General features: G+C 72.6%; 46 protein-coding genes and 1 riboswitch (2 of these 47 running past the window's edge). Of the genes, 26 read left to right on the forward strand and 20 right to left on the reverse strand.

Annotated elements, in window-relative coordinates; translation table 11 throughout:
- Both AB0D49_RS03025 and AB0D49_RS03030 read left to right on the forward strand, forming a co-directional pair.
- Positions 1–225: the final stretch of a hypothetical protein gene (locus tag AB0D49_RS03025; protein ID WP_362749716.1), read on the forward strand. It extends 1,053 nt beyond the left edge of the window; the window shows 225 of its 1,278 coding nt (coding positions 1,054–1,278); the start codon falls outside the window, past its left edge; the stop codon is at positions 223–225.
- A 179-nt stretch (positions 226–404) separates the two neighbouring features.
- A complete protein-coding gene (locus tag AB0D49_RS03030; protein ID WP_362749718.1) occupies positions 405–941 on the forward strand; it encodes a DoxX family protein in 537 nt (178 codons plus the stop codon).
- An 80-nt stretch (positions 942–1,021) separates the two neighbouring features.
- Here the strand turns inward: AB0D49_RS03030 and AB0D49_RS03035 are convergent, their stop codons facing one another.
- The gene (locus tag AB0D49_RS03035) at positions 1,022–1,264 is read right to left on the reverse strand and encodes a hypothetical protein (RefSeq protein ID WP_362749721.1); all 243 of its coding nucleotides are present in this window, start codon (positions 1,262–1,264) and stop codon (positions 1,022–1,024) included.
- The gene (locus AB0D49_RS03040) at positions 1,251–2,519 is read right to left on the reverse strand and encodes a PspC domain-containing protein (protein ID WP_362750738.1); all 1,269 of its coding nucleotides are present in this window, start codon (positions 2,517–2,519) and stop codon (positions 1,251–1,253) included. The genes AB0D49_RS03035 and AB0D49_RS03040 overlap by 14 nt, the downstream gene beginning before the upstream one ends.
- 734 nt (positions 2,520–3,253) lie before the next feature.
- On the opposite strand from AB0D49_RS03040, the gene AB0D49_RS03045 reads away from it, so the two are divergent.
- Positions 3,254–4,585, forward strand: a complete 1,332-nt coding sequence (locus tag AB0D49_RS03045; protein ID WP_362749724.1) for a PspC domain-containing protein — start codon at positions 3,254–3,256, stop codon at positions 4,583–4,585.
- On the forward strand, positions 4,582–5,334 hold the full coding sequence (locus AB0D49_RS03050; protein ID WP_362749727.1) for a response regulator transcription factor: 753 nt from the start codon (positions 4,582–4,584) through the stop codon (positions 5,332–5,334). Before AB0D49_RS03045 ends, AB0D49_RS03050 begins: the two co-directional genes overlap by 4 nt.
- Before the next feature lie 101 nt (positions 5,335–5,435).
- On the opposite strand, the gene AB0D49_RS03055 is transcribed toward AB0D49_RS03050, so the two are convergent.
- Positions 5,436–6,488 (reverse strand): NlpC/P60 family protein, encoded by a 1,053-nt coding sequence (locus AB0D49_RS03055; protein ID WP_362749730.1) that lies wholly within the window; start codon positions 6,486–6,488, stop codon positions 5,436–5,438.
- Positions 6,489–6,801: 313 nt separating this feature from the next.
- On the opposite strand from AB0D49_RS03055, the gene AB0D49_RS03060 reads away from it, so the two are divergent.
- Complete coding sequence (locus AB0D49_RS03060; protein ID WP_362749733.1) at positions 6,802–7,155, forward strand: hypothetical protein; 354 nt, start codon at positions 6,802–6,804, stop codon at positions 7,153–7,155.
- A gap of 46 nt (positions 7,156–7,201) precedes the next feature.
- On the opposite strand, the gene AB0D49_RS03065 is transcribed toward AB0D49_RS03060, so the two are convergent.
- A complete protein-coding gene (locus AB0D49_RS03065; RefSeq protein WP_362749736.1) occupies positions 7,202–8,206 on the reverse strand; it encodes a tellurite resistance/C4-dicarboxylate transporter family protein in 1,005 nt (334 codons plus the stop codon).
- A 237-nt stretch (positions 8,207–8,443) separates the two neighbouring features.
- Positions 8,444–9,655, reverse strand: a complete 1,212-nt coding sequence (locus tag AB0D49_RS03070; RefSeq protein WP_362749739.1) for an NlpC/P60 family protein — start codon at positions 9,653–9,655, stop codon at positions 8,444–8,446.
- A 7-nt stretch (positions 9,656–9,662) separates the two neighbouring features.
- Positions 9,663–9,835: riboswitch (cyclic di-AMP (ydaO/yuaA leader) on the reverse strand.
- A 271-nt stretch (positions 9,836–10,106) separates the two neighbouring features.
- Between AB0D49_RS03070 and pcrA the strand changes: the two genes are divergently transcribed.
- Complete coding sequence (gene pcrA, locus AB0D49_RS03075) at positions 10,107–12,593, forward strand: DNA helicase PcrA (RefSeq protein ID WP_362749742.1); 2,487 nt, start codon at positions 10,107–10,109, stop codon at positions 12,591–12,593.
- A 69-nt stretch (positions 12,594–12,662) separates the two neighbouring features.
- On the opposite strand, the gene AB0D49_RS03080 is transcribed toward pcrA, so the two are convergent.
- Both AB0D49_RS03080 and AB0D49_RS03085 read right to left on the reverse strand, forming a co-directional pair.
- Complete coding sequence (locus AB0D49_RS03080; protein WP_362749745.1) at positions 12,663–14,312, reverse strand: M23 family metallopeptidase; 1,650 nt, start codon at positions 14,310–14,312, stop codon at positions 12,663–12,665.
- A gap of 353 nt (positions 14,313–14,665) precedes the next feature.
- Positions 14,666–15,574: an alpha/beta fold hydrolase gene (locus AB0D49_RS03085; RefSeq protein WP_362749748.1), complete on the reverse strand. Its 909-nt coding sequence runs from the start codon at positions 15,572–15,574 to the stop codon at positions 14,666–14,668.
- A 513-nt stretch (positions 15,575–16,087) separates the two neighbouring features.
- On the opposite strand from AB0D49_RS03085, the gene AB0D49_RS03090 reads away from it, so the two are divergent.
- Positions 16,088–16,504, forward strand: a complete 417-nt coding sequence (locus AB0D49_RS03090; protein WP_362749751.1) for a cobalamin B12-binding domain-containing protein — start codon at positions 16,088–16,090, stop codon at positions 16,502–16,504.
- Between the two features lie 305 nt (positions 16,505–16,809).
- Here AB0D49_RS03090 and AB0D49_RS03095 read toward each other — a convergent pair whose 3' ends face one another.
- The gene (locus AB0D49_RS03095; RefSeq protein ID WP_362749754.1) at positions 16,810–18,414 is read right to left on the reverse strand and encodes a DUF5691 domain-containing protein; all 1,605 of its coding nucleotides are present in this window, start codon (positions 18,412–18,414) and stop codon (positions 16,810–16,812) included.
- 266 nt (positions 18,415–18,680) lie between these two features.
- Positions 18,681–20,012 (reverse strand): SWIM zinc finger family protein, encoded by a 1,332-nt coding sequence (locus AB0D49_RS03100; RefSeq protein ID WP_362749757.1) that lies wholly within the window; start codon positions 20,010–20,012, stop codon positions 18,681–18,683.
- Between the two features lie 355 nt (positions 20,013–20,367).
- Here AB0D49_RS03100 and AB0D49_RS03105 point away from each other — a divergent pair, with 355 nt between their 5' ends.
- The 7 genes from AB0D49_RS03105 to sucD all read left to right on the forward strand — a co-directional run bounded on the left by AB0D49_RS03105 (position 20,368) and on the right by sucD (position 30,078).
- A complete protein-coding gene (locus AB0D49_RS03105; RefSeq protein ID WP_362749759.1) occupies positions 20,368–21,612 on the forward strand; it encodes an IS110 family transposase in 1,245 nt (414 codons plus the stop codon).
- 164 nt (positions 21,613–21,776) lie between these two features.
- Positions 21,777–23,003, forward strand: a complete 1,227-nt coding sequence (locus AB0D49_RS03110) for an AAA family ATPase (RefSeq protein ID WP_362749762.1) — start codon at positions 21,777–21,779, stop codon at positions 23,001–23,003.
- Positions 23,000–23,158: a hypothetical protein gene (locus tag AB0D49_RS03115; RefSeq protein WP_362749765.1), complete on the forward strand. Its 159-nt coding sequence runs from the start codon at positions 23,000–23,002 to the stop codon at positions 23,156–23,158. Before AB0D49_RS03110 ends, AB0D49_RS03115 begins: the two co-directional genes overlap by 4 nt.
- Positions 23,155–25,698 carry a DUF5682 family protein gene (locus tag AB0D49_RS03120; RefSeq protein WP_362749768.1) on the forward strand — a complete coding sequence of 848 codons (2,544 nt, stop codon included), beginning with the start codon at positions 23,155–23,157 and terminating at the stop codon, positions 25,696–25,698. The genes AB0D49_RS03115 and AB0D49_RS03120 overlap by 4 nt, the downstream gene beginning before the upstream one ends.
- Before the next feature lie 17 nt (positions 25,699–25,715).
- On the forward strand, positions 25,716–26,948 hold the full coding sequence (locus tag AB0D49_RS03125) for a VWA domain-containing protein (protein ID WP_362749771.1): 1,233 nt from the start codon (positions 25,716–25,718) through the stop codon (positions 26,946–26,948).
- A 1,036-nt stretch (positions 26,949–27,984) separates the two neighbouring features.
- The gene (gene sucC, locus AB0D49_RS03130) at positions 27,985–29,166 is read left to right on the forward strand and encodes an ADP-forming succinate--CoA ligase subunit beta (RefSeq protein ID WP_362749774.1); all 1,182 of its coding nucleotides are present in this window, start codon (positions 27,985–27,987) and stop codon (positions 29,164–29,166) included.
- A gap of 27 nt (positions 29,167–29,193) precedes the next feature.
- On the forward strand, positions 29,194–30,078 hold the full coding sequence (sucD, locus tag AB0D49_RS03135) for a succinate--CoA ligase subunit alpha (RefSeq protein ID WP_362749777.1): 885 nt from the start codon (positions 29,194–29,196) through the stop codon (positions 30,076–30,078).
- A gap of 121 nt (positions 30,079–30,199) precedes the next feature.
- Here the strand turns inward: sucD and AB0D49_RS03140 are convergent, their stop codons facing one another.
- A complete protein-coding gene (locus AB0D49_RS03140) occupies positions 30,200–31,429 on the reverse strand; it encodes a helix-turn-helix domain-containing protein (protein ID WP_362749780.1) in 1,230 nt (409 codons plus the stop codon).
- A gap of 96 nt (positions 31,430–31,525) precedes the next feature.
- Between AB0D49_RS03140 and AB0D49_RS03145 the strand changes: the two genes are divergently transcribed.
- The gene (locus AB0D49_RS03145) at positions 31,526–33,286 is read left to right on the forward strand and encodes a DUF6350 family protein (RefSeq protein WP_362749783.1); all 1,761 of its coding nucleotides are present in this window, start codon (positions 31,526–31,528) and stop codon (positions 33,284–33,286) included.
- A gap of 5 nt (positions 33,287–33,291) precedes the next feature.
- On the opposite strand, the gene AB0D49_RS03150 is transcribed toward AB0D49_RS03145, so the two are convergent.
- The gene (locus AB0D49_RS03150; protein WP_362749786.1) at positions 33,292–34,125 is read right to left on the reverse strand and encodes a hypothetical protein; all 834 of its coding nucleotides are present in this window, start codon (positions 34,123–34,125) and stop codon (positions 33,292–33,294) included.
- Between the two features lie 342 nt (positions 34,126–34,467).
- Between AB0D49_RS03150 and purN the strand changes: the two genes are divergently transcribed.
- The gene (purN, locus tag AB0D49_RS03155; protein WP_362749789.1) at positions 34,468–35,091 is read left to right on the forward strand and encodes a phosphoribosylglycinamide formyltransferase; all 624 of its coding nucleotides are present in this window, start codon (positions 34,468–34,470) and stop codon (positions 35,089–35,091) included.
- The gene (gene purH, locus AB0D49_RS03160; protein ID WP_362749792.1) at positions 35,088–36,653 is read left to right on the forward strand and encodes a bifunctional phosphoribosylaminoimidazolecarboxamide formyltransferase/IMP cyclohydrolase; all 1,566 of its coding nucleotides are present in this window, start codon (positions 35,088–35,090) and stop codon (positions 36,651–36,653) included. Before purN ends, purH begins: the two co-directional genes overlap by 4 nt.
- Positions 36,654–36,781: 128 nt before the next feature.
- Here purH and AB0D49_RS03165 read toward each other — a convergent pair whose 3' ends face one another.
- The 3 genes from AB0D49_RS03165 to AB0D49_RS03175 all read right to left on the reverse strand — a co-directional run bounded on the left by AB0D49_RS03165 (position 36,782) and on the right by AB0D49_RS03175 (position 40,080).
- Positions 36,782–38,506, reverse strand: a complete 1,725-nt coding sequence (locus tag AB0D49_RS03165; RefSeq protein WP_362749795.1) for a protein kinase — start codon at positions 38,504–38,506, stop codon at positions 36,782–36,784.
- Positions 38,503–39,306: an FHA domain-containing protein gene (locus AB0D49_RS03170; RefSeq protein ID WP_362749798.1), complete on the reverse strand. Its 804-nt coding sequence runs from the start codon at positions 39,304–39,306 to the stop codon at positions 38,503–38,505. The genes AB0D49_RS03165 and AB0D49_RS03170 overlap by 4 nt, the downstream gene beginning before the upstream one ends.
- A 231-nt stretch (positions 39,307–39,537) precedes the next feature.
- Positions 39,538–40,080 (reverse strand): hypothetical protein, encoded by a 543-nt coding sequence (locus tag AB0D49_RS03175; RefSeq protein ID WP_362749801.1) that lies wholly within the window; start codon positions 40,078–40,080, stop codon positions 39,538–39,540.
- Positions 40,081–40,427: 347 nt separating this feature from the next.
- Here AB0D49_RS03175 and AB0D49_RS03180 point away from each other — a divergent pair, with 347 nt between their 5' ends.
- From AB0D49_RS03180 to AB0D49_RS03200, 5 genes are all read left to right on the forward strand, one after another.
- Complete coding sequence (locus AB0D49_RS03180; RefSeq protein WP_362749804.1) at positions 40,428–41,282, forward strand: bifunctional methylenetetrahydrofolate dehydrogenase/methenyltetrahydrofolate cyclohydrolase; 855 nt, start codon at positions 40,428–40,430, stop codon at positions 41,280–41,282.
- Between the two features lie 61 nt (positions 41,283–41,343).
- The gene (locus AB0D49_RS03185) at positions 41,344–41,775 is read left to right on the forward strand and encodes a DUF3017 domain-containing protein (protein ID WP_362750741.1); all 432 of its coding nucleotides are present in this window, start codon (positions 41,344–41,346) and stop codon (positions 41,773–41,775) included.
- 464 nt (positions 41,776–42,239) lie between these two features.
- On the forward strand, positions 42,240–43,685 hold the full coding sequence (locus tag AB0D49_RS03190) for a DUF2690 domain-containing protein (RefSeq protein ID WP_362749807.1): 1,446 nt from the start codon (positions 42,240–42,242) through the stop codon (positions 43,683–43,685).
- 449 nt (positions 43,686–44,134) lie between these two features.
- Positions 44,135–45,124: a malate dehydrogenase gene (locus tag AB0D49_RS03195; protein WP_362749810.1), complete on the forward strand. Its 990-nt coding sequence runs from the start codon at positions 44,135–44,137 to the stop codon at positions 45,122–45,124.
- Between the two features lie 174 nt (positions 45,125–45,298).
- On the forward strand, positions 45,299–45,619 hold the full coding sequence (locus AB0D49_RS03200; protein ID WP_362749813.1) for a hypothetical protein: 321 nt from the start codon (positions 45,299–45,301) through the stop codon (positions 45,617–45,619).
- Positions 45,620–45,676: 57 nt separating this feature from the next.
- On the opposite strand, the gene AB0D49_RS03205 is transcribed toward AB0D49_RS03200, so the two are convergent.
- The 3 genes from AB0D49_RS03205 to AB0D49_RS03215 all read right to left on the reverse strand — a co-directional run bounded on the left by AB0D49_RS03205 (position 45,677) and on the right by AB0D49_RS03215 (position 47,817).
- A complete protein-coding gene (locus AB0D49_RS03205) occupies positions 45,677–46,600 on the reverse strand; it encodes a helix-turn-helix domain-containing GNAT family N-acetyltransferase (protein WP_362749816.1) in 924 nt (307 codons plus the stop codon).
- A gap of 243 nt (positions 46,601–46,843) precedes the next feature.
- On the reverse strand, positions 46,844–47,305 hold the full coding sequence (locus tag AB0D49_RS03210; protein ID WP_362749819.1) for a carboxymuconolactone decarboxylase family protein: 462 nt from the start codon (positions 47,303–47,305) through the stop codon (positions 46,844–46,846).
- Complete coding sequence (locus AB0D49_RS03215; RefSeq protein ID WP_362749822.1) at positions 47,302–47,817, reverse strand: carboxymuconolactone decarboxylase family protein; 516 nt, start codon at positions 47,815–47,817, stop codon at positions 47,302–47,304. Before AB0D49_RS03215 ends, AB0D49_RS03210 begins: the two co-directional genes overlap by 4 nt.
- 47 nt (positions 47,818–47,864) lie before the next feature.
- Here AB0D49_RS03215 and AB0D49_RS03220 point away from each other — a divergent pair, with 47 nt between their 5' ends.
- The 3 genes from AB0D49_RS03220 (at position 47,865) to AB0D49_RS03230 (ending at position 52,682) form a co-directional block, all read left to right on the forward strand.
- Entirely contained in the window at positions 47,865–49,457 is a 1,593-nt protein-coding gene (locus AB0D49_RS03220) for a PLP-dependent aminotransferase family protein (protein ID WP_362749825.1), read from the forward strand.
- 40 nt (positions 49,458–49,497) lie between these two features.
- Entirely contained in the window at positions 49,498–51,837 is a 2,340-nt protein-coding gene (locus AB0D49_RS03225) for a helix-turn-helix domain-containing protein (protein ID WP_362749828.1), read from the forward strand.
- A 161-nt stretch (positions 51,838–51,998) separates the two neighbouring features.
- A complete protein-coding gene (locus tag AB0D49_RS03230; protein ID WP_362749831.1) occupies positions 51,999–52,682 on the forward strand; it encodes an alpha/beta hydrolase in 684 nt (227 codons plus the stop codon).
- A gap of 104 nt (positions 52,683–52,786) precedes the next feature.
- On the opposite strand, the gene rocD is transcribed toward AB0D49_RS03230, so the two are convergent.
- Positions 52,787–54,022, reverse strand: a complete 1,236-nt coding sequence (gene rocD, locus AB0D49_RS03235) for an ornithine--oxo-acid transaminase (protein ID WP_362750744.1) — start codon at positions 54,020–54,022, stop codon at positions 52,787–52,789.
- A 409-nt stretch (positions 54,023–54,431) separates the two neighbouring features.
- On the opposite strand from rocD, the gene AB0D49_RS03240 reads away from it, so the two are divergent.
- Positions 54,432–55,883, forward strand: a complete 1,452-nt coding sequence (locus tag AB0D49_RS03240; protein WP_362749833.1) for a glycine hydroxymethyltransferase — start codon at positions 54,432–54,434, stop codon at positions 55,881–55,883.
- Between the two features lie 132 nt (positions 55,884–56,015).
- Here AB0D49_RS03240 and AB0D49_RS03245 read toward each other — a convergent pair whose 3' ends face one another.
- Positions 56,016–56,774 (reverse strand): hypothetical protein, encoded by a 759-nt coding sequence (locus tag AB0D49_RS03245; RefSeq protein ID WP_362749836.1) that lies wholly within the window; start codon positions 56,772–56,774, stop codon positions 56,016–56,018.
- 246 nt (positions 56,775–57,020) lie between these two features.
- On the reverse strand, positions 57,021–57,671 hold the 3' portion of the coding sequence (locus AB0D49_RS03250; RefSeq protein WP_362749838.1) for a hypothetical protein. The gene runs 258 nt beyond the window's last position; 651 of the gene's 909 nt are visible here — the last part of the coding sequence; the start codon falls outside the window, past its right edge; its stop codon occupies positions 57,021–57,023.

Below are 57,671 nucleotides of genomic sequence, written 5' to 3' on the forward strand. Positions count from 1 at the left end.
CCCGGCGCCCAAGGCGCCGACCGCCTCGCCCGCATGGTGGTACGCATCGGCGCCGTCCATGTCCATGTCCCCCTGGTCCCCGTCACCGGGGGCTTCCGCAACCCCTCCGACACCGTCCTCACCGTCCCCGTCCCGGCCGAGGTCGAGCCCGGTCGCGCCGCCGTGCAGGTCGTCACCGCGGCGGGCGTGGAGACCGACCCGTACGACATCGACATCACCGACTGACCGCCCGGACGCACCCCGGACCGGACAACGCCCCTCGCCCCACGCCCCTTACCCCGCCCCCTGGCGCGCGGGGCCCACGGCCCGGAAAACTGTGCCCACGACATTGAGCGGCTCCTTCCGTTCGTACGTATGGTCAGGTGAGGGTCCCGGCACTGTGCGGTGAGAGGCGGCTGACAGCGATGACTCACGGTTATCGGACAGATACGCACACCCCCTATAGCGACGGGGGCGGCCGGGACTGGCGCGACAACGCCACCCGCTACGCGCTGCTGCCCCTCCGGGTGTTCCTCGGTGTCACGTTCATCTACGCCGGGCTGGACAAGCTCACGGACAGCGCCTTCCTCAAGGACTCCGGAGCCGACTCCATCGGCGACCTCATGCGCGGTGTCCGCGACTCCTCGGCGATCCCGGCCCTGATCGACACCGCTCTCGACAACCCGGTCGCCTTCGGCTACGCCATCGCCCTCGGTGAACTGGCCGTCGGCATCGGCACCCTGATCGGTCTGCTCTCCCGCATCGCCGCCCTCGGCGGCGCCCTGATCTCGCTCAGCCTCTGGCTGACCGTCAGCTGGTCCGCCGACCCCTACTACTACGGCAACGACCTCGTCTATCTGATGGCCTGGCTCCCCCTGCTCCTCGCGGGCGCCCCCTACCTCTCCCTGGACGCCGCCCTGCGCTCCCGGCGCCGCTCCAGGTTGGGCGGCGGCTACTCCTGACGACCGACGACCGACCTGAGCCGGTCGCCAGCGGTCGCGTCCCGAGTCGGCATGTCAGCGCCGGTGATGCGACCGCGCCGTCAGGGCCGGACCTCGGTCGGCTCCCCCTTGCGGACGCCCTCGGCCCCGGCCCGGCGTCTCCGTACCCCTCGCCCGGCCATGCCCACGACCCCCGCCAGGAACAGTCCGCCCACCAGCAGCGGGAAGATCGCGAACCACGGCGTCTCCCATGCCCCGCCCGCGTCCCCGGCATAGACCACGCCCGCCAGGACCACCACGAGGCCCACAACCAGCCTTCCGGGCTGGAACTCATGACGCAGCACGGCTCACCTCCGCCTGTCCCACACCGACCTGGAGCCTCAGCTCCACCGTCCCGGCGTTCTTCGCGTCCTTGGTCGGCGCCAGCGTGATCTGCTTGAACTTGCCCGGCGCCACATCCACGTCCTGCTTTCTCTCCCCGGGCAACTGGATGTCGCCGAGCCCGACGTCCACGCTCAGTCGCACGGTCGCGTCCGCCGGCACGATCACCCGCAGCCGCCCCACGCCCACCTCGGCGGACGTGGTGACCGTCTGGCCCTTCGGCACATCCAGCCCCGACAGATCCAGGGTCCCCTGGCCCGTACCGAGGTCGTACTTCCGCTCCACCTGCGCCACCGCGGCCGGTTGCCACGTCGTACGCGTCCAGTGGGTGCCGACGTCCTTCGGCAGGGCCGCCGCCCCGGCCAGCAGGCCCGCCGTGAGCAGCGCCATGAACACCGAACCCGCGCCCGTCCGCCCCAGGAAGGAGCTGACGGCGATGCCGAGGCCGAAAACCAGCAGCGCGCACACCAGACCCGTCTGAAGGCTTGTGCCCAGCGGGTGGTTGTCCCAGGTCGCCTGGGTGCCCAGGGCGCCCGCGAGCAGGGCGAACAGAAAGGTCCAGCCGCCGATCCAGCGCGGCCCGCGCTGTCTCGGGGGGACCGGCCGGGAACCCAGGTCCGGTCGACCGGCGGTCACCCCGACGCCCCGGCTGATGTTCACCGACGCCGCGATGTCCCGGCTCCGCGAGTCCTGCGGTCCCCACAGATACCCGGTCCCGCCCACACGCCCTCCGTCCTTGACGATCGGGTCCCGCCACCACGACGGATACGCGGGCCCGACCGGCGGTGCCTGCGGCTCCGGCGGGGCGTCGGCCGCGGCCTGGGCGGCCAGCGGGTCGGGGCCGGGTGCCCCGCGCCGCTGCGACCAGTACCCGGCGCCCGCCAGGAGGAGGGAGAGGACCACGCCGAAGGTCAGCACCCCGCCGTTGCCCAGCATGGTCAGGAAGACTCCGCAGCCGACCAGCGCGAACAGCACCGCCGCCAGCGCATGACCGTCGACCCGGCCGGTGAAGAGCTTCTTGACCTCGTTCTCCTCCTCGTCCTCGTACGGCACGAAGAGCCAGGCGAAGCCGTAGAAGATGAGGCCGATGCCACCGGTCGCGGAGAGCACCGCGAGCGTGATCCGGAAGATCACCGGGTCCATGTCGCACTGCCGACCCAGCCCGGCGCACACCCCCGCCAGCATCTTGTGCCGCCGGTCCCGGCGGAACCGGTGCAGCGGCTGCGGCTCACCCGCGGGCCCCGGCTCACCCGGTCCGTGGACCCAGCCCGGCCCGCCACCGGCTCCGGCGGGCGGCTCACCCCAGCTGCCGGGACTCTCCGGACCACCGGAGCCAGCGCTTCCCGCCCCGCGCGAACCTGCGGGACCGCTGGGTCCGCCAGATCCTCCGGGGCCACCGGGGCCGCCTGATCGTCCAAGTCCGCCTGACCCTCCGGCTCCGCCAGGTCCTCCGGCTCCGCTTGGTCCTGGTCCTGGTCCGCCGCCGTCGGGTATTCCGGGGCGTCCGAGGGCCCCGAAGCCCCACGGGCCGCCGTGGCCTCCGACCCCTCTGCTGCCCCCGGCCCCCGGCGGAGGAGTGCGCCCGCCGGGGCCCGTGTCGCCACTCCACCCGGTGCCGTTCCCCCCGGCTCCGTACCCCGCGTCCCGGAGCGCCTCGGTCTGGGCCTCCAGCTTCGTCCGCGCGCCCGCCCGTGCCTGCGCGCCCGCGCCCTGGTACGCGCGCGGTTCCTTGTCCGCGGCGGGCGGGGCTGAGGCGCCGGACGGGCTCGGGCCGGGCCCGGGGTCCGCGGCGTGCTGGTGATCAGTCATGAGTCCATGGTGACGGTCGAGCCGCCGCCGCGGCAGTCGGAATGACCCTGGCCGGACCCTGATATCGCCCCTGAGCCGGGCCGGGGGAACCGTTCGACGGACTGCCTGGTCGAAGATCAGGGGTGTCTCCGGGGACAACCCTGATGCTCCGCTCCGCCGGCCGTGTGAACATCGATGGCATGCCGGACGTCGCAGCAGCACCACCACTTGTCGAACCGCGACCGCCGCGCAAGCTCTACCGCAGCAGCGACGGACGCTGGCTGGGTGGTGTGGCGCGGGGGCTCGCCGGGCATCTCGGGCTGCCCGTGATCTGGGTGCGGCTGGTCTTCATCGGCCTGTTCATGGCGGACGGCCTCGGCGCCCTGCTCTACGCGGCCTTCTGGTTCTTCGTCCCCCTCGGCGTCGGCGGCGTGGAGGCCCAGCGGCCCCCGGCCTTCGTCATGACGGAGACCTCACCCGACGGCCGCCGCAGAATCGTCACCCGCAAGCCCGACAAGGGCCAGATCCTCGCCCTGCTCCTCATGGTCGTCGTGGCCATGGTCTTCGTCGGCAATGTCAACGTGGGCAATGGCGCCACCGCCTATCTCTGGCCCACCGTGCTGGTCGGTGCCGGTGTCGCCCTGGTGTGGCGGCAGGCGGACAACGCCCGCCGGGCCCGCTGGGTCGAGGTCGGCCGCCGCAAGCGCACGCTGAATCTGCTCAGAGCCGTCGCCGGTGTCCTGCTGGTCACGGCCGGTGTCACCGCGATCTTCGTCCTCCAGGGGTCCGCCGCCCACCTCGGGTCGGTCCTCCAGGCCGCGCTCGCCGTCCTGGTCGGCATAGCGCTGCTCGCCGGGCCGTACCTGGTCCGGATGACGCAGGACCTCTCGCAGGAGCGTCTGATGCGCATCCGCGCCCAGGAGCGGGCGGAGGTCGCCGCCCATGTCCATGACTCGGTCCTGCACACCCTGACCCTGATCCAGCGCAACGCGGAGAACGCGGGGGAGGTGCGCCGCCTGGCCCGCGCCCAGGAGCGCGACCTGCGCACCTGGCTCTACAAGCCCGAGGGCACCGGCAAGGAGGAGGCCGACGAACCGGAGACCCTCGCCGACGCGGTGCGGGGCAACGCGGCCGAGATCGAGGACAAGCACGGAGTCCCGATCGAGGTGGTCGTGGTCGGCGACTGCCAGCTCGACGAAAGAATCGGGGCGCAGATGCAGGCCGCGCGCGAGGCAATGGTGAACGCCGCCAAGTACGGTGGCGAGGGCGGCGCCGTGCAGGTCTACGCCGAGGTCGAGGGCAGGACGGTGTTCGTGTCCGTCCGCGACCGAGGTCCCGGTTTCGATCTCGACTCGATACCCGCCGACCGCATGGGCGTCAGAGAATCGATCATCGGCCGCATGGAGCGCCATGGGGGCACGGCGCGGCTGCGCGCGGTGCCGGGCGGTGGCACGGAGGTCGAGCTGGAGATGGAGAGGGCGGAGAACACGTCATGAGCGACCCGACCGAGGCGAGCGGTACGGCCGGAGCGGCGGAGTCGGCCGAGGCCGCCGAGTCCGGCGGTCCCATCGGGGGCGGACCGGGGCGGCATGTCCGGGTGGTCCTGGTGGACGACCACCGAATGTTCCGCACGGGAGTGCAGGCCGAGATCGGCCAGACAGAGCAGACCGGGGTCGAGGTGGTCGGTGAGGCCGCCGACGTCGACCAGGCGGTCACGGTGATCACGGCCACCCGGCCCGAGGTGGTGCTGCTGGATGTTCATCTGCCGGGCGGCGGCGGGGTGGAAGTGCTGCGCCGCAGTGCCGCGATGATGGCGGACGTGGAGCAGCCGGTGCGTTTTCTGGCCCTGTCGGTGTCCGACGCGGCGGAGGATGTGATCGGGGTGATCCGGGGCGGTGCGCGGGGATACGTCACCAAGACGATCACGGGCACCGATCTGGTGGACTCCATCTTCCGGGTCCAGGAGGGCGACGCGGTGTTCTCGCCGCGGCTGGCCGGCTTCGTCCTCGACGCCTTCGCCTCCACGGACGCGCCTCCGGTGGACGAGGACCTGGACCGGCTGACCCAGCGCGAGCGGGAGGTGCTGCGGCTGATCGCCCGGGGCTATGCGTACAAGGAGATCGCCAAGCAGTTGTTCATCTCGGTGAAGACGGTGGAGTCGCATGTCTCGGCGGTGCTGAGAAAGCTCCAGCTCTCCAACCGGCATGAGCTGACGCGGTGGGCTACGGCTCGGCGGCTGGTGTGACCGTCCGGTAGGTGGGCGCGGGTGGGGCGCGGTCCCGGTCGACACTCCTTGGCCAGTGCCAGTGCCAGTGCGGCCCCGTGTCTGTGGTTGGGGGCGGGTTTTCACACCACCCGGGTCGCGCCCGCGAACGGCATCTGGTCGATGGGGGCCACTCGGACCGGGGAGGACGGGTTCGGGGCGTGGATCATCTGGCCGTCGCCGATGTAGAGGCCGACGTGGCTGATGCCGGAGTAGAAGAAGACCAGGTCGCCGGGGCGGAGTTCGGAGCGGGAGAGGCGGCGTCCGGCGTCGATCTGGGCGTAGGTGGTCCTGGGCAGGGAGACCCCGGCGGAGCGGTACGCGGCCTGGATCAGGCCCGAGCAGTCGAAGGCGTCGGGTCCGGTGGCGCCCCAGACGTAGGGGCTGCCGAGCTTCTGACGGGCGTAGGACACGGCTGCGGTGGCGCGGGCGTTGGGGGCGGCGGCGGTGCTGACCGGGGCGGTGCCGGTGGTGCTGCCGTCGGTGCCGGTGGTGCTGCCGTCGGTGTCGGTGGCTCGGGCGCGTTCTTCGGCGGTCAGCCGGGACAGGAGCTGGCGGGCGGTGTCGAGCTTGCCGTTGACGGTGGTGCGGTGGCGTTCCAGTTCGGCCTGGCGGTCGGCGAGCGAGGCCAGTTCCACGCGGGCGGCTCCGCGCAGCCGCTCGATCTCGCCCAGGTGCTTGCGGACCCGGGTGACCGCCGCGGACTGCCGGTCACCCGCGCGCTCGGCGAGTGCGGCGCCCTCCAGATAGCCGTCGGGGTCCTCGGAGAGGGCGAGTTGGATGGCCGGGTCGAGGCCGCCGGTGCGGTACTGGGCGGCGGCCACCGTGCCCAGCGCCGTCCGCTCGGTGTTGAGCTGGTCCTCCTTGCGGGCCGCCTCGTCCTGGAGCACGGCCAGGCGGTCCCGCGCGGCCTCGGACTTCTCCTTGGCGCCGTTGTACCGCTCGGTGGCGGCCTCCGCCTCCTGGTACAGCTGGTCCACCTTGGCCTTGACCTGTGCCGTGGTCAGCTCGGGTGCGGCATGGCCGGTCCCGTCGAACACGGTCGCGGTGGCCGCTCCGGCGAGGGCGAGTGTGGCCGCCTTGCGGGCCTTGCCGCCACCGGCCGGGAGCTGTCGGGACTTGCGGTGCGCTGCCACGTTGGACTGCACGTCCTTTCGTACCGTCGCCCTGGGCGGGGCGCCCGGTGGGGAGCCGGTCGTCTGGGGGAGGACGCTAGGCCGCGGTGTGACAGCTCGGTAACGGAATGTATGGAAATGGCGGCAGGGGAGCGGACGTGACCGTATTTCGGCGAGGTGGGAGCGGGTGGGGGAGCGTCTTCGCACACGGTGCTGACCGAAGCGGGGGTTCGGCGGCGGTGCGGGGGGCCGGGAGTATATGTGGGGGCGGCGGGGCGGCCCGGAGGTGCCCGGTGTGCGGGGCCGTGAGGGGCGCTGGTTAGGCTCCGGCCCCATGGACGTACTCATCCACCTCTTCGTCGGACTGCACATCATCGGCATCGCCTCGCTGCTCGGTGGCTTTCTCACCCAGATGAAGGCGATGGGGCAGGGGACCGCGCGATTCGTCCCCGCCATGCTGCACGGCGCGTTGACCATGCTGGTCACGGGCGTCGTCCTGGTCGGTCTGAATCAGGCCGACGACCAGACCGTGAACAACATCAAGATCGGCGTGAAGCTGGCGCTGCTTGTGGTCATCCTCGGGCTGGTCTACGTCAAGCGGGACGACGAGAAGGTGGACAAGAGCCTGTTCGGCCTGGTGGGACTGTTGACCACGGCGAACATCTTCATCGCGGTGCTCTGGACATAGGTCCGCACAGGGGTACGGGCCTGCGGGACCCGGGCATGTGGGACCTCTACGGTGTGCGGCCGGTGTCTTCGCCGGGTGAGTCCGGCGCGGGGACGTGGATCGCGCGCCACGCGCTCTCGATCGCCCCGGCCGCGACCACCAGCCAGGCCGCCACGGCGAGCCACAGCAGCACCTCGGCCGGGGTCCGCAGCCAGGAGACGTCCATCGCGGTCCCGACGGACAGCATCGCCGTCGCGGTCATGCCCATGGGGAACACGGTGGCCCAGCGCCGTACGTCGTAGTGCGGCCGGGGCCGGACCACCTCCGCCACCAGGAGGACGGCGTAGAGGGCGAGGTCGAGTGCGAGCAGGGCGCTGGTGACGGTCCGCAGCACCCCGCGGTCGTCGGAGTTCCAGAGGTAGAGCGCCGGGCTGTCCGCGGCGATCAGTTTCGAGCCGGCCAGCGCGGAGATGGCGAGCGCCCCGGCCGCGACCCAGTGATCACCGGCCCCCTCCCAGAGCTGCCGGAAGTCGAAGCGGGTCAGTGCGACGGCGTACAGGACGAGTCCCAGCCAGAACAGCACCATGGCGGCGTGTCCGAGCCAGGCCACCCCCTCCGCCTTCGCCAGGGTCCCGCCGAGCACCGCGAGTCCCTGGGTGGCGACGCAGCCCAGGAACACCGCACCGGGCATCCGCTCGTGCCAGTGGGTCACGACGAGCACGAGGAGCACCGGCCAGACCAGCGCCGCCAGAGCCAGCAGGACTTCGGCCGGGAGCTGCCAGTCCTGCGCGGAGAGCCGGGTGCCGAGGACGGTGGTGGCGGCGACGGCGGTGAGCGCGGTGGGCGTACCGGCCTCTTCCAGCCATCTCCCGCGGTCGCCCAGCAGGCGTGAGGTGAAGTCCGCCGCCAGGGCCAGCCAGGTGATCGCGGCCACCACCAGCAGAATCCCGGACAGTACGGCGTATCCGGCCAGATTCAGCCCCGTCGACACGATGCCGGTCGCCATGACGGCGGACCCGGCTGCCGGTGGACGCTGCGCCCACCAGGCGCGGAGGGATGTGGTGCCGGACATGGGGCGATGGTAAGGAGCGCGCCGCCGGGGAACGTGGGGGCGCGCACGGCGACCGAGGGAAAGTCCGGCGATCGGTACATTCCGCGCGAAGGGTTACCTTTCCGTTGACCCGTTGACCCGTTGACCCGTTGACCTCGAAGGGGCGCGTGCCTCTCCGCACGCGCCCCCGGCGCGCGGACGTCCCTAGGGACGGTTCACTACCGCGCGCCCCCACGCCCGTCCCGGATCTCCGGGACGTCAGGCGGGCCGTACCACGCTGTGGATGGACGACTCGCCGTCGTAGAAGATCGACTCCTCGCGGACGTAGGCGCCCGGCTTGGGGGCGTGGATCATCTTGCCGTTGCCGATGTAGAGGCCGACATGGGTGACGTCGTCGTAGAAGAAGACGAGGTCGCCGGGGCGGGCGGCGGAGACGGTGACCGTGGTGCCCGCCTTGACCTGGTCGTAGGTGACGCGCGGGAGGGTGACGCCCGCGGCCTTCCAGGCGGCCTGGGTGAGGCCGGAGCAGTCGTAGGAGCCGGGTCCGGTGGCGCCCCATACGTACGGCTTGCCGATCTGGGCGCGGGCGAACGCGATGGCCTTCTCGGCCTTGGTGGAGTAGGCCGGGTCCGTGGCCGACGGGTCCGAGCCGGTGCCGGTGCCGGTGGAGCCGGAACCGGAGTCCGCCGAGCCCGCCGAGCCCGCGGAGCCGCTCTGCTCCTCGGTCTGCTGCCGGGCGGCCTCCTCCTGGCGCCGCTCCTCCTCGGCTTGCTGCTGCCGGGCCAGTTCCTCGGCCTTGCGCTCGGCCTCTGCCTGCTTGCGCCGTTCGATCTCGGCGAGCCGGGCCTTCTCCTGCGCGGTCAGATCGGAGAGCAGTTCCCGCGCGTTCGCCAGCTTGCGCTGGACGGTCGCCTTGGCCGTCCTGAGGTCGTCCTGGGTGTCGGTGAGGGTCTCCAGGCTCTTCCCAGCCTCCCGGCGCTTGTCCATGGTGTCGGACTGCTGGGCGAAGTAGTCGTCGACCGCGGTCTTCTGGCGCTCGGTGAGCCGCCCCATCAGCTGGGTCTGGTCGAAGTAGTCCTGTGGCGAGTCGGCCAGCAGCAGGCTCGCGGTGCTGGGGGCGGCGGCCCCGGTGCGGTACTGGGCGGCGGCGTAGGAACCCAGTTCCTCCCGCGCGTCGTTCAGTTTCTGGGCGCGCCGGGCGACGTCGTCCATCAGGGTGTCGACCTGCTTGCGCTGCTTGGTGGTCTTCTCTTTCGCCGCGTTGTATTTCTCCGTCGCCGACTCGGCCTGGCGGTAGAGGTCGTCGACCTTCTTCTCGACCTCCTCCAGGCTCGGCTTGTCGTCCGCGGGAGCGGCGTCGGCCGTCTGGGAGAGCAGGGCGACGGAGGTGAGGGCCGCGGTGGCGAGGGCGGGTGTGCGTATTCCGGCCACGCGCGGGCCCGAGGGGCGGTACTTGCGGTGCGACGCCAAAGGAGGCGACTCCTTCCATGGGCCGCCTACCGGGTTAGCTGTCGGGTTCGGGCGGGTGCTTCGGAAGGGTTGCCCTACGGTCCGCTCCTGCAAGGAAGTCGGGACCGATTCACCCCAGATGTCGGTGGGTCCCCGGCTCCGGCCGCCGCGAGGGCTCGCCGGACTCGGCGGAGGCCGGACGGCCCGGCGAGGTTCGCCGGTGGGGGTCGTTCGGCCTGTCGGGAACGGTAGCCAACTGCTGTGGCGCCTGTGAAGGTTGGTGGGCGATATGCCCGATACATTTTCGTGACCTTTCCGTCCGGCGGTCGTTACGGTGTCCGCCGCACCCCCTCCCACCCCGCCCTGCTCAAGATCCGCCACCCTGTGTGACCACCGGAAAGGGCGGGGCGGGCGCGGGATCTGTCCGGGACGGCCACGGGTTGTCAGTGGGGCGGCCTAGACTCGGAGAGCGATGAGCAGCCTCTTTGACGACAGCTTCCTGGCGGACCTCCGGACCCCTCGCGGGCACGAGGAGGAACCCCCGCCTCCGCCCGAGGACGATCACGTACCGGAGCCGGTTCCGGACGATCTGTTCGGCGGGAAGTTCGACACGCCCCCGAGCCGGGACGCGTTCTACCGGGACGGCGCCCCCCGCCCCGCCCTCGACCCGGCCGCGCTGCTGGACGGGCTCAACGAGAACCAGCGCGCGGCGGTCGTCCACGCGGACACCCCGCTGCTCATCGTGGCCGGCGCGGGCTCCGGCAAGACCCGGGTGCTCACCCACCGCATCGCCTATCTGCTCGCCGAGCGCGGTGTCCACCCCGGCCAGATCCTCGCGATCACCTTCACCAACAAGGCCGCCGGTGAGATGAAGGAGCGCGTGGAGCAGCTCGTCGGCCCCCGCGCGCACGCGATGTGGGTGATGACGTTCCACAGCGCCTGTGTCCGCATCCTGCGCCGCGAGTCCAAGAAGCTCGGCTTCACCTCGTCGTTCTCCATCTACGACGCCGCCGACTCCAAGCGCCTGATGGCCCTGGTCTGCCGCGACCTGGACCTCGACCCCAAGCGCTACCCGCCCAAGTCCTTCAGCGCCAAGATCAGCAACCTCAAGAACGAACTGATCGACGAGGAGGACTTCGCCGCCCAGGCGACCGACGGCTTCGAGAAGACCCTCGCCCAGGCCTACGCGCTCTACCAGTCCCGGCTGCGCGAGGCCAACGCGCTCGACTTCGACGACCTCATCATGACGACGGTCAACCTGCTGCGCGCGTTCCCCGATGTCGCCGAGCACTACCGCCGCCGCTTCCGGCATGTCCTGGTGGACGAGTACCAGGACACCAACCACGCCCAGTACGCCCTGGTCCGCGCACTCGTCGGCACGGGCGCGCACGACGAGGACGTACCGCCCCGCGAGGACGACCTCCGGCCCGCCGAGCTGTGCGTGGTGGGCGACGCCGACCAGTCGATCTACGCCTTCCGGGGCGCCACCATCCGCAACATCCTCCAGTTCGAGGAGGACTACCCGGACGCGACGACGATCCTGCTGGAGCAGAACTACCGCTCCACCCAGACGATCCTGTCCGCCGCCAACGCGGTCATCGAGCGCAATGAGTCCCGCCGCCCCAAGAACCTGTGGACCAACGCGGGCGCGGGCGCGCGCATCACCGGCTATGTCGCCGACACCGAGCACGACGAGGCACAGTTCGTCGCCGACGAGATAGACCGTCTCACGGACGCCGGTGACGCCAAGGCCGGTGATGTGGCCGTCTTCTACCGGACCAACGCCCAGTCCCGGGTCTTCGAAGAGGTCTTCATCCGCGTCGGCCTGCCCTACAAGGTCGTCGGCGGCGTCCGCTTCTACGAGCGCAAGGAGGTCCGGGACGTCCTGGCCTACCTGCGGGTCCTCGCCAACCCGGAGGACTCGGTGCCGCTGCGCCGCATCCTCAACGTCCCCAAGCGCGGAATCGGCGACCGCGCGGAGGCGATGATCGACGCCCTCTCCCAGCGCGAGAAGATCAGCTTCCCGCAGGCCCTGAAGCGGGTCGACGAGGCGTACGGCATGGCCGCGCGGTCCACCAACGCCGTCAAGCGCTTCAACACGCTCATGGAGGACCTCCGTACGATCGTGGAGTCCGGCGCCGGGCCGGCCACCATCCTGGAGGCGGTGCTCGAACGCACGGGCTATCTGGCCGAGTTGCAGGCGTCCACCGACCCGCAGGACGAGACCCGGATCGAGAACCTCCAGGAGCTGGCCGCCGTCGCCCTGGAGTTCGAACAGGAGCGCGCCGAGGGTGAGGCGGGCACCTTGGCGGACTTCCTGGAACAGGTCGCCCTGGTGGCCGACTCCGACCAGATCCCGGACGAGGAGGACGGCGACGGGGTCATCACCCTGATGACCCTGCACACCGCCAAGGGCCTGGAGTTCCCGGTGGTCTTCCTGACCGGCATGGAGGACGGCGTGTTCCCGCACATGCGCGCCCTCGGCCAGGCCAAGGAGCTGGAGGAGGAACGGCGCCTCGCCTATGTCGGCATCACCCGCGCGCGGGAGCGGCTCTATTTGACCCGCTCCGCGATGCGCAGCGCCTGGGGACAGCCGTCGTACAACCCGCCGTCCCGGTTCCTGGAGGAGATCCCGCCGACACACGTCGACTGGAAACGTACGGGGGCCACGGCGGCTCCGGCCGGTCCGCTCTCCGGGGTCGCCGCGTCGCTGTCCTCGTCCGCGTCCCGCTCCCGTTCGACCGCTTCCGGCGCGTCGGGTTTCGCCACCCGCAGAGGGACGTCGGAGAAGCCGGTGGTCGCGCTGGCCGTCGGCGACCGGGTGACCCATGACCAGTTCGGGCTGGGCACGGTGGTGGGGGTCAAGGGCACCGGGGGGAACGCGGAGGCGACGATCGACTTCGGGGACGCCAAGCCGAAGCGGCTGCTGCTGCGGTACGCGCCGGTGGAGAAGCTGTAGCAGGGCGGCGGCGCCCGGCCGAGTAGCCGTCGGCCGGGCTCACTCACCGACGCCGGGAGAGAGCTCGGCTCAGGTCGGGTCGAGGCCGTGACTGCGGAACCAGGCCAGCGGGTCGATCGCCCCGCCCCCGCCCGGCCGGACCTCGAAGTGCAGATGCGGGCCGGTCGAGTTCCCGGAGTCGCCGGAGTACGCGATGGTGTCGCCGGCCTTGACCGTCGTGCCGGCGGCGACCGCGTAGGTCGACAGATGGCAGTACCAGGTCTCGGTGCCGTCCATCGCCGTGAGGATCACCATCGTGCCGTACGCGGAGTTGAACTGGGTGCGTACGGTGCCGTCGGTGGCCGCGAGGACCGGCGTGCCGTAGGAGACCGGGAAGTCGATGCCGCTGTGCACGGACATCCAGTTGATGCCCGACTGGCCGAAATAGGCGCTCAGCCCGTGCTGCGCGACCGGGAGGGAGAACTTGGGGCGCAGCCGCTCCTTGCGGGCCGCCTCCTCCGCCGCGCGCTTGCGCTCGGCCTCCTGCTCGGCCTTGAGGTCGATGCGCTCCTGGGTGCGGCTGGCCCGGTCGGCGAAGTCGTCGGCCTCCGCGCTGAGGCTCGCCAGCTGGGTGTCCAGCTGGTTGTTGGCGGTGGACGGCTTCACCGGCTGGGCGTCGGCGGCGGTGGTCGAGGTCTCCTTGGCGTCGTCGGTCAGCGAACCGACGGAGGCGGCGGCGATACCGGCGACGCCCATCACACAGGCCGAGGGGATCGCCACCGTCATCAGCGCCGAGCGCTTGGCGGGGGCGCGGCGGCGGGAACGGGAGGCGCCGCGCGCTGCGGCCCGGGTACCGGGGGCCGGGGCGATGTCCTCCTGCCCGTCCAGCAGGACGACGGCGGGCAGCTCGCCGGTGGCCGCCAACTCGTCCCCGGCCGGGTGCGCGCCGGGTACGGCGGCGTCGTGGGCGACCTGCTCGAAGGTCGCCGTGGCCTGTTCGTGGAACGATTCGCCTGACCCGTACTCGGAGGCGGGGGAGCCGTAGCCGCCGTCCTGGGGGGCGTAGTCGCCGGTGTCGGAGAGCTGGTGGTGTTCGCCCGTGTCGGAAGGCTGGTGGTACTCGCCGGCCGTGGCGTCGGGTGCCTGGTGGTACGTGCTGCCGTCCGGCTGCGTGTAGTCGCCGGTGGGCCGGTGGTCGGGGTCCGGGGCGCCGGAGTTCCACTGGGTGGCGTCGTAGGCGCCGGTGTCGAACGCCTGTGTGCCCCACTCCCAGTGCTGGGTGGCGTCGGCGGGGGTGCAGGGCTGCTCGGGCGGGAGCCAGGCGGTCGCGTCCCACTGGCCGCTGCCGTCGGCGGGCCCGGACTGCGGCGGGACGGCGGACAGCGGTTGATAGCCGTCGGCCCAGGCGGTGGCGTCGTAGCTGCCGGAGTCGTAGGCGGCCATGTGCTGGGCCGCGTACGGGTCCTGGTTCAGGATCTGCTGGCCGCCGGTCGACCACTGGGTGGCGTCGTAGGTGCCGGTTCCGGTGTGCGGGTCGCCGGGGAGGTCGCCGAAGAGGGGGTCGGCCGCGAAGCCGGTGGGGTGGGCGCCGGTGCCAAAATCGTTCGCATGGGGCCCGGCAGGTGTGGTGAAGTCGCCGTACTGGGCTTCCTGGGTGCCGTACGCGGGATAGGGCCCGGGGGCGGCGTCGGAAGCCGGAGCCGGGGTGGTCAAAGTCCCCGACGGGTGACGGTCGTTCACCAACTTCTCTTTCGCCTCGGCAACAGGGGCTGGCAGAGCAGTGCGGTGACTGTACCCGGCGGTATGCGGGCGCGACAATCTTCCTCAGGTTTCCCGCTCACTGGAAACGGGCATTCGGCCGTGTTTCGGCGGTCCCTGCACGCGAGTTTGGCTTTGTGTTCGAGGCTCGTTCGATAAAACGGCCTCTGTGAGGCCGCTGTAAACCGGCTGTGTGGGTGTGTTGTTGCGCCCCGTAGGGCGCGATCACCGGCCTTTGTGCTGGTCACGCAGGCGAGTCGGGAGATTGCTGTCGGTTACCACGGGGGCGGTCGTGGCCCTGGTCGGCGTCGCGGTTCCGGTGCGGCAGGGACGGCTCAGGCCACGGTCAGTCCGCCGCCCGCACCGGCGTGTGCGCCGGTGTCCGCCAGAAGCGGCGGGCTGTCGAGGGCCTGGCGGATTCCGTTCGCCACCGCCGGATGCACCGGCAGGGCGAGATGGCCGATGCCGCTGACCCGTACGTTGTCCGCCAGCAGGTCGGGATGGTCGACGCAGGCCGTCTCCAGCGGGTCCATCAGATGGTCCAGGTCGCTCCAGAAGCTCACGAACCGTGTACGGCACCCCGGCGCCGGGAACGCCAGCTCCTCGATGACCGGCGAGCCGGGGCGCATCTGGCGGACGATCGGATGCGCGTCGGCCAGCGGTGCCACCCGCGTACCGGAGTGCGGCGTACCGAGGGTGACCAGGGTGCGGACCCGCAGATCGCCGCCGAGCCGCTGGGCGTAGTAGCGCGCGATCAGTCCGCCCAGGCTGTGGCCCACGATGTCGACCCGGTCACTGCCGGTGCGCGCGCACAGCGCCTCGATGTGCCGGCCGAGCAGCTCGGCGGCGGTGCGGATGTCGCAGGTCAGCGGGGAGTAGTTGAGCGAGACCACCTGCTCCCGGCCGTGCTGGGCGAGATAGCGGCGCAGCAGGACGAAGACCGAGCGGTTGTCGATGAAGCCGTGCAGCAGCACCACCGGGGGTCTGGCCGGGGTGGGCAGCCGGGTGGCGGCGGCGTCGGGCGTGGCGGGGGACGGGCCGTCCGTCGGGTCGGGCGGGAGGGCCGGGGCTGCCGGGCGGCGCTCCTGGATGATGCCGGACGGATAGAGCAGCAGATGCCCCGCGAGAATCGCGAGATCCAGCGCGGTCGCTTTCAGCAGGGTCATGGAGAGCCCGGTCAGACTGTCTGGGAGCAGTCGCCGGTACAGCGGTTGAAAGGGCAACAGGACGCTGGTGACCTTCATGCCCGACCTCCCGTCGGCACGCCCGAGGACGGCTCTGTCCCCCGTGCCCTCGCGGGCAGCCGCGGTGCGAGAAGGGCGGCGTCCGCCGTGTGCGGCGCCTGGTCGCCGTGCCGTCGCGAGGCGGTGCTGCGGCGGGCTGGTGCGGCGATCTCGTCGCGGCTCCCGGTGCGTACGGTCCCTTCCGTGGTCCCTGGACCACGGACGCTTGCGGTGCCCGGACCGCGGAGCGTTTGGGGCGACGCGCTGTGAATATGTCCCACGTGTGATTTCCCCCTCGCTCCCGGCCACGAAACTGCGGGGTGCGGGATGCTGGAGATAACGTTCGTTCACTTCCCGCGCCCGCCCGGACCCCGGACGGCGCCCGGCCAGGGACCGGCGACCGCCCCGTACCCCGGGCGGCCCCGGTCGGGAGGCGCACGGAGCACAGGTGTGATACGGCCGGGGAGTACGGCATGTCTATGGCGTGCGGTCCTTGTCGGTACGGATGGATGACGTCGCTTCATGGAGGCAGTGATGGGTGTGGCAGCCGGTCCGATCCGCGTGGTGGTGGCCAAGCCGGGGCTCGACGGCCACGACCGGGGGGCCAAGGTGATCGCGCGGGCCCTGCGGGACGCCGGTATGGAGGTCATCTACACCGGCCTGCACCAGACGCCCGAGCAGGTCGTCGACACCGCGATCCAGGAGGACGCCGACGCCATCGGACTGTCCATCCTCTCCGGGGCCCACAACACGCTCTTCTCCGCCGTGATCGATCTGCTCAAGGAGCGGGACGCGGCGGACATCCTGGTCTTCGGCGGCGGCATCATTCCCGAGGAGGACATCCCCGGGCTTCGGGCGAAGGGCGTCGCCGCGATCTTCACACCGGGTGCCACGACGACGTCGATCGTGGAGTGGGTGCGGGAGAATGTGCGGCAGCCTGCGGCGTCCTGAGGGGTTTGTGGGGCGAGAGTTCGTCCCTGGTGGGCGGATTGCGGTTCTTGTCGGGCGGTTGGCGGTCGGTGGGGCGGGCTGAGTTCCGGGCTCGCTGGGTCGGTGGTCGGTGGTCGGTGGGTCGCGTCGGGTCCGGTTTCGCCCAGTCGGTGAGCGGGTTCGGATGGAGTTCCAAGCCGGGCTTGCGGATTCGCTGGGTCGGTGAGTGGTGGGCCGGATGGGGGTCCGGGTTCGCCCGGTCGGTGAGCGGGGGCCGGGTGGCGGTCCGCGTTCGCCGGGTCGGTGGTCAGTAGGCCGTACGGCGTTCATGCTCGCCCCGCCAGTTCCTCCGCCATGGCCGCCCGTAGCCGTAGCGTCGTGACCAGGCGTTGGAACGCCTCCGACCAGTAGCCCCCGGCGCCCGGTGACGCGTCCTCCGGCTCCTCCGGTGCCGCCATCAGAGCGTCGAGGCGGCTCGCCTCCGACGGGTCGAGACAGCGCTCGGCGAGCCCCATCACCCCGCTGAAGCTCCACGGGTAACTCCCCGCGTCCCGCGCGATGTTGAGCGCGTCGACCACCGCCCCGCCCAGCGGCCCCGACCACGGCACCGCGCACACCCCGAGCAACTGGAACGCCTCGGACAACCCGTGTGCCGCGATGAACCCGGCCACCCACGCGGCCCGTTCGTCCGCCTCCAGCGTCCCCAGCAGCCGGGCCCGCTCCGCCAGCGACACCGCTCCCGGTCCGCCCGCGTCCGGCGAGGACGCCGCGCCCAGCAGCGCCCGCGCCCAGTCGGGGTTCCGCTGCCGCACGGCCGCCCGGCACCAGGCCGCGTGCAGCTCGCCGCGCCAGTCGTCGGCCACCGGCAGGGCGACGATCTCCGCCGCCGTACGGCCCCCCAGCCGGGGCGGCCAGGCCGTCAGCGGCGCGGACTCCACCAACTGGCCGAACCACCACGACCGTTCGCCCCGGCCGCTCGGCGCCTTGGGCGCCACGCCGTCCCGCTCCATGCCCGCGTCGCACTCATGCGGCGCCTCGACGGTGATCGTCGGTGTGTTCCGCAGCGGGTCCAGCGCCACGCACGAGCCCGCCCGGCCCGCCATCCGCCCCGCCAGCGCCGAACCGGGCAGCGCCGAGAGCAGCTCCGCCGCCGTGGCCCGGACATTGCGGCTCCGGTCGGACAGCGCCTGCTCCAAGAACGGTTCGTCCGCCTCCGTGAGTTCCCTCCGCAGCGAGTCGAGGAACATCAGCCGGTCCTCGGCCCGCTCCGACGGCCATGTCCCGGCGAGCAGCTCCCGCGCGGCGGCCGGTTCCCGTGCCCGGAGCGCGGCCAGCAGCGCCACCCGCTCGGCGAACAGCCCCTCCTGCCACAGCCGCCGCACGCCCTCCGTGTCCTCCAGCCGGGGCAGGACCGCGCCGCCGCCCGGCGTCGACCGCAGCGCGAACCGCCAGTCCGGGTTCAGCCGGGCCAGCCACAGGGCCCGCTGTCCGGCGAACGCCAGCGCCGCCGGGCGCAGATCCGTCCGGCCCCGGGCCGCGTCCAGCAGGGCGGGCAACGCCTCCGGGGGTGCCGCGTATCCGTGGGCGTTCGCCGCCGCCAGCCACTGGGGCAGCAGCTCCATCAGGTCCGGGGCGGCGCCCCGACGGCCGCCGCCCGTGGTGCCGGGGCGGTCGGCCAGGAACTGGGCGAGCCGGCGGGCGGCGGCCCTGGGCAGTGCGGGCCGTGGGTCCATGGGGGCGGGTTCCGGCCGGGGCGCGGCCCGCGCGGGGCGTATCCCGGCGCGGCGCCGGACGGTTTCCCGCGCGGCGGCGTCCAGGAGGGCGTCCGGTGCCGCCGGTCCGGGCGACACGCCGGGCGGCGTACGGCGGTCCGTGCCAAGTAGGGCGGCGGTGACCAGGTCTTCCCAGGTGGGGGTGGATGGGCGGCTCATAGGGGGCTCCTTCCGGGGGCTTGGCTTGGCTTGGCCGGGCGGGGTGCGGGGGAGGGGCGGGCGGTTTCCGGGACTTGAGGTGGCCTGGACTTCCGTTTCCTGAGCGGGCTGGCTGGTGGTGAGTGGGCGGGTCGCCGCGCGGGGGCGGGAAGGTGACGGCACGACGTAGGCGAGCCGGACGGAGGGTGACGGCACGATCTGGGCGGGCCGGACGGGAAGTGGGCGGCACGATCTGGGTGAGCCGGGCAGGAAGGAGGCGGCGCGCTCTAGGCGAGCCGGACGGCCTCACCCGGCCCCTCCGCCCACGCCGTCAGCGGATGGAATCCCTGGTGGCCGCATTCGCCGAAGACCGTGACAGGAGTGCCGCCCGACAGGGCGATCAGCCGCCACAGGCCGGGGCGGCTCCGCGCGGCCGGGGCGAGCGGCAGGGCCGTGTCCCCGTCCGTGTCCGCCAGTTGCCAGGAGTCGCCATCCGGGACGGGCACCACCCGGTCCAGGGTCACCGGCACCGCGTCCAGCCACGGGTCATGCCGGAGCGCGTCCCCGTAGCGGGCCGCCGCCTGTCCCGTCGTACCGCCCGGGGGGCGTACGGCGCTGGGGGCGGTCGGCGCGAACTGCTCGCCGAGCGCCACCCGGAACTGGCGCCCGCCGGGGTACGCGGACACCTCGGCGTCCAGGGCGGCCCCGACCGGCAGGGAGACTTCCGGGGCACGGCCGACCGCGCCGTACGCGAGGATCAGGGCTGTACGTCCCGAGGCCGTGCCGTGCAGCCAGATGCGGCGGGTCGTCAGTTTCGGGTCCACCGTGTCGTACTGGGCCAGGACCAGCCAGTGGTCGCGTACCGGTGGTCCCTGGGCCGGGGCGGGCAGGCCGATGCGGGAGCGGACCGTGGCCGCCAGGTCGTCCGGCAGCAGTTCGCGGCGGAGCCAGCCCCGGTCGAGGAGATGCAGCAGCGCGCACTCCTCCAGCAACCGCACCGGCCAGCCCGGACCGGACCCGGGTATCGCCCCCAACTCCCGTACACGCGCCGCGAGCCCCGGGGCCTGGGCGTCGATCATGCGGGCCGCCGTCTCCTCCCACTGCCCGTACCCCGCCCCGTCCGCCGTGGCCAGTCCGGCGCGCAGCAGATCGGTGAGGCGCTGCTCCAGCTCCAGCGCGCCCGCGGTGACCCGCTCGGCCCGGCGCTCCGCCCGCCGCCGTGCCGCCTCCGGGTCGGCGACCCCGCCACCCGGTGCCTCGGCACGCTCTCTTCTCCCCTCGGTCCACCGCGCCGCCCAGTCCGGCGCCTGGCCGACCGGCACCACCGCGTCCCCGCCCGCCCAGAGGAGCAGCAGCCCCAGCACGTGCTTGCACGGGAACTTCCGGCTCGGACAACTGCACTGGTACGCGGGTCCGGAGCGGCCCGCGAGGTCCACGACCGTGCGATACGGCGTGCTGCCGCCGCCCTTGCACTCCCCCCACACCGTCCCCTCGCCGCACGTGCCCGTCCCGGACCACGGGCTGGCCGCGCCGAGTTTGCTGCCCGCTGCGCGTGACGCAGCGTCAGGCGCCAGTGCCAGCACCTGGTCCGCGGTCCAGCGCACCCCCTGCTCAGTCATGACATCGAAGGTAGGGCCCACCACTGACAATCGGCTCTGCCAGCGCGTTTTCGCAGGTCAGCGAACCTGCGCACCTTCGGTGCGCGCCGGGGGCGTGGTAAATCCTGTGGCGCGCGCCGGGGTGCTTCCGTCTACCTCTGACGTGGGCTGATGCCGCTGCGGGACGCTGGTGGGGTTCGTTCCGGTCGAAACCGATTGCTCTGTGATGCCAGTGAGCTCGCAGGTCAGCGTGGTGCTGGGGGCCGTCCACGGGAACCGTGGAGTGTTGCTGCGAGCACGTGCGTCAGAATTCCTGATTCACCCTGGCCCTCCCGGAACGGCGTACCACTCGGCCGTCGAGGGAGGGAGCGGAACCGTGGACGTGCTGCACGAACGCTGCGCGGGGGTGGACATCAGCAAGAAGGACGCCAAGGCGTGTGTCCGCACCCCGAGTACCAAACGGCGGGGGTCGTTCACGACCGGGACCACGACCTGGGGTTCGACCACGAACGCGGTGCTCGCCCTGCGGGAGCACCTGCTCGCCGCGGGAGTCACCCTGGTGGTCATCGAGGCTACGTCGGACTACTGGAAGCCCTTCTACCACCTGCTGGCCGATGAGTTGAACGTGATCCTCGTCAACGCCCGGCAGGTCAAGAACCTGCCCGGCCGCAAGACGGACGTCTCGGACGCGGCCTGGCCGGCCCAGCTCGGAGCGCATGGTCTGGTCCGTCCGTCGTTCGTGCCCGAACAGCCGGTGCGTGAGCTGCGGGACCTGACCCGCGCCCGCACCCAGATGACCCGCGAGCGCGGCCGGATCGTGCAGCGCCTGGAGAAGCTGCTGGAGGACACCGGGATCAAGTTGGCCGCGGTCGCCTCCGACATCATGGGGGTCTCCGGCCGGGCCATGCTCGAAGCCCTCATCGCGGGGGAACGTGACCCGCAGGTCCTCGCGGAGCTGGCCAAACGCAAGCTCCGCAACAAGATCCCCGAGCTCGCCGAGGCGCTGACCGGACGTTTCCGCGCCCACCACGCCTTCCTGACCCGGCTGCACCTGGATCACTATGACCAGCTCACCGATGCCATCGGGCAGCTGGATGAGCGGATCGAGGAGGCGATGGCCCCCTTTCGTCCCGCGCTCGGTCTCCTGGACACCATCCCCGGGATCAACCAGGCCGTCGCCGAAGTGATCATCGCGGAGACCGGCGGCGACATGAGCCGTTTCGCCTCCGCCAAGCACCTCGCCTCCTGGGCCGGGGTCTGCCCCGGCCACCACGAGTCCGCCGGCCGCACCAAGAGCGCCAGGGTCCGTCCCGGCAACCCGTACCTCAAAGGCGCCCTCGGCCTCGCGGCATTCGGTGCGGCCAGGACCAAGGACACCTACCTGCAGGCCCGCTACAAACGGCTGACCGCCCGCCGCGGCCCGATGCGGGCCCTGGTCGCCGTCGAGCACTCGATCATCACCGCGATCTGGCACATGCTCACCGACCATGTCCCCTACCACGAGCTCGGCGGCACCTACTTCACCCAGCGCGACCCCGAACGCACCACCCGCCGGGCGATCACCCAGCTCAACCAGCTCGGCTACACCGTCACCCTCAACCCGCTGGAAGGCGCGGCCTGACCGACCCGCGCCATGACACCCAGCGACCATCACGGCCACCGGGCACCCAGCCCTGCCCACACCCAACATGACCTGCTGCTATTTACGCGTCAGAGTGGATTGTCAGTGGCGTGGTGCATGGTGGAACCAGACCCGAACCGGCCGAGCTGAAGGGGGCCTCAGCCATGTCCGTGTCCGTTGATCAGATGTCCGTCGACCCAGCCGATCCAGGGGAGCACACGTTCGCACCGGAGAAGCGGGAGAGCCGAGAGAGCCGGGATAGCAGGGAGAGCGGGGAGAGTGGGGAGGGGCTGGTGAGTGTGGGGCAGGAAGCGGAGGCGCTGCGTCCGCACGCCGAGGACGCCTTCGCCGGTGAACTGACCGCGCTGGCCGCCCAGGACGACCGGCCGCGCCCGGCCCGCTGGCGGCTGTCGCCCTGGGCCGTGGCCACCTATCTGCTCGGCGGCACCCTGCCGGACGGCACGGTGATCACACCGAAGTACGTGGGCCCGCGCCGGATCGTCGAGGTCGCGGTCAGCACCCTGGCCACCGACCGCGCCCTGCTGCTGCTCGGTGTGCCCGGCACCGCCAAGACCTGGGTGTCCGAGCACCTGGCCGCCGCCGTCAGCGGCGACTCCACCTTGCTGGTCCAGGGCACGGCGGGCACACCGGAGGAGGCCATCCGCTACGGCTGGAACTACGCGCGGCTCCTCGCCCACGGCCCGAGCCGGGACGCCCTGGTGCCCAGCCCGGTCATGCGCGCCATGGCCCTCGGGATGACCGCCCGGGTCGAGGAGCTGACCCGTGTCCCGGCCGACGTCCAGGACACGCTCATCACGATCCTTTCGGAGAAGACCCTGCCGATCCCGGAGCTGGCCTCGGAGGTGCAGGCGGTGCGCGGGTTCAACCTCATCGCCACCGCCAACGACCGCGACCGGGGGGTCAACGAGCTGTCCAGCGCGCTGCGCCGCCGCTTCAACACGGTGGTGCTGCCGCTGCCGGAGAGCGTGGACGCGGAGGTGGACATCGTCGCGCGGCGGGTGGACCAGATCGGCCGCTCGCTGGACCTGCCGGCCGTCCCGGACGGGGCCGACGAGATCCGCCGGGTCGTGACCGTCTTCCGTGAACTGCGCGACGGCATCACCTCCGACGGCCGTACGAAGGTGAAGTCGCCCAGTGGCACGCTCTCCACCGCCGAGGCGATCTCCGTACTGACCAGCGGCCTCGCCCTCGCGGCGCACTTCGGGGACGGCGTGCTGCGGGCCGGTGATGTCGCGGCGGGCATCCTCGGCGCGGTGGTCCGGGACCCGGCCGCCGACCGGGTCGTCTGGCAGGAGTATCTGGAGGCGGTGGTCCGCGAGCGGGACGGCTGGACGGACTTCTACCGGGCGTGCAGGGAGGTCAGCGCATGAGCGGCGGGCTGCGGCGGTGTTCCGGTGACGACGACCTGGGCTGGCCGTTCGGGGACGACGACCTCGGGTGGCCGTTCGGCGACGGTGACGACGATCTGGGCTGGCCCTTCGCGGGCCAGTCCCGGAAGCGGGCGGTGCGCGGGGGGACGGGATGACGCTTGCCGGGGCCCGGCCCGACGCCGCCGGGCCGCTGCTGCTGGGGGTGCGGCACCATGGGCCGGGCTCGGCGCGGGCCGTACGGGCGGCGCTGGAGGCGGCGCGGCCCCGCGCGGTGCTGATCGAGGGGCCGCCCGAGGCCGACGCGCTGATCCCGCTGGTCGCCGCTGCGGACATGCGCCCGCCCGTCGCCCTGCTCGCCCATGCCGTGGAGGAGCCCGGCCGCTCCGCGTTCTGGCCGTTCGCCGAGTTCTCCCCGGAGTGGACGGCCCTGCGCTGGGCCGTGGAGCAGGGGGTACCGGCCCGCTTCATCGATCTCCCGGCGACGCACACCCTGGCGTGGGAGCGCGACGAGCAGGGGGACGGGGACGAGAGGGAGGGGGCGGTCCGGATCGATCCGCTCGCGGTGCTCGCCGAGACGGCCGGGTACGACGACGCCGAGCGGTGGTGGGAGGACGTCGTGGAGCACCGGGGGGTCGGCGGCGATGTCTTCGCGCCGTTCCGGGTGCTGGCGGAGGCCATGGACGCGCTGCGTGAGGCGTACGGCGAAGGCGGCCCCGCGCGGGACCTCGTACGGGAGGCGTACATGCGGCTCCAGTTGCGGGCGGCGCGGCGGGAGTTCGGGGACGGCGTGGCCGTGGTGTGCGGGGCGTGGCATGTTCCGGCGCTCGCGCGGAAGGCGGCCGTGGCGGCGGACCGGGCGCTGGTGAAGGGGCTGCCCAAGGTCAAGGCGGACATGACCTGGGTGCCGTGGACGTACCGGCGGCTGGCCCGCGCCGGGGGCTACGGGGCGGGCATCGAGTCACCGGGGTGGTACGGGCATCTGTTCGCGGCGCCGGACCGGCCGGTGGAGCGGTGGATGGCCAAGGTGGCGGCGTTGCTGCGGGCCGAGGACCAGGTGGTGTCGTCCGCCCATGTGATCGAGGCGGTCCGGCTGGCCGAGACGCTGGCGGCGGTGCGGGGGCGCCCGCTGCCGGGGCTCGGGGAGACCACCGACGCGGTGCGTGCGGTGATGTGCGAGGGCTCGGACGTGCCGTTGGCGCTGGTCCGGGACCGGCTGGTGGTCGGGGATGTGCTGGGGGAGGTGCCCGCGGCGGCTCCCGCGGTGCCGTTGCAGCGGGATCTGGACCGGGCGCAGCGCAGGCTGCGGCTGAAACCGGAGGCCCGGGAGCGGGAGATGGAGCTGGATCTGCGCAAGGAGACCGACGCCGCGCGCGGCAGGCTGCTGCACCGGCTGCGGCTGCTGGGCGTGGAGTGGGGCGAGCCGGTGCGCTCCCGGGGCGGCACCGGCACCTTCCGGGAGACCTGGCGGCTGCGGTGGGAGCCGGAGCTGTCGGTGCGGATCGCGGAGGCGGGGGTGTGGGGGACGACCGTGCTCGGCGCCGCGACGGCCAAGGCGGAGGCGGACGCGCTGGCCGCCCCGGGCCTGGCCGAGGTCACGGCACTGGCGGAGCGCTGTCTGCTGGCCGAACTGCCGGACGCACTGCCGGCGGTCATGCGGGTCCTCGCCGACCGCGCCGCCCTGGACGCGGACGTGGGGCGTCTGGCGCAGGCGCTGCCCGCGCTGGTGCGTGCGCTGCGCTACGGCGATGTGCGGGGGACGGACACGCGGGCCATGGCCGAGGTCGCCACCGGGCTCGCCGAACGGGTCTTCGTCGGCCTGCCCCCGGCCTGCGCGGCCCTCGGCCCGGAGGCGGCGGAGGAGATGCGGCGTCATGTGGACGCGGTCCATGGGGCGGTGGGGCTGCTGGCGGAGAGCGGCGACGGGGAGGGCGGGGGAGGGGAGCGGGTCCGGTTCCCGCAGGGTGAGGAAGGGGAGCGGGCCGGGGAGGGCCAGGAAAGGGAGTGGGCCGGGGAGGGCGAGGGAGATGAGCGAGCCGGGGCCGGAGAGGGCCAGGAAGGGGGGCGGGCCGGGGTCACGCGGGGCGAGGAAGGGGACCGGGCGGCGTCCGGAGCGTCAGGCGTGTCCGGGGAGGGCGACGGGGAGGCCCCGGCGGCATCCGCGCCGGGCGGCCTGCGCGGGCGATGGCGGGACGTGCTGGAGGTGCTGGCCGGGCGGGACACCGTGCCGGGGATCGTCCGGGGCCGGTCCGCGCGGCTGCTGCTGGACGACGGGCGGCTGGACCAGGCCGGGGCCGCGCGCCTGATGGGCCTGGCGCTGTCGCCGGGTACCCCGCCCGGTGACGCGGCGGCCTGGATCGAGGGGTTCGTCGGGGGCGGCTCCGGGGGCGGGATGCTGCTGGTGCACGACGAGCGGCTGCTCGGCCTGGTCGACAGCTGGCTGACCGGGGTGTCGCCGGAGGCGTTCACCGACGTACTGCCCCTGCTGCGGCGGACGTTCGCCGAGTACGAGGCGGGGGTGCGGCGCACCCTCGGTGAGCTGGTCCGCCGGGGACCGGGGGAGCGGGCGCTGGCGGTCGGCGCCGGGGTCGCGGTGCCGGGTTTCGCCGACGCCCTGGACCCGGAGAGGGCGGGCGCCGTGGAGCCGGTCATACGGCTGCTGCTGGGGGCGGCGGACGAACTCGTGGGGGTGGCGTGACCGGGCGGGAGGGCGACATGACGGACAGCGGTGACGGCGTGGGCGCGGCCGATGGGGGCGGCGGTCCGGCGGAGGAGCGGTTGCGGCGGTGGCGGCTGGTGCTCGGCGGCGGGGAAGGGGCCGACGGGACCGGGTACGGGCTGTCCGGGCGGGACGCGGCGATGGACGGGGCGTTGGCCACGCTCTATGGGAAGCCCGCCGGGAAGGAAGGGGGGAAGGACCGCGCGGCGGGGCTGGGCGCCTCGGCACCGGCCGTGGCGCGCTGGCTCGGGGACATCCGGACGTATTTCCCCGCCCCCGTGGTGCAGGTGATGCAGCGGGACGCGATCGACCGGCTCGGGCTGTCGACGCTGCTGCTGGAGCCGGAGATGCTCCAGGCCGTCGAGGCGGACGTCCATCTGGTCGGCACCCTGCTGTCGCTGAACAAGGCGATGCCGGAGACGACGAAGGAGACCGCGCGGGCGGTGGTGCGCAAGGTCGTCGACGATCTGGAGCGACGGCTGGCCACCCGGACGCGGGCCACACTCACCGGCGCCCTCGACCGCAGTGCCCGGGTCAGCCGCCCCCGCCACCGCGACATCGACTGGAACCGCACGATCGCGGCCAACCTCAAGCACTACCTGCCGGAGCGGCGGACGGTCGTACCCGAGCGGCTGGTGGGGTACGGGCGGGCCGCGCGGTCGGTGCGCAAGGAGGTCGTGCTCTGCGTCGACCAGTCGGGGTCGATGGCGGCGTCGGTGGTGTACGCGTCGGTGTTCGGGGCGGTGCTGGCGTCGATGCGGTCGATCAGTAGCCGGCTGGTGGTGTTCGACACGGCGGTGGTGGACCTGACGGATCAGCTGGACGATCCCGTGGACGTGCTCTTCGGGACACAACTCGGCGGCGGCACGGACATCAACCGGGCGCTGGCGTACTGCCAGTCCCGGATCACCCGGCCCGCCGACACGGTGGTGGTGCTGATCAGCGATCTCTACGAGGGCGGGATACGCGACGAGATGCTCAAGCGGGTGGCGGCGATGAAGGCGTCGGGGGTGCAGTTCGTGACGCTGCTCGCCCTGTCGGACGAGGGGGCGCCCGCGTACGACCGGGAGCACGCGGCGGCGCTCGCGGCGCTGGGCGCTCCGGCGTTCGCCTGCACGCCGGAGCTGTTTCCGGAGGTCATGGCGGCGGCGATCGAGAGACGGGAGCTTCCGGTTCCGGACCCGTCGGTGTCGTCGGTTCCGTCGGTCCAGACGGGCCCGACGCTCTAGACGGGGTCTGTCGGTGGCGGGGCGCCCGCTCCGCTGGAGGTGCCTGCCCGGCCCCCGCCTCGCTGGAGGTGCCTGCCCGGCCGAGGGTCCCCGCCCGGCTGAAGGCGCTCACCCGGCCGGAGGCACCCTGCCGGACTGGAGGCGCCTACCGGGCTGGAGGCGCCTACCCAGCCAGGGGCACCGGCCCGGCCAAGGAGCCAGCGGGCCCAGCCAAGGGAACCCATCCGGCCAAAAGGGGCGCCCGTCCGACCCGGCGGGCGAAAGTGGCCAGCGAAGGTCTCCCCGCCCGCTTCCCCATCTCGTACCGTCCGGTCGGTGACACCACGTTTCTCGCGCCCGTCACCCCACCTCCCCTCGCTCCCTTCACTCACCCGAAGACTCCGCCGGGCCCCACCGGAACGGTCGAACGCCGTCGGCTCGTCCGCCCAGGCCCGCGGATCGCGGCCGGACGGTCCCATTGGGGTGGGACCGGCCGGCCCTGGCCCCGGGGCCGGCGAGGATTCCGGTACCCCAGGACGGGGCCGACCGAGGGGCCTCACCGGGTGAACCCCAACCCGGTGGGGTCCCGGGCCTCGGACGGGAGGTGCCTCGGTCCCCGGCGTGGAGGGGTCCTGGCCCTGGAGGGGAGGGGTGCCCCAGCCCCCGGCACGGCAGGCGCCGCGCTTCCCTGCACATCCCCTGCACGGCAGGCCCCTGGACCCCGGCCCCTGGCCCCGGCCCCCGGCCGCCCCCGACCTCACCGCCCCCTCCAGCCTCCCCCCTCCCCCCGCTCCCCCTCCCCCCGCTCCCCCTCCCTCCCCGCCCCCAAATGGCACGCAGTGTCATAGAACGCGGCATCATGTGACGGGTATCACCGCTCAGGTGTGACTCTCGATTTACGGCGCTTCCGGTAGCAGCGATAACCTGCGAGACGGACATGCCGCGCGCTCGGACACCGTGTGCGCTTCCCCTGTGACCCATGCGGACGTCACGTTGCCCTTCGCGGCACGCCCACGCATCCAACGAACCGCGAGATCACTGATAGGGACGGAAGCGCGTGGACCTGTTCGAGTACCAGGCGAGGGACCTCTTCGCCAAGCACGATGTACCGGTGCTGGCCGGTGAAGTCATCGACACGCCTGAGGCGGCGCGCGCAGCCACCGAGCGCCTGGGCGGCAAGTCCGTCGTCAAGGCCCAGGTGAAGGTCGGTGGCCGCGGCAAGGCCGGCGGCGTCAAGCTGGCCGCGACCCCGGACGAGGCCGTCGCCCGCGCGACGGACATCCTCGGCATGGACATCAAGGGCCACACGGTCCACAAGGTGATGATCGCCGAGACCGCGCCGGAGATCGTCGAGGAGTACTACGTCTCCTTCCTCCTCGACCGCGCCAACCGCACGTTCCTCTCCATCGCGTCCGTCGAGGGCGGCATGGACATCGAGGAGGTGGCCGCCACCCGCCCGGAGGCCGTCGCCAAGACCCCGATCGACGCCATCGACGGGGTGACCCCGCAGAAGGCCCGCGAGATCGTCGAGGCCGCGAAGTTCCCGGCCGAGGTCGCCGACAAGGTCGCCGACGTGCTGGTCACGCTGTGGGACGTCTTCATCAAGGAGGACGCCCTCCTGGTCGAGGTGAACCCGCTGGCCAAGGTCGCCTCCGGTGAGGTCCTCGCGCTCGACGGCAAGGTGTCGCTGGACGACAACGCCGAGTTCCGCCACCCGGACTTCGAGGAGCTCCACGACAAGGCCGCGGCGAACCCGCTGGAGGCCGCGGCCAAGGAGAAGAACCTCAACTACGTCAAGCTGGACGGCGAGGTCGGCATCATCGGCAACGGCGCCGGGCTGGTCATGTCCACCCTGGACGTCGTCGCGTACGCCGGTGAGAACCACGGCAACGTGAAGCCGGCGAACTTCCTGGACATCGGCGGTGGTGCCTCCGCCCAGGTGATGGCCAACGGTCTGGAGATCATCCTCGGCGACCCGGACGTCAAGTCCGTCTTCGTCAATGTCTTCGGCGGCATCACCGCGTGCGACGAGGTCGCCAACGGCATCGTCCAGGCGCTTCAGCTGCTCGCGGACCGTGGTGACGAGGTCACCAAGCCGCTGGTCGTCCGGCTGGACGGCAACAACGCCGAGCTGGGTCGCAAGATCCTCACCGACGCCAACCACCCGCTGGTGCAGCGCGTCGACACCATGGACGGCGCGGCCGACAAGGCCGCCGAGCTGGCCCACGCCGCAAAGTAAGCACTCAGGACGAGGACACCACACACCATGGCTATCTGGCTCAACAAGGACAGCAAGGTCATCGTCCAGGGCGTGACCGGCGCCACGGGCATGAAGCACACCAAGCTCATGCTGGGCGACGGCACCAACGTCGTGGGCGGCGTGAACCCGCGCAAGGCGGGGACGACCGTGGACTTCGACGGCACCGAGGTACCCGTGTTCGGGACCGTCAAGGAGGCCATCGAGCAGACCGGCGCGAACGTATCCGTGATCTTCGTACCGGAGAAGTTCACCAAGGACGCGGTCGTCGAGGCGATCGACGCGGAGATTCCGCTGGCCGTCGTGATCACCGAGGGCATCGCCGTGCACGACTCGGCGTCGTTCTGGGCGTACGCCGGCAAGAAGGGCGACAAGACCCGGATCATCGGTCCGAACTGCCCCGGCATCATCACCGTCGGCCAGTCCAACGTCGGCATCATCCCCGGCGACATCACCAAGCCGGGCCGGATCGGTCTGGTGTCGAAGTCCGGCACGCTGACGTACCAGATGATGTACGAGCTGCGGGACATCGGCTTCTCGACGGCGGTCGGCATCGGCGGTGACCCGATCATCGGCACCACCCACATCGACGCGCTCGCCGCGTTCCAGGACGACCCCGACACCGATCTGATCGTGATGATCGGTGAGATCGGCGGCGACGCCGAGGAGCGGGCCGCGGCCTTCATCAAGGACAACGTGACGAAGCCGGTCGTCGGCTATGTCGCGGGCTTCACCGCGCCCGAGGGCAAGACGATGGGCCACGCGGGTGCGATCGTGTCCGGTTCGTCCGGTACGGCGCAGGCGAAGAAGGAAGCGCTGGAGGCGGCGGGCGTGAAGGTCGGCAAGACGCCGACCGAGACGGCGCAGCTGGCCCGGGAGATCCTGGCGGGCTGACCAGCCCTTTCGAGCGAACACCGGTGGGCCCGTCCTGGGAGTTGGGACGGGCCCACCGAGTTCTCGGGGCGCCTCCAACCCCTCACGCCGCGCTCCACTCGCGCCCCCTCACCTCACCCCCTCACTCCGCCAACGGCAACACCCGCTCCGGCCCCGCGCCCACCTCCGCCTTCAGCTTCGCCCGCAGCGCGACCTGCGCCTGCGACAACGGCCCCGGCGCCGGCTTCGGCGGCACCCCCTTGACCGTCTCCCCCGGCGCGACCGGCGGCTCGTACTGCGTGGGCGCGGTCCGCAGCGTGAGCGCCGTCGCCCCGATCAGCGCCACCGTGAACGCGATGGCCGCCCGCGTCCAGAACCGCGCCCTGCGCTCCCCGGCCAGCCGCACCGGCTTCGGCTGAGCGGCGCGCAACCGCTCCGTCGACGCCAGCCGCGCCAGCCGGTCGTGCAGCGCCTCCGGATCGGCGAGGTCCGGCAACCGCTCCGCGATGCTCTCGCGCGCGTGCATCAGCCGGTTCGCCGCCGCCGGAGTGCTCGCCTCCGTCTCCGCCGCGGTCTCCGCCAGCCCCAGCCCGACCCCGTCGTAGAGGAGCAGGGTGCGGCGGTGCGGTGGCGGGAGTTCCAGCAGTGTGCCGAGCAGCGCGCGGTCCGCCGCGTCCGCCGGCGGGGCCTCCGGATGGCGGTAGCGCGGGCGGTAGCGGTGCCAGGGCGAGAGCGCGTACTCGTACGCCGCCGCCCGTACCCACCCCGCCGGGTCCCGGTCGACCGCCACCTCGGGCCAGCGCTGCCACGCCTGCTGGAACGCCCGCTCCACCGACTCCCGCGCCAGCTCCCGCCGCCCGCACAGCAGATACGCCTGCCGGACGAGGGCGGGGGCGCAGAAGGTGTAGAGCGCGTCGAACGCCTGACCGGGGGTCAGGGACGACAACGGTTCCGGGGGCGCGTCGGCCGAGACCGGCTCCGCGACCGCCGTCACCGTCTGCCCGACGGCCGGCCGCAGCGGCTGCTGACGTTCGCGTACGGGCATGGGCACTGGCTCCTGACGTGCTGTCACCTCGGTGTCCGCCTCACCGGCCGTGGTCCGGCCGCCGTCGTCGTCGCCCCGGAGCGCGCCACCCCGGGGTCCGCCACCCTCGGATCGGTCGTTCTGCGGCTGCGCCAGCCGGGCCAGCAGCTTCGCGTACGCCTCGCGCTTGCGTCCGCGCGGTGTCGTCCGGCCGTTCTCCCAGGCGCGTACCGTCTCGCGGGTGACGCCGACCTGGGTGGCCAGCTGAGCCTGGGTCAGTGAGGCGGCCTCACGCAGCCGTCGGCACTCCTTGGGCGGGGGGAGCGGAGTGGCAGGGCTCTGTGTCACAGGGCGCCCCTTCGCTCAAAAAAGTACATAAACACATATTGAGCGACACATCGGAGGTTCGCCTGTTACGGGGTGAAAGCGCGTGTCGTTGGGAGCATGGCGCTCGTGATCCCGATGACCGATCGCCCCGCCGACGGCACCACCAGCGCCCGTCCGCCGGGCCGCCCGCCCGGCCACCGCGCACCGGGCCGCCGCCGTCCGTCCCTGCCGTCGCTCGCGGCCCTGTCGTCACTCCCCACCCGACTGGCCCACCAGCTCACCCGCCGCCTCACCCCCCTCCGCGCCCACTCCCACGGCATCGTCACGAGCCTCCTCGGCGGTGCCGTCGCCGCCGGGCTCGGCCTCGGCTCCTTCGCCGTGCTGGTGACGATGATGTGGATCAGCTCGCCGTACCCCGACAGCGGCCCGGGTGGTGCCCTGCATCTCGCCGCCTCCCTCTGGCTGCTCGCGCACGGCGTCGAACTGATCCGCGCCGACACCCTCTCCGGCCTCCCCGCCCCCGTCGGCCTCACCCCGCTGCTGCTGCTCGCCCTGCCGCTCTTCCTGCTGCACCGCGCCGCCCGCGACGCCGTGGACCGCGCCGCCGAGGGCCACACCCCGTCCTCCGCCCGCACGGCGTGGACCGGAGCCGTCCTCGGCTATCTCACCGTCGGCGCCGCCGCCGCGCTCTACGCCACGGGCGGCGACCTGCGCCCCTCCTGGCCCTGGGTCCTCGGCTGCGTCCCGCTCGTCGCGGTGCTCGCCGCCGGTGCCGGGGTCTGGACGGCGTACGGCCGCCCCCATGAGCCACTGCTCGACGTGCTGGCCCTGCTGCCCCGGGCGGTGCGCCGCCGCTTCCTGCCGCCGGTGGCCCGGGAACGGTTCGGCGAGGCGGTACGGGCCGCCGCCGCCGGTACGGCGACGCTGATCGGCGGCGGTTCCCTGCTGGTCGCGGTCTCCCTGGTCGTCCACGGCTCCGCCGCCGGTGGCGCCTTCGCACAGCTGACGGAGGGCTGGTCGGGACGGTTCGCGGTGTTCCTGCTCTGTCTGGCGCTGGTCCCGAACGCCGCCGTCTGGGGCGCCGCCTACGCGCTGGGTCCCGGGTTCCTCCTCGGCGTGGGCCACGCCAGCGGACCGCTCGCCTCCGCGCCGGGCCCGCTGCTGCCCCCGTTCCCACTGCTGTCCGCCGTACCGGGCACCGGCCCCGGCACCCCCCTGACCTGGGCGACCGCCGCGGTCCCCGTGGTCGCGGGGGTCACCCTCGGCTGGTTCATGGCCGCCGCGGCCGTCCATGTCCCGGACACCGACGACGAGACGGTCTCCGAACCCGGCGCGCCCCCCTGGCCACCGCTGCCCCCCTGGTCGGCCCGGCGCACGACCTCCCTCACCCTCCTCGCGGTCCTCCTCTGCGCCGCCGCCCTCGCCCTGCTCGCCGCCCTGGCCGGCGGCCCGCTCGGCGTCGCGGCACTGGCCAGCTTCGGCCCCGTGTGGTGGCAGACGGGCGCGGCGACCCTGGCCTGGACGGCCGCCCTGGGCATCCCGACGGCCCTGACGGTACGGGCGTGGCGGCTCAGAGGCACCCGGTGCGAACAGCGCGCCGCGTCCGGGTGCGAACAACGCCCCGAGCCCACCGACCGCCCCGCCCCGAAGACCCTGGCCCCGAAAGCCCCCGCCCTGAAGGACCCGGCCCCGAAGCCGCACCCTGTACGGCCGCACCCCGTACAGCCACAGCCCACCCCGTCACAACCCCCGGCACCCACCCCGCAAACCCCGGACGCCGCCCCCGACATCCCAGGAGCGGCGCCGAGAACGGAACCCGCGGCAGCGACCGGACCCGCGGAGACCTCCGCCGCCGAAGACCCCCAGCCCGACCGCTGAGCGCGCTACCCCCCCTGCCCCAGCACATCTCTCAACTGCTCGGGCAGCAGCTGATCGCACGACTGCCGCTGCTCATTGGTGAGGGCGTCACTGCGGCAGGTGTAGTAGTCCCGGTAGACCAGCTGCGCCACGAACGTCGCCCCGACGAGGACGATCGCCAGCGCCGCCGTCACGATCCCGCTGACCGCCGCCGTGGTCTGCGGACGCCCGCTCGGCTGCGGAGCCGGATTGTCCGGGTCCGGCGTCCGGGGCTGGGCGCGCAGCGCGCTGATGCCCCAGTACAGGGCGAGCGCGCCGAGCAGCAGCGCCACATACGGCCAGCTGAACAGGGCGAAGAAGAACGCCCACATGCCGCTCAGCAGCGCGTACCGCGCGCGGCGCTGGGAGGGGTCGGTCGGGTCCCAGCGCGGACCGGGCCCACCGGAGCCGCCGCCGGGGCCCTCGGGACGGCCCCCCGGCCGCTCGCCGAAGCCGCCGCCGGAGCGGCCGGGCTGCCGGTCGCTCCACTGACTGCCCCAGCCCGGACGGCCACCGCCCTCACCACCACGCGACCCGTCCTCGGGGGACCCGGAAGACCCGGAAGACCCCGAGCCTCCCGGCGAGGCGTCCGAACCCTCCGGACCGTCCGGCCGCCGCGGCTGCCAAGGCCGGTCCGGCGTCCCCTCCGGCGGCGGTGCGAAGGGATTGTCGGCCGGCCCGGAGCGGCCGGAGCCCTCACCCCGACCCGAGGAGGCGTCCGGCGCTGACGAGGGGCGCTCCCGCAGCAGCACACCGCTGCGCCGCCCACCCCGCTCCGGCAGCGGGGTCGGCATGAGGAGTCGCGGGCTGCGGTCCGGCATCAAGTGAGCGTCATCCCTTGGTGGTTGAGGCCGATTGAGGCGTGGTCGAGAGGTGTACACAGCGGAACGGATACGGCGTGGGCGGTACGGCTGACGGTGCGGTGACCGGGCCGTCACCTTCTGAAACGCTTCGTGCCCGACGCACGTTCCCGACCCGGCTCCCCCCAGACGCTACCTTCCGGCCACGCCCCCGTCCCGTGGGGGCTGTCCGGTGTGCCGGTATCGTTGCTGGCGGTCGGCCGCTTCGTAGGCTTCCCCGTATCCAGGGGCGCGAAGCATTCGTACGAACGTACATACGGCGGTGACGACCCCGCCGGAGTCTCCGAGGGAAGGGCCGAAGCCGTGGCCGAGCGTGTCAAGCGCCTTGTCGTGCTGGTCTCCGGATCGGGCACCAATCTCCAGGCGCTGCTCGACGCCGTCGCCGAGGCCGGAACCGCCGCATACGGCGCCGAGATCGTGGCCGTGGGAGCCGACCGCGCCGGGGTGGAGGGGCTCGCCCGTGCCGAGCGCGCCGGGCTGCCGACCTTCGTGTGCCGGGTCAAGGACCACCCGAGCCGCGAGGAGTGGGACACCGCCCTCGCCGAGGCGGTCGCCGCCCATGAACCCGACCTCGTGGTGTCCGCGGGGTTCATGAAGATCGTCGGCAAGGAGTTCCTGGCCCGCTTCGGCGGCCGGTTCGTGAACACCCACCCCGCCCTGCTGCCCAGTTTTCCCGGCGCCCACGGCGTCCGTGACGCGCTCGCGTACGGCGCCAAGGTCACCGGCTGCACCGTCCACTTCGTCGACGACGGCGTCGACACCGGCCCGATCATCGCCCAGGGCGTGGTCGAGGTCCGCGACGAGGACGACGAGAGCGCGCTGCACGAGCGCATCAAGGAAGTCGAGCGAAGGCTGCTCGTCGATGTCGTGGGGCGGCTCGCCCGCAACGGCTATCGCATCGAGGGACGAAAGGTAGTTATCCAGTGACCGCCGAGAGCAACAAGCGGCCGATCCGCAGGGCGCTGGTCAGCGTCTACGACAAGACCGGCCTCGAAGAGCTGGCCCGCGGCCTGCACGAGGCGGGCGTCGCCCTCGTCTCCACCGGCTCCACGGCGGGCCGGATCGCCGCCGCCGGTGTCCCGGTCACCAAGGTCGAGGAGCTGACCGGCTTCCCCGAGTGCCTGGACGGCCGGGTCAAGACCCTGCACCCCCGGGTGCACGCAGGCATCCTCGCCGACCTGCGTCTGGACAGCCACCGCGAGCAGCTGGCCGAACTGGGCGTGGAGCCCTTCGACCTGGTCGTGGTGAACCTGTACCCGTTCCGCGAGACGGTCGCCTCCGGCGCCTCGCCCGACGAGTGCGTGGAGCAGATCGACATCGGCGGCCCCTCCATGGTCCGCGCCGCCGCCAAGAACCACCCCTCGGTGGCCGTGGTCACCAGCCCCGACCGGTACGCCGACGTCCTGGCCGCGGTCGGCGACGGCGGCTTCGACCTCGCCACCCGCAAGCGCCTTGCGGCCGAGGCGTTCCAGCACACCGCCGCCTACGACGTGGCCGTGGCGAGCTGGTTCGCGAGCGAGTACGCCCCCGTGGACGACTCCCCGTTCCCCGACTTCCTGGGCGCCACCTGGGAGCGCGAGAACACCCTGCGCTACGGCGAGAACCCGCACCAGCCGGCCGCCCTGTACGTCGACCCCGCGGGCGGCGGACTGGCCCGCGCGGAGCAGCTCCACGGCAAGGAGATGTCGTACAACAACTACACGGACACGGATGCCGCGCGCCGTGCCGCGTACGACCATGACGAGCCCTGTGTGGCGATCATCAAGCACGCCAATCCGTGTGGGATCGCGATCGGCGCGGACGTGGCGGAGGCGCACCGCAAGGCGCACGCATGTGACCCGCTCTCGGCGTTCGGCGGGGTGATCGCGGTCAACCGCCCGGTCAGCAAGGAGATGGCGGAGCAGGTCGCGGAGATCTTCACCGAGGTCATCGTGGCGCCCGACTACGAAGAGGGCGCCTTGGAGGCGCTCTCGCGGAAGAAGAACATCCGGGTGCTGAAGGCACCGGGCGCCCCCGCGAACCAGGTCGAGGTCAAGGCGGTCGACGGCGGGGCGCTGCTCCAGGTCACCGACCGCCTCCAGGCCGACGGCGACGACCCGGCGAACTGGACCCTGGCGACCGGCGAGGCCCTCGACGCCGCCGGGCTGCGCGAGCTGGCCTTCGCCTGGAAGGCGTGCCGCGCGGTGAAGTCCAACGCGATCCTGCTGGCCAAGGACGGCGCCTCGGTCGGCGTCGGCATGGGCCAGGTCAACCGCGTCGACTCCGCGAAGCTGGCGGTCGAGCGGGCGGGCGCCGAGCGGGCCGAGGGCGCCTATGCCGCGTCCGACGCCTTCTTCCCGTTCCCCGACGGCCTGGAGATCCTCACCGGGGCCGGGGTCAGGGCCGTGGTCCAGCCGGGCGGCTCGGTCCGTGACGAGCAGGTCGTGGAGGCCGCCCAGAAGGCGGGCGTGACGATGTACTTCACGGGCACCCGGCACTTCTTCCACTGACCGGCATCCCTCGCAGGGACCCGCACAGGGCGCGGAATCCGGCTCACCCCCGATGGAGCCGGAGTCCGCGCCCTGTGCCGTCACAGTGCCGTCCTTCTCGCGCGGGCGGTACCTCAGACCTCTGAGGGTCACGTCCGGCCCGGCGGCGTGTACTCCTTGAGGTAGTGGGCGATCCGGTCGGCATAGTCGCGGTACTTCGGGGGAACCCCGGCCGCGTCGTTCACCTTCTCGTACGACGTGCGGTACGCGGCGGCGATCAGCACCCTATGGTCGCCCTTCAGATCGTCGTCGATACGGGGCGCGATCCAGCAGAGGTAGCGGCCCATCGCCGGGATGGACTCGGCGGGCGGGAAGGGGGGCTCGGGGACGGACTCCAGGGGGGTGCCGTCGGCGTTCATCCACCAGCGCAGCACCCGCGGGGTCCAGCGGGCGATCCCGTACTCGTCCATGGCCGGGTCGGACAGATCGGGGTCGAAGTCGCTCTCCACCTTCAGCATCGCGGCCAGCAGAGCGGGCGTGACGTCCTCCTGCGAGCAGTCGAGCGCGGTCTCCACGATCAGCAGCCGGTAAGCGGCCGGGACGTCCCGGTCGGTCCGCAGGTACTCGGCTCCGTAGCCCGCGGCACTGGCGTCAGCGCCACCACCGGACCGTGCCCCGCCGCCGTCGGGACCGCCGCCGGTCCAGGTGGCCAGTCCGTACGCCAGTGCCGCGACCGCGCCCGCGGTGAGCACGGCAAGCGCCTGCGCGGGCCGGGAGCGGCGCAGCCGCCGCAGCGGCGGCCGCCACCGGCGGCGGCCCCGGACGGTGCTTCCCGCGGCCGTCCCGACCCGGGGCAGCAACGCGTCCACCGGGACCCGGTCGGCGTGGGTACGGGCCAGACAGTCACGGACGATCTCCCGCCAGGCGTCCGGGAGTTCCGGCGACAGCCGCAGCTCGTCGGTGCCGCGGGCGTAGGCGAGGGCCGCGTCCCGGCGGGCGGTCGGTGTGCCGCCGGGCAGCGGATAGGAGCCGGTCAGCACCAGGTGGGCGAGTACACCGAAGGCCCAGATGTCGGCGGACGGACGGATGCGCCGCCCGCGTTCGCCGATCTCCGACCAGAGCAGTTCGGGCGGGGTGTAGTCGGGGGTGGAGAAGGCGGGCGTGTAGGCGTGGGTGCCCTCCAGCTCGGCCGCCATGTTGAAGTCGGCGAGCCGGGCCGAACCGTCCCTCATCAGCAGCACATTGGCCGGTTTCAGATCCCCGTGCACCCAGTCCGCGCGGTGCAGCTGGGCCAGTCCCTCGCAGATCTGCGCGAGCAGCGCGGGCCCGGCGGCGGGGCGGGCGTCCTCGCCGAGCAGCCCGGCGAGCGAGGTCTCGGCCCGCTCCAGGACGAGCACGGTGGCGCCGTCCAGCTCGGGACGGTCCGGGTCGTCCACGGTGAAGGTCTCGTACATCCGGATCAGCCGGGGGTGGCGCAGTCTGCGGTGCAGGGCGAGTTCCCGCTCCACCAGATCGCGCAGATGGGCCAGTTGGCGGGGCGTACTGGTGCCGGTCGGCAGGAACTTCAGGGCGGCGGTCCGGGGCAGGTCGGCGGGGCGCTGGGGCGAGGATTGCGCCGAGGGCTGCCCGGAGGGGTGTGCGGGGGATTGCGGCGAAGGCTGCGCGGCGGGCTGCCCGGGGGATCGCGGCGAGGGCTCTGTGGCGGGCCGCGCGGGGTCCCCGGTGGGCGGGGCCGACGGCGTCCCGGTGGCCGGGCCGGACACGCGCCGGGCCTCGTAGACGCTGCCGAAGGCGCCGGTCGCGATCGGGGCCCGCACCTCCCAGTCGCCCACCCGGTAACCGGCCGGGACCGGGACCGCGTACGGCTCGGTCACCGCTCGGTCCGCTCGGCCCGTCCCGCCCGCTCGGCCCGCTCATCGGCCACGGGGGCGGGCGCGGGGAGGGGCAGGGGGGTGGTGAGCACCCCGAGGTCGGACTCCCGTACCAGGTCGAAGCGGAGCGCCAGGGAGACCAGGGACTCCTTCTTGCCGTTCAGCCGAGGACCGGTGTCGGCGGTGTCGGGGCCGGGTTTCAGCCGCAGCTTCACCGCCAGGTAGTCGATGTTCCACTGCACGGAGGTGCGGGACGCGGCCGGCCACACCGGACGCAGCCGCTCCACCACCTGCTCCGTGGTCGGCAGCGGGGCGTGCGGCACCCCGCGCAGCCGGGGCTCGCACAGCGCGGCCAGCACCGCGAAGTACCGCTTGCCGCGGTCCACCGAGAACGCGGGGGCGGTGGTCTCGCCGTCCAGACCGTCGTCGGTGCGCACCACGTCGTGGCGCGGCGCCCACACCTCGAGCGGCAGCAGATCGCCCGCCGCGGGCAGCACGATCCGGGAGAACTCGAACGGAACGGGGGCGTCCAGCCGCCCGGCGGCGACCTTGATGTGCTCCCCGGCGCCCTCGGGGTTCTCGACCACGTACGTCTGGTTGCGGCTGAGGTTGCTGAGTATCCAGTACGCGCCCTGGGCGGTGATCTCACCGGCGCGGCGGGAGACGCCCTCGTGCCCGATCTCCACGTCGTTGCCGGGGGCCCGGCCGAAGGTGATGCGTTCGCCCGGAGCGATCCGGAGCTGGTCCCGCTCCGGCTGCCCGGGAGTGGTCGGCGGCGGCGGTACCACGATGATGCTGTACAACTGCGTCTCCCCGTGCGCGACAGCTACGGGGGCCAGCGTAAGCGCGACGCACCAGGGCCGTGTCCCCCCTTGCGCGGGGTGGGACACGGCCCTTGAAGTGTTTGGCGTGAATGCGTCGTACAGCCGCGTGGACGGCTGACATACGGCGGACATACGGCGGTCGTACGGCGGCGTGGACGCCGGACATACGGCCGCGCGTACGGACGCCGGACATACGGCGCCGGTCCGCGCTCAGTACCGGGGACGGTTGAACCACGCCTTGCCGTTGGTGTTGCCGGCGAAGACGGCGATCAGGATGCCGAGCACCAGGTGGATGATGCCCGCGATGGTGAACGGGTAGACGGCGAGCACGGCCGTCAGGATGCCGAACACCAGGATCGTCACCCGGGTGCCGTTGGTGCCGGAGGTGAACTTGGTGGCGAGGATGACCGCCCAGACCAGCCAGGCCAGCGCCAGCGCGGCGAAGCCCCACAGCACACCGGTCGGGTAGTCGGCGATCGCCTCGAAGGCCGGGTCGTCCTGGGCCTGGTCCACGGCGATCGCGGAGAAGCCGAACAGCACCACGCCGATGGCCTGGAGTCCGACGATCACCCACATCAGGGTCCGGGCGGTGGAGACCGTGCCCGGCATGGTGGTCGGGGCGGGGGGTCCGCCGTACGGGCTGACCGGCGGCGCCTGCGGGTAGCCGTAGCCCTGGTTGGGCGGCTGCTGGCCGTAGGGCTGCTGACCGCCCTGCGGAGCGCCGTAAGGATTGTTCTGATCGCCGAAACTCATGGCGGGGTTTCCTCCGTTGTTCCTTGTGCGGGGACGGCGCGGGCGGCGCGTCGCGGAGGAAGGGCTGCACAGAATGCGGTCTCGTCCCCCCGGTACTGCCCGCGGCACTGTGCCTCTCATCGTTCTTCAGCCGCCGCGGGATTGTCCAGCCACGGGCGGGATGCGTTGTGCAAGTGCAACATCACCGATCTTGGGAGGAACCGTATGGATAGCGGAACGGATAGCGGAACAGATAGGGCAACGGATCACGGAAGGGATCAGGGAAGGGATCTCGGGGCGAGCCGCCAGGGGTGGGCGTCACGCACCCGGATTGGAACACCGGGCCGGTCATCCGGGAGGATGGGCCCATGACCGCCCAGATTCTCGATGGCAAGGCCACCGCAGCCGCGATCAAGTCCGATCTGACCGCCCGAGTGGCGGCGCTGAAGGAGAAGGGCGTCACGCCCGGCCTCGGCACGATCCTGGTCGGGGACGACCCCGGCAGCCGCAAGTACGTCGCGGGCAAGCACCGCGACTGCGCCCAGGTCGGTATCTCCTCCCTCCAGCGCGAGCTGCCCGCCACGGCGACCCAGGAGGAGATCGAGGCGGTCGTCCGCGAGCTGAACGAGGACCCGGCCTGCACCGGCTACATCGTGCAGCTGCCGCTCCCCCGGGGCATCGACGAGAACCGTGTCCTGGAGCTGATGGACCCGGACAAGGACGCCGACGGACTGCACCCCATGAACCTCGGCCGGCTCGTCCTCAACGAGCCCGCCCCCCTGCCCTGCACCCCCAACGGCATCCTCACCCTGCTGCGCCGCCACGGCGTGGAGATCAAGGGCGCCGAGGTGGTGGTCGTCGGCCGCGGTGTCACCATCGGCCGTCCGATGCCCCTGCTCCTCACCCGCCGCTCGGAGAACGCCACGGTGACCCAGTGCCACACCGGCACCCGTGATCTCTCCGCCCACCTCCGGCGCGCCGACATCATCGTCGCCGCGGCGGGCTCCGCCCATCTGGTGCGGGCCGAGGACGTCAAGCCGGGCGCCGCCGTACTGGACGTCGGTGTCTCGCGCAACGCCGAGGGCAAGATCGTCGGCGATGTCCACCCGGACGTGGCCGAGGTGGCCGGTTTCCTGTCCCCCAATCCCGGCGGGGTCGGCCCGATGACCCGGGCCCAGTTGCTGGTCAACGTGGTCGAGGCGGCGGAGCGCAGTGTCGGCTGACGGCAGGACCGAGGAGCGGCGCCCCGACACCGGTGGCGCCGCCGAGGACGACGGCCTCGCGGTGACCGACGCGGTCAGCGCGCCCGACGCCGAGGGCCGGCCGCGCCGGACCACCCGGCGCTTCCCGCTGTTCACCCGGGACACCGCCCGCCCCGAGGGCGGCGGCCGGGCGGCGGGCGGCGCCGCCCCCGCCCCGGCCCGCCAGTGGCCGATGCTCCTGGTGCTCTCCCTGGTCGGCCTCGGCCTGCTGATCACCGCCCTCGACGTGTTCCGCTACGGCACGCTGCTGATCGGCGTCGGGCTGCTGGCCGGAGCGGTCCTGCGGTTCGTGCTGCCCGGCGTCGGCATGCTCGCCGTCCGCTCCCGCTTCACCGACATCGTGACGTACGGGGTGCTGGGGCTGTCGATCGTGCTGCTGGCGCTGATGGCGCAGCCGAGACCCTTGCTGGAGATCCCGTTCCTCAAGGACACGCTGCACTTCACGGTCGAGTAGCGGGGCCGCTTTCCGGACTCCCGGGAAGGGGGGGCCCTTGGGTGGCTGAAGGGGGTCCTTGGGCGGCTGTGTGGGCCCTGTGGCACGGAAGTGACCATTCCGCTACGGTGTCCGCGCCTCGTGAAGCTAATCTCTTTACGGGTTAATGTGATGAATCGGGGCGTCCGGGGCGCCTCTGTGTGTCTTCATGGGTATCGATGAAGTCCCCACTGTGTGCGTCCCCATGGTCCCTGGTGGACCGGGGTCCCGCCGGACCGGACCGTTACCGGTGGGAGACTGGACCACGGGTCATCGGGCGTGCGACGGTGCATGCCCGCGGCTCCCGTGCTCCCGTGCGCCCCCACCCCGGGAAACTGAGATCCTGATCAGGCGCCTCCCTGTGGGTAGCCAGACCGGGGCTCGGCGTCAGGGCATCTCGCGCGGGGGAACGACCAGCATGTACCGGGGGGAAGAGGGGGGAAGCAATGCCTCGTTGGAAGGCACTGCCCGATGAACTCGATCCACAGATCAGGGAGTTCACCAGCCAGCTCCGTCGACTGGTGGACCGCAGTGGGCTGAATGTCGCCGCCGTCGCCGACCGCACCGGCTACAGCAAGACGTCCTGGGAGCGTTACCTCAACGGGCGGCTGCTCGCGCCCAAGGGCGCGATCGTCGCCCTCGCCGAGGTCACCGGCACCAATCCGGTCCACCTGACCACCATGTGGGAGCTGGCCGAACGCGCCTGGAGCCGCTCCGAGATGCGGCACGACATGACCATGGAGGCCATCCGGATCTCCCAGGCCCGTGCCGCGCTCAGCGAGTTCGGCGCGCAGCCGGGGAAGGCCAAGGGGAGGTCTTCCCGCAGGAGCGGCGGCGGTGGCGAGGGTGACAGCGGCGGTGGCGGTGGCGGTGGCGGTGGTCGTGGCGCGGCTGTGACGCCGGGTATCGCGGGTCCGGCCGGGGTGTCGCCCACGGTGCCGCGGCAGCCGTCGGACTCGGAGCGGGAGCCGGGGTTCCGGCGGTCGCCGGAGGCCCAGCGGTCGCCGGAGGCCCAGCGGTCGTCCGGGGTCCAGCAGCCGTCCGGACCCCGTCATTCCGGGGGGCAGCGGCGGGGGGAGGGTCCACGGGATGCCGCCGAGCTGCGGGCCGAGGAGGCGTCCAGGACTTCGGGTGTCGCGGGTGTCTCGGGTACGTCCGGCGGGGACGGTGCCGCCGATGCCGTGAACTCGTGGAAGCTGGCCGGGTACCAGGGGCCGTCGCGGGCCGGTGGGCGTACCGCGCCCCAGGGGGCGGCCACACCGCCGTCGGGGTCGCCGTCGGTGGGGGCGTACGGGAGTTCCCCCGGGGGGTACGGGGCTGCCGGTGCCGGTGTGGGCGCTGGTGTCGGTGCCGGTTCGTACGGTGAGCCGCCCTCGGGTGGACCCCGGGACTCCGGAGGCGGCGGCAAGCGGCGGATGACGATGTTCCTCGCCGGTGTCGTGGGCGTACTGGTCGTGGTCGCCGGGGCGTTCTACCTGACCAGGGACGACGGCAAGGGCGACGAGAACGCCGAGCCCAAGCCCAGTCCGACCCCCTCCGTCAGTGTCGAACTGCCGCCCGGCGTCGAGTGCAGCGGGGCGAGCTGCGCGGGCAAGGACGCCGAGGCCATGGGGTGCAGCGGCGAGCTGGTCACCACCACCGCGTCCGCCGTGGTCGGCACCACCACCCTGGAGGTCCGTTACAGCAAGACCTGCCAGGCCGCGTGGGGCCGGATCACCTTGGGCACCACCGGCGACAAGGTCGACATCAGCGCGGGCGGCGACCAGCGGAACGGCGGCATCACCGAGGCCGGGGACACCAGCGCGTACACCCCGATGGTCGCGGTGAAGGACGCCGAGCAGGCCGTGGCGTGCGCGACGCTGGCGACCGGTGAGCAGGGCTGCACGCAGTAGGACGGCGCGGAGTTGAGCAGAGCGCAGCAGCGGCCCTTCTCGGGTGGGGGAGCGCGGATCGGGCGGTCCGGTATCGCCGGTTTGCGGGGAGATGGTGAGGCGCTGACGGCGGGATTCACCCGTACGAGTTAATCGATCGGTGCATGGCCGTCCGTGCGTCGGGAAGGCGGACGGTACCCCCACGGGACTCCGGTGACGGAACCCCACCCGGGCGACCGCTCCGTCCCTCTCTCCCGGACGGGCGGTCGCCCTTTTCGCCTCTCTCCCCTGTCTCTTTCCCATCCCCTCGGCGTCGGTAGCGCGGCGCTGTGGGATCGGCCACAGGACCCGGGCCCGCCCGGACGGGGGATGCGCGATAGCCTGACCGCTGGATCTCTCTTGACGCCAAGAGATCGATCATCCGCCCGGGGCAGGGACGCCCCACCGCCAGCTGTCATACGGAGAACGCCATGACCCGCACTCCCGTGAACGTCACCGTCACCGGCGCGGCCGGCCAGATCGGTTACGCCCTGCTCTTCCGCATCGCCTCCGGCCAGCTGCTCGGCGCGGACGTGCCGGTCAAGCTGCGTCTGCTGGAGATCACCCCGGCGCTCAAGGCCGCCGAGGGCACGGCGATGGAGCTGGACGACTGCGCGTTCCCGCTGCTCCAGGGCATCGACATCTCGGACGACCCGAACGTGGCCTTCGACGGCTCCAACGTCGCCCTGCTGGTCGGCGCCCGTCCGCGCACCAAGGGCATGGAGCGCGGCGACCTGCTGGAGGCCAACGGCGGCATCTTCAAGCCGCAGGGCAAGGCCATCAACGACCACGCCGCGGACGACATCAAGGTGCTGGTGGTCGGCAACCCGGCCAACACCAACGCGCTGATCGCCCAGGCCGCGGCGCCGGACGTACCGGCCGAGCGGTTCACCGCGATGACCCGGCTCGACCACAACCGCGCGCTCACCCAGCTCGCGAAGAAGACGGGCACGCCGGTCTCCGAGATCAAGCGGCTGACGATCTGGGGCAACCACTCCGCGACCCAGTACCCGGACATCTTCCACGCGACCCTCGCCGGGAAGAACGCGGCCGAGGTCGTCAACGACGAGCAGTGGCTCGCCGACGACTTCATCCCGACCGTCGCCAAACGCGGCGCCGCGATCATCGAGGCCCGCGGTGCGTCCTCCGCCGCCTCCGCCGCCAACGCCGCCATCGACCATGTGTACAGCTGGGTCAACGGCACCGACGAGGGCGACTGGGTCTCCATGGGCATCCCGTCCGACGGGTCCTACGGTGTCGCCGAGGGGCTCATCTCCTCCTTCCCGGTCACCTGCGAGAACGGGACGTACAAGATCGTCCAGGGGCTGGAGATCAATGACTTCTCGCGGGCGCGGATCGACGCGTCCGTGAAGGAGCTGGCGGAGGAGCGCGAGGCCGTGCGTGGCCTCGGGCTCATCTGACCCCGGCTCACCGTCGTACCGATCCCCGGACCGCCGCCACGGTCCGGGGATCGTCGTATGTACGGACCATGGGGGCGGGGGCGCGTGGGTGGTGTGTGGGTGGTCTGTGGGCGCTCTGCGCGCGGGTGGTGGGCAGGTTCGGGCTGGTGGGGGGCCGTGGGGCATGATGGCCGTATGTTCGGAAGCAAGAAGAATGAGCCTCCCCTGGTGTTCGTGCGGGACGCCGGTCAGGTGACCGGCGCGCTGCGTCGCGCACTCGACGCCACCGACGCCGATGCCGGGGAACGGGCCGGGCTGGAGCGGGCGTTGGCCATCGCCGAGGAGGTCGGGGCCCTGCCCGAGGAGGAGTTGCAGAAGCGCTGGGTGCGCGAGCGGCTCGATTCCGCCGGGTACCAGGGCAAGGGCGACACGGTCGAGGCGGTCAAGGCGCTGCGGCAGTCCGTGCCGGGGCTGAGCCTGCTGACGGCGACCCAGCTCGCCCGTTCCATCGACTGACACAACTACATCCGGAGAATACGTACGGTGCTGCCTGGCGGCCGGTGTGGTGTGCCGTCAGGTCAGCCGTTTCTCGAACCAGTGCCCCGCGTAGGCGTGCTCGCTGTACGGGGGGATCTCCGTGTAGCCCGTCGCCCGGTACATCGCCTGGGCCGCCTTCAGGGACGGGTGCGTGTCCAGCCGTACCGTCGGCCAGTTCCTGCGTACGGCCTCCGACTCCAGGGCTTCCAGCAGGCGGCGCGCCAGGCCCAGACGGCGGGCCTCCCGGTGCACCCACACATGCTTGATCTCGGCGACGCCCGGCTCCAGACGGCGTAGACCGCCGCAACCGACCACCCGGTCCTCCTCGTACGCCACGAAGAACGCGCCCGCGTCGCCCGAGACCTCCTCGGCGGTGACCAGGTCCGCCGGGTCGTAGCCCTCGGGGAAGAGCACATCCAGGTCGGCGGCGTACGACGCCAGCGCGGACCGGGCGTCGGGCGCGGCGCCGGGCACCGGGACGACGGTGATCGCCGCCAGCCGCAGCAGCCGTGCCGTGGTCGCCAGGGAGTCGGTCAGCAGGGTGCGCTGGGCCGCCGTCAGCCGGTCGAGGACCCCTGCCGCCAGGGCGTCCGCGCGCCGGTTCTGTTCCCCGACCTCCGTCCGCCCCGCCGGGGTCAGTTCGATCGTGCGCAGTCGGCTGTCGTCGGGGTGGACGCGCAGCCGGACCATGCCCTGCGTCTGGAGCGCCTTGGCCATCCGGCTCAGATAGCCGGCGTCCAGGCCGAGCCGGGCGCGCAGCTCCTTGAGGGACGCCCCGTCTCCGTTTCCGTCCCCGTCCCCGATCTCGAACAGCAGTCGGGCCTCGCCGAGCGGGCGGTCCTGGCCGAGGTAGTGGTCGTCCAGGGCGCCGATACGGCGGGTGAAGTAGCGGTTGAAGCGGCGGAACGCCGCCACGTCCTCCGGTACGCCGGGGTGGTTCGCCTCGTGGTCCTGTCTCATATTTCTTTGACTTTAGTCAAAGGTTCTGGCGGCGTCTATGGCGTCTAAGGGGCGGGCTCATGTGGGCGGGCTCGGGGAACGGGTTCAGGTGGGCCGGGTTCATGGGACCGGGTTCATGTGGACGGGGTTCAAGGGATCGGGTTCATGTGGACGGGGTTCATGGGAGCGGGCTCATGTGGGGCGGGCTCGTGGAGGCGGGGGAGCGGTGGGTCCGCGAGCCCCGACCGGTCCGTCGTCCGCCCCTCACCACTCCGTGCTGCCCGGTGGAATCCGGCGGGTCACCATCAGCCGGTTCCAGCTGTTGATCGCCGTGATCAGGGCGATCAGATGGGCGAGGCGCGGGGCGTCGAAGTGGCGGGCCGCCTCCTCGTACACCGCGTCCGGGACGGAGCCCTTCCCGGAGCCGGGCGGGGTCAGGACGGTGATCGCCTCCGTGAGGGCCAGCGCGGCCCGCTCCCGGGCGTCGAACTCCGCGCCGGACTCCTCCCACGCGGCCAGCAGATCCAGCTGCCGCTCCCGCACCCCGTGCCCCCGGGCCAAGGTGAGATGCATGTCCAGGCAGAACGCGCAGTGGTTGAGCTGCGAGGCCCGGACCTGGACGAGTTCGGCGAGCGCCGGGTCGCCGAGACCGCGTTTGGCGGCGGCGCTCACCGACTGCATCGCCCTGCGGACGTCCGCGTCCAGCGCGGTGCTGCGGGCCGTCACCTGTGGGCGGCCGGGCGGTAGTGGCCCGGGGTCATCCGGGTGGTCACACCGAACCGGTTCCAGGCATTGATCACCGTGATCGCGGCGATCAGCTGGGCCAGCTCCGGCTCCTCGAAGAGGGCCGCGGCCCGCTCGTACACCGCGTCCGGGACGAACCCGTCGGTCAGGACGGTGACCGCCTCCGTCAGCTCGATCGCCGCGAGCTCCTTCTCGGTGTAGAAGTGCCGGGACTCCTGCCAGGCGGGGAGCTGCATGATCCGCTCCACGCTCTCCCCGGCGGCGAGCGCGTCCTTGGTGTGCATGTCCAGACAGAACGCGCAGTGGTTGAGCTGCGAGGCGCGGATCTTCACCAGCTCGTACAGCACTGGGTCCAGGCCCTGCTTGGCGGCGGTGTCCAACCGGATCATCGCCTTGTAGACCTCGGGCGCGTTCTCGACCATGTTGAGGCGCGGGGGAACCTCCGGCGCATACCCCGTCTTCTGTTCTGCCGTCTTCTGCTCGGTCGTGGTCATGTTCTCGACCCTACGAGCGATCCGGCCCGGGAGTATGGTCCATTTTCATGGAGAAGGAGTGGGCCACTTCGGCGGGCGGCCTCGGGATCGATCTGCATCTGGCGCCCCTGCCGTCCGGCGGCGGACTGCGCCGGGGCCTGACCGACGCCCTGCGCGAGGCGGTACGCGGCGGTCGGCTGGCGTCCGGCACCCGGCTGCCGTCCTCCCGGACCCTCGCCGCGGACCTCGGCGTCGCCCGCAACACCGTCGCCGACGCCTACGCCGATCTGGTCGCCGAGGGCTGGCTCACCGCACGGCAGGGCTCCGGCACCCGGGTCGCCGACCGTCCGGCCTCCGCGCCGCCCGCGCGCCCGGCCACCGTCCCGCGCGCCCCCGGCCGCCCGGTCCGCGACCTGGAGCCCGGCTTGCCCGACCTCGGCTCCTTCCCGCGCGCCGAGTGGCTGAAGGCGGCCCGCCGCGCGCTGGCCGACGCCCCGAACGATGTCTTCGGCTACGGCGACCCGCGCGGCCGTCCCGAACTGCGCGCCGCGCTCGCGGGCTATCTCGCCCGCGCCCGGGGCGTACGGACCGACCCGGAACGGATCGTCGTCTGCTCCGGCTTCGTCCATGGCCTCGGTCTGCTCGCCCAGGTGCTGCGCCGCCGCGGCCTGGACACCCTGGCGGTGGAGGCGTACGGCCTCGACGCGCACTGGGACCTGGTCGAGCGGGCCGGGCTGACCACACTGCCGATGCCGCTCGACGACCATGGCATGGTCGTGGAGAGCGGCTCGCCCGCCCTCGGTGTCGGAGCGGAAGCCGCCCTCGGTGTCGGAGCGGAAGCCGCCCTCGGCGCCGGAGCGGAAGCCGCCCTCGGCGCCGGAGCGGAAGCCGCCCTCGGCGCCGGAGCGGAAGCCGCCCTCGGTGCCGGAGCGGCAGTCGCCGCCGGTGTCGGAGCGGGAGCCGCCGCCGGTGCGCCGTCCGTCCCGAGGGCCGTTCTCACCACCCCCGCGCACTCCTTCCCGCTCGGCCACGCCCTGCGCCCCGAACGCCGCTCCGCCCTGGTCGACTGGGCGCGGCGGACCGGCGGACTGGTCCTGGAGGACGACTACGACGGCGAGTTCCGCTACGACAGACAGCCCGTCGGCGCGCTCCAGGACCTCGCCCCGGACCATGTGGTCTACCTCGGCACCGCCAGCAAGTCCCTCGCCCCCGGACTGCGGCTGGGCTGGCTGGTGCTGCCGCCGGGCCTGGTCACGGAGGTCGTGGACACCCTCGGCGCCAGCGCCACAGGGACGGTGGAACAGCTCACCCTCGCCGAGTTCCTGACCTCCGGGGCGTACGACCGTCATGTGCGCGCCGCCCGGCAGCGGTACCGGCGGCGCCGGGACGCGCTGGTCGCCGCGCTCGCCGTGCGCGCGCCGGAGGTGACGGTCACCGGTATCGCGGCCGGGCTGCACGCCGTACTGCGGTTGCCGCCCGGGACCGAGGAGTCGGTGGTCCGCGCCGCCGCCTGGCAGGGACTGTCGGTGTTCGGACTCTCCCGCTTCCGGCATCCACGCGCCCCGCACCGCTCGGCGGACGCGCTGGTCGTCGGCTACGCCACCCCGCCGGACCACGCGTGGTCGGGGGCGCTGGAGGCGCTGTGCCGGGCGCTGCCGTGAGAGGAATCGAGGGGGTCGGTCCGACGGGTGGGCGCACTCCGTGGTCGCGCGAGTACGCTGCCCGACAGGAAGCCGGTCAAATGATCGTATTGCCGGAAGGGGTGGCCCCATCACCGAAACCCCGAGCCTCGCGGATCTGCTGCGTCGGCACCGGCGGGCCGCGCGGCTGACGCTGGAACAGCTCGCCGAGGCCGCCGCGGTCAGCGCCCGCACCCTCTCCGATGTGGAACGCGGCCGGAGCACGGGGCCGCAGCATCGGACCGTCACCGCCATCGCCGGAGCGCTCGCCCTGTCCGAGGAGGACCGGCGCCAACTCATCGAACTGGCCCGGGACGGGCGGCTCCGCGACCGCTGGACCCGCCCCACCGGACTGTGCGAACTCCCCAGCTCGGTCGCCGACTTCACCGGCCGGGCCGCCGAACTCGCCTGGATCGACGGTCTGGTGCACGCCGAGTCGCTGCCCGGCGTCCCCCTGGTCGGACTGATCACCGGGTCCGCGGGGCTCGGCAAGACCGCCTTCGCGGTGCGCGCCGCCCACGTCCTGCGGTCCGGCTTCCCCGGCGGGGTGTTCTTCCTCGACCTGCTCGGCATGTCCCCTCGTCCGCTCGCCGTCGACGACGCCCTGGCCCTGCTGCTCGGCGCGCTCGGTGTCAGCGAACCGCAGCTGCCCGCCGACACCCTCGGCCGCGCCTCCCTCTACCGCGCCCGGACCCGCGACCAAGGCATCCTGGTCGTCCTCGACAATGTCGCCTCGGAGGAGCAGGTACGGCCGCTGCTGCCGGGCGGCGGCCGGGCCGGAGCCCTGGTCACCAGCCGCCGGCTGCTCGCCGGACTGGAAGGCGTACGACGGCTCGCCCTCGGTCCGCTCCAGCCCACCGAGGCCACCGAACTGCTCTCCGGCATCGTCGGCGAACGCTCCACCACCGACGGGGAGTCCGCGCTCGCCCGGCTCGCCCAGCTCAGCGGCGGACTCCCGCTCGCCCTGCGGATCATCGGCAACCGGCTGGTCAGCCGCCCCGGCTGGAGCACCGCCGACCTCGCTGCCCGGCTCTCCGACGAACGCCGCCGCCTCGATCAGCTCAAGGCCGGAGACCTGAAGATCGCCAACGCGTTCGCCATGTCGTACGAACAGCTGCCCGGCTCCGCGCGGCGGGTGTTCCGGCGGCTCGGCGCCGTGCCCGGCCATGACTTCGACGCGGTGCTCGCCGCGGTGGCCGGTGACACCTCCATCGAGGACTCGTGGGACGCCCTCGACGAACTCGTCGACCTCGGACTGCTCCAGGACACCGGGTCCGGCCGCTACCGCCTCCATGACCTCGTCGGCCTGTTCGCCCGCGATCGGCTCCAGCGGGAGGAGACCGCGCCCGAACGCACGGCCGTCACCGACCGGACGACGGCCTGGCTGCTCGACATGGCCATCACCGCCGGACGCTGGTTCGAACCCGCCTACGGCAGCCCCCAAGGACCCGACCCCGAACTCCTCGAACTCGCCTCCCTGGACGAGGCCGACCGCTGGCTGCGCGCCAACGCCGACAACTGGCTGGCCGCGCTGCGCACCGCCGCCGCCGAGGGGCGGCACACGGCCGTCCTGGACTGCGCCGAATCCATGCACTGGTACTCGGACCGCTGGATACACGCCCCGCACTGGCACGAGGTGTTCAGCCTCGGCGCCGCCGCGGCTGCCGCGCTCGGCGATCTGCCCCAACACGCCACCCAGCTCAACTATGTCGCCTGGGTCTACATGATCCCGCTGCGCGATCCGGAGACCGGCCTGCGCCATGCCCGCGCGGCCCTGGAGATCGCCGAGCGGGGCGAGGTCACCGCCCAGATCGCCTGGGCCCACCAGTACGCGGGCATCGCGCTGCGCAGCCTGGGACGGCTCGGCGAGGGCGCGGTCGAGTCCCGGCAGGCCGCCGAACTCTTCTCCCGGCTCGGCGACATGGACTCCTACACCTCCTGCGTCACCAACGTCGGCCACTGCATGCACGGCAGCGGCCGGTACGCGGAGGGGCTCCTCCACTACGGCGAGGTCCTCGACGTCCTCGACGACGCACAGTCCGGCATGACCCCCAGCATCGCCGCCCTCGCCCGGCCGCACGCCCTCGGCTACTACGGGTGGTGTCTGAAGGAGCTGGGCCGACGCGCCGAGGCGATCGCCGCGCTCACCGAGGCCACGGAACTGCTGACGGCGTTCGACGCGAACTTCCGCCAGGGGCAGTTCCTGGAGTCCCTGGCGGATCTGCTCGCACAGGACGGCCAGGGCGAGGAGAGCCGACGTACCTATGCGCGGGCGGCGGACATGTACGAACGGACGGGAGACGAGGAGGCGGGCCGCCGCTGCGCGGCCTTGAGCGGCGGCCCGGCACCAGACACGCCATAGCCGCAGCGGGCGTGATCGTGACGGCGACTGGTTGTGCACGGCGGCTCGTTCTCCTTTCGGGCTAGTTCTGCGTGCTGTTCTGCATGGTGTGTGCCGGGGACCGGCGGTTGACTCGACGGTGTCGGACAGGCGGCGGGTCTGTCCTCCGGGTGGGAGCGGCCATGGCGACAACCAACAACATCGTGCTGGTCCACGGCGGTTTCGTGGACGGGTCCGGCTGGCAGGGCGTCCACCAGCAACTCACCGCCGACGGCTTCCACGTCGATGTCCTCCAGCACCCCACCCTCTCCCTCACCGGTGATGTCACCCTCACCCACCATGTCCTCGACGCCCTCGACGGCCCCGCCCTCCTGGTCGGCCACTCCTACGGCGGTGCCGTCATCACCGAGGCGGGCAACCACCCCAAGGTCGCGGCCCTCGTCTACATCGCCGCCTTCGTCCCCGAGAAGGGCGAGTCCGTCGCCACCCTGACCGCCGACCCGGCCCCCGGCGCCCCCGTCCCGCCGATCCTGCCGCCCCGCGACGGATTCCTGACCCTGGACCGGAAGCGGTTCGCCCCTTCCTTCGCCGCCGATCTGCATCCCGCCCAGGCCGCGTTCATGGCCGACGCCCAGGTCCCCTGGGGTGTCGACGCCCTCGCCGGGACGATCACCCAGCCGGCCTGGCGCACCAAGCCCTGCCGGTACCTCGTCGCCACCGAGGACCGCATGATCCCCCCGGCCGTCCAGCGCCGGATGGCCGAACGCGCCGGAGCGACCGTCTCCGAGACCCCCGGCAGCCACGCCGTCTACATCTCCCGCCCGGCCACGGTCGCGGCGGTCATCGCGGGCGCCGCGGAGGGCTAGCCCTCCGCCCATCCCGCAGCGGGGAGGGCGGCGCCGACGCTACGGGGGTGGCGTCGGCGCCGCCGGAGCGCGACCATCCGCCACCGCGCCCGGCACGGGACGCCCTACGCCGCCAGCTCCGCTCTCAGCTGGTCCAGGCCCCACCGCAGATCGTCCTGGCTGATCACCAGCGGCGGGGCGATCCGGATCGTGTGCCCATGGGTGTCCTTGACCAACACGCCCCGCTCCATCAGCCGCTCCGCCACCTCCCGCCCCGTGCCGTGCTGCCGCGCGATGTCCACGCCCGCCCACAGTCCCCGCCCCCGCACCGCCGTGATCTGACCGCCCCGCGCCAGCGCCGCCAACTCCTCGTGCAGATACCGGCCCAGCTCCGCCGCGCGCTCCTGGAACTCGCCCGACCGCAGCATCGCGATCACCTCCAGCGCCACCGCGCACGCCAGCGGATTCCCGCCGAACGTCGACCCGTGCTCACCCGGCCGGAACACCCCCAGCACCGCCGCGCTCGACACCACCGCCGACACCGGCACGATCCCCCCGCCCAACGCCTTCCCCAGCACATACATGTCCGGCACCACCCCCTCGTGCTCACACGCGAACGTCTTTCCCGTCCGCCCCAGCCCCGACTGGATCTCATCCGCGACGAACAGCACCTCCCGCTCCCTCGTCAGCTCCCGCACCGCCGGCAGATAGCCCTCCGGCGGCACCACCACCCCCGCCTCGCCCTGGATCGGCTCCAGCAGCACCGCCACCGTGTTCTCCGTCATCGCACCGCGCAGCGCGGCCAGATCCCCGTACGGCACGATCTCGAACCCCGGTGTGTACGGTCCGAAGTCCGCCCGTGCCTCCCGGTCCGTCGAGAAGCTGATGATCGTCGTCGTACGGCCGTGGAAGTTGTCCGCCGCCACCACGATCTTCGCCATCTCCCACGGCACCCCCTTCACCCGGTACCCCCACTTCCGGGCAGTCTTCACCGCCGTCTCCACCGCCTCCGCCCCCGTGTTCATCGGCAGCACCAGCTCCATCCCGCACAGCTCCGCCAGCTCCCGGCAGAACGCCGCGAACCGGTCGTGGTAGAACGCCCGGGACGTCAGCGTCACCCGCTCCAGCTGCGCCTTCGCCGCCTCGATCAGCCGCCGGTTGCCATGCCCGAAATTGAGCGCCGAGTACCCGGCCAGCAGATCCAGATAGCGCCGACCCTCCACATCCGTCATCCACGCTCCCTCCGCCGCGGACACCACCACCGGCAGCGGGTGGTAGGTGTGCGCGCTGTGCGCCTCCGCGGCGGCGATCAGCTCCCGCGTACGCGGGCCCGGGGACCCGGGGGAGGACGGGGACGACATGGGCGGCACGGGCGGTGTCGGGGACATACCAACCTCCGGAAGACGGACCTCGGCTCCTATCGGGATCGTCGGCCAGACCCCATCCCTTGAGAACCGGATCTTGAGAACCAGCCGATCACAGAACCGGTCCACGGCCCCGCGCCCACCCCCGCTCACCTCCAGGTCTCCCCCGTCCGACGGGGTTCCGGCTCGCCCGCATGGTGGACTTCTGGACCCGGGCCCGCGCCGACGCCGGTAGGCTGGCCGCGGGCCGTGACTGGCGTGCTGGGATGGGACCGACCATCGGGGAGCGGCCCCGGCAGAACCCGCGGAGGCGTATCCGTCGCCGGGGAACTGCCGAGCGAGTGCCGTGCGCCTGGGCCGAACCGTGAACCGTGTCCGCGTCAAGCCGCACCGCCCGGAGGCCGAGATGTCCGACCAGCAGCCCCTGTCCACCGAATCCGCCGCGTTCCGCGCCACCCTCGATGTGATCCGCGGCGTCGAGCCCCGCGTCGCCGACGCCATCGGCCAGGAGCTCCAGGACCAGCGCGAGATGCTCAAGCTGATCGCCTCCGAGAACTACGCCTCCCCGGCCACCCTCCTCGCGATGGGCAACTGGTTCAGCGACAAGTACGCCGAGGGCACCATCGGCCGCCGCTTCTACGCGGGCTGCCGCAATGTCGACACCGTCGAATCCCTCGCCGCCGAGCACGCCCGGGAACTCTTCGGCGCCCGTCACGCCTATGTCCAGCCGCACTCCGGCATCGACGCCAACCTCGTCGCCTTCTGGGCCGTGCTGGCCGACCGGATCGAAGCGCCCTTCCTTCAGAAGACCGGCGTCCGCCAGATCAACGACCTCTCCGACGCCGACTGGGCCGAGCTGCGTCAGTCCTTCGGCAACCAGCGCATGCTGGGCATGTCCCTCGACGCCGGTGGCCACCTCACCCATGGCTTCCGCCCGAACATCTCCGGCAAGATGTTCGACCAGCGCTCCTACGGCACCGACCCCGCCACCGGCCTCCTCGACTACGACGCCCTGCGCGCCTCCGCCCGCGAGTTCAAGCCCCTGATCATCGTCGGCGGCTACTCGGCCTACCCCCGGCTGGTGAACTTCCGCATCATGCGGGAGATCGCCGACGAGGTCGGCGCGACCCTCATGGTCGACATGGCCCACTTCGCCGGTCTGGTCGCCGGCAAGGTCCTCACCGGTGACTTCGACCCCGTACCGCACGCCCAGATCGTCACCACCACCACCCACAAGTCGCTGCGCGGCCCGCGCGGCGGCATGGTCCTGTGCGACGACTCCCTCAAGGACCAGGTCGACCGTGGCTGCCCGATGGTCCTCGGCGGTCCGCTCCCGCATGTCATGGCCGCCAAGGCCGTCGCCCTCGCCGAGGCCCGTCAGTCCTCCTTCCGCGACTACGCCCAGCGCATCGTCGACAACTCGCGTGCCCTCGCCGAGGGCCTGATCCGCCGTGGCGCCACCCTGGTCACCGGCGGCACGGACAACCACCTCAATCTGATCGATGTCGCTACCTCCTACGGTCTGACCGGCCGCCAGGCCGAGGCCGCCCTGCTCGCATCCGGCATCGTCACCAACCGCAACGCCATCCCCTCCGACCCCAACGGGGCCTGGTACACCTCCGGCATCCGGATCGGCACCCCCGCCCTGACCACCCGCGGTCTCGGCGCCGGGGAGATGGACGAGGTCGCCGCCCTGATCGACCGGGTGCTCACCGCCACCGAGCCCGGCACCACCAGCAAGGGCGCCCCCTCCAAGGCCCAGCACATCCTGGACCCGAAGATCGCCGACGAGATCTCCCACCGCGCCACCGACCTCGTCTCCGGCTTCCCGCTCTACCCGGAGATCGACCTCGGCTGACCGTCCAGCCCGATCGCTCCCTTCCGTCCGTTCCGTCCGCCCCGCCCGTCGATTCCGTGTCGACGGGCGGGGCGCGCCAGTCCTCAGGCGGCCGTCGGGAGACAGGGCCTCATCGGGCCGCGCACGGCACGGTCATATGTCCCGCAGCTCCTGACGCGGGCCGCCTTCCCTGCGGCGCAGCCGGGCCGTCTCGATGGTGGCCGGCAGGCGCAGCGCCAGCGGTCGCAGCGCCAGGGCCAGCACCGCCCCGGCGGCCAGGCCCGGCAGGGCCCACCACCAGTCCTCCGTGTCACTCGCCGTGGTCGCCGCCGCTGCCGGACGGGACGACTCCGCGGCCTGCTCGGCCGTCGGCTCCGCCGCCGGTTCCTCGGCGATCCCTTCGGAGTCCAGCTCCAGCGGGGCCGGGAAGACACCGCTGGAACCCCCGTCGGAGAACTTGCCCACCACTCCCAGCTCCGAGAGCAGCGCCCTCAGCGCCAGCGGGTCGGCAGCCAGGTGCCATGTGCCGGTCTCCACCGGCGGGTTGAGCGTCGTGTAGATCCAGACGGTCTCGGAGTCGGGTACCAGGAAGACCCGGTCGAAGCGGTGCGGTGATATGTCATGGGCCATCCAGGTCACATTGATCTGCCGTGTCTGGGCCTCCTGCACCCTCGGCGGTGCGGTGGACGAGCCTTTCCCCGGCGAGCTCAGCAGACCTTCCAGCTTTCCGTACTCCTCGTCCGAGTAGTACAGCGCCGCCGACTCCAGGCTCTGCGGGGAGACGATCAGCACGCTGGTCGGTCCCCCGGCCGACGCGCCAGGCGCCGCCCACAGCAGCAGGGCGAACGCCGCCGCCAACGCCATGGCCGCCGCCGTCAGTTCATGGAACGTCCCTCTCCATCTGTTCAGCATCCCCTGCCCCAACCGGACGGTTCCTCCGCGGCCCGTCCCCGGGCCGCCTGTCACTTCTGGTACACCGCCCGACCCCTTCGGGTTCCACACTTCGGCCGACCGATTTCAACGCCTCCTGTCCGACGCCTTCGGGCCCCTGCCCGATGCCTGCGCACCGCCTGTCCGACGCCTTCGGGCCCCAGGCAGGTGCCTGCGCGCGCCCTGCCCGACGCCTCCGCGCCCCCTGCCCACGCCCTCGCGTACCCCTCACTCCGCGTCCCGCAGCGAGTCGGCGATCTTCACCGCCCGCTCCTTGGCGTCCACGCCCTCCAGCCGCAGTGTGAAGCTCCGGGTCCCGGCCTCATGGGTCCACAGCAGCGTCGGGCCCGCTGTGCGCCGCTCGCGGGAGAAGCGGTCGCCGTCGGGGGCCAGCACCCAGTAGCTCAGCTCATGCGGCTCCGGGAACCACAGGGCGAGGTCGTCGCTCACGCTGTCCGCGTCCCTGGGCGGCAGTGAGAGCCACTCGGGCTGCTCCCGCACCCGCTTCACAAAGCCCAGGTCGAGCACGCCCTGGTCCTGGTCCAGCCGGATCGTCCCGCCCGGCTCGCTCCAGCACAGGGTCAGCAGGAATCTGCGGTCCGACCCGGCGGTGACCGCCACGCCGTCCGGCTCGCCCAGCGCCTCCGGGACCAGCGGACGCCAGCCCGCTCGCCGCTCGGCCTCCGCCACCGACACCGTGCTGCCGCAGCCGGGCACCTCGGCGGGGGTCGGAGCGGGGGCCGACGGGTCGTAGCGCACCTCGACCCCGCCGAAGTCGAACCAGTCGAGGACCGCCGCCCGCACCGGCGGGGTCAGCGCGAGCACCGCCAGCACGGCGCAGAGCGTCGCGGTGAGCGAGCGTCTGCGCACCCGCGTCCA

The organism is Streptomyces sp. NPDC048290 (assembly GCF_040652095.1).
GTDB lineage: Bacteria > Actinomycetota > Actinomycetes > Streptomycetales > Streptomycetaceae > Streptomyces.

Coding starts and splice junctions, on each gene's coding strand:
- AB0D49_RS03030 (WP_362749718.1), top strand. CDS start 405: ATGACTCACGGTTATCGGACAGATACGCACACCCCCTATAGCGACGGG.
- AB0D49_RS03045 (WP_362749724.1), top strand. CDS start 3,254: ATGCTCCGCTCCGCCGGCCGTGTGAACATCGATGGCATGCCGGACGTC.
- AB0D49_RS03050 (WP_362749727.1), top strand. CDS start 4,582: ATGAGCGACCCGACCGAGGCGAGCGGTACGGCCGGAGCGGCGGAGTCG.
- AB0D49_RS03060 (WP_362749733.1), top strand. CDS start 6,802: ATGGACGTACTCATCCACCTCTTCGTCGGACTGCACATCATCGGCATC.
- AB0D49_RS03065 (WP_362749736.1), bottom strand. CDS start 8,206: ATGTCCGGCACCACATCCCTCCGCGCCTGGTGGGCGCAGCGTCCACCG.
- pcrA (WP_362749742.1), top strand. CDS start 10,107: ATGAGCAGCCTCTTTGACGACAGCTTCCTGGCGGACCTCCGGACCCCT.
- AB0D49_RS03085 (WP_362749748.1), bottom strand. CDS start 15,574: ATGAAGGTCACCAGCGTCCTGTTGCCCTTTCAACCGCTGTACCGGCGA.
- AB0D49_RS03090 (WP_362749751.1), top strand. CDS start 16,088: ATGGGTGTGGCAGCCGGTCCGATCCGCGTGGTGGTGGCCAAGCCGGGG.
- AB0D49_RS03095 (WP_362749754.1), bottom strand. CDS start 18,414: ATGAGCCGCCCATCCACCCCCACCTGGGAAGACCTGGTCACCGCCGCC.
- AB0D49_RS03100 (WP_362749757.1), bottom strand. CDS start 20,012: ATGACTGAGCAGGGGGTGCGCTGGACCGCGGACCAGGTGCTGGCACTG.
- AB0D49_RS03110 (WP_362749762.1), top strand. CDS start 21,777: ATGTCCGTGTCCGTTGATCAGATGTCCGTCGACCCAGCCGATCCAGGG.
- AB0D49_RS03115 (WP_362749765.1), top strand. CDS start 23,000: ATGAGCGGCGGGCTGCGGCGGTGTTCCGGTGACGACGACCTGGGCTGG.
- AB0D49_RS03120 (WP_362749768.1), top strand. CDS start 23,155: ATGACGCTTGCCGGGGCCCGGCCCGACGCCGCCGGGCCGCTGCTGCTG.
- AB0D49_RS03125 (WP_362749771.1), top strand. CDS start 25,716: ATGACGGACAGCGGTGACGGCGTGGGCGCGGCCGATGGGGGCGGCGGT.
- sucD (WP_362749777.1), top strand. CDS start 29,194: ATGGCTATCTGGCTCAACAAGGACAGCAAGGTCATCGTCCAGGGCGTG.
- AB0D49_RS03145 (WP_362749783.1), top strand. CDS start 31,526: ATGGCGCTCGTGATCCCGATGACCGATCGCCCCGCCGACGGCACCACC.
- AB0D49_RS03150 (WP_362749786.1), bottom strand. CDS start 34,125: ATGCCGGACCGCAGCCCGCGACTCCTCATGCCGACCCCGCTGCCGGAG.
- AB0D49_RS03175 (WP_362749801.1), bottom strand. CDS start 40,080: ATGAGTTTCGGCGATCAGAACAATCCTTACGGCGCTCCGCAGGGCGGT.
- AB0D49_RS03180 (WP_362749804.1), top strand. CDS start 40,428: ATGACCGCCCAGATTCTCGATGGCAAGGCCACCGCAGCCGCGATCAAG.
- AB0D49_RS03190 (WP_362749807.1), top strand. CDS start 42,240: ATGCCTCGTTGGAAGGCACTGCCCGATGAACTCGATCCACAGATCAGG.
- AB0D49_RS03195 (WP_362749810.1), top strand. CDS start 44,135: ATGACCCGCACTCCCGTGAACGTCACCGTCACCGGCGCGGCCGGCCAG.
- AB0D49_RS03200 (WP_362749813.1), top strand. CDS start 45,299: ATGTTCGGAAGCAAGAAGAATGAGCCTCCCCTGGTGTTCGTGCGGGAC.
- AB0D49_RS03205 (WP_362749816.1), bottom strand. CDS start 46,600: ATGAGACAGGACCACGAGGCGAACCACCCCGGCGTACCGGAGGACGTG.
- AB0D49_RS03215 (WP_362749822.1), bottom strand. CDS start 47,817: ATGACCACGACCGAGCAGAAGACGGCAGAACAGAAGACGGGGTATGCG.
- AB0D49_RS03220 (WP_362749825.1), top strand. CDS start 47,865: ATGGAGAAGGAGTGGGCCACTTCGGCGGGCGGCCTCGGGATCGATCTG.
- AB0D49_RS03230 (WP_362749831.1), top strand. CDS start 51,999: ATGGCGACAACCAACAACATCGTGCTGGTCCACGGCGGTTTCGTGGAC.
- rocD (WP_362750744.1), bottom strand. CDS start 54,022: ATGTCGTCCCCGTCCTCCCCCGGGTCCCCGGGCCCGCGTACGCGGGAG.
- AB0D49_RS03240 (WP_362749833.1), top strand. CDS start 54,432: ATGTCCGACCAGCAGCCCCTGTCCACCGAATCCGCCGCGTTCCGCGCC.
- AB0D49_RS03245 (WP_362749836.1), bottom strand. CDS start 56,774: ATGCTGAACAGATGGAGAGGGACGTTCCATGAACTGACGGCGGCGGCC.